Raw genomic sequence first — 56,698 nt, forward strand, 5'->3', positions numbered from 1 at the left:
ACCAGCCGCAGCGGAAGGTCCTCGCACGTGCCGATCAGCGAATGTTCGCTCCAGGTGCTGTTGACCACGACGAGCCGACGGCCATCCACCACGCCGAGTGCCTTGCGGTACTCGTCACGCAGGGACAGGCTCCGCTCCATCCGGTCGAAACACGGGTCGCCGACCAGCAGCGCACGGCTCACCGCCGCAGGGCACGACCTGGCCAGACGCCCGATCTGCTCCTCGTGGGACACCCCGATGATCCGGGGGATCACGCGTCCGAAGCGGGTGAGCTCCCGCCGGGAGAGCCCCACCGCCGAGACGGTGTTCCCGGTCGACTCGGCGATCAGGCGGTTGTATCCGGCGCCATGGGGCAGCACCATCAGCGGCGCGTCCAGGTGCCACATCGACCGGTGGACCGTACACGCCACCGCGAGATCGAAGCGCCGCCGCCGCGCTTCCCGCCAGGGCAGGACCGTGGGACCCAACGACGCCAGATAATCCACCAGACCGGCGTCGAACGCCGAGCCGGGGTCGATCGTCAGATAGATCTCGATGTCGTCCGACCGCAGCAGGGGCAGCACATCCAGCAGGCGGGTGGCCGACGTCAGGGTGCGCGCCACGCCCAGGACCGTCGCCCGCGTCTCCCAGGTGTCCCACCGGGAGGACCGACGACGTCTGCGGGACCGCAACAAGAATTCTCCGGACGGCTGTGCACGGGGCAACACGGGGCAATGGGACGAGGTGATCGTACTCAACAACTCCCCGCTCAGGGAGGTTTCGCACGGCCTGTGTCGGTCGCGCAACTCCACCCTCCACCCGCACACAGACACACCTCCGCCGTTGACAGCAGCGGCGGGGGTCCGGTGCTGTCAACGGCGGAGGTGTGTCTGTGTGCCGGTTATTGGTGCGGATTTCCCGCAGAGCGGGTACGTATTGCGGTGCCGGCAGCCTTGATTAATGCGTCGCGATATTCGCGGTTTACCAGGGTTCCATCCAGATTCCATTGCCCCGGGCAACGCAATTGAAGCCGGTGAGTGCGCCCTGCTGGGCGAGCTTGTTACCCAGGGTCTGGCACTCGAGGTAGGACGCGGTCCAGTGCGGACGCAGATTGGTCTCCGCCGAGGCGGTTCCGGCCGCGGCCAGGGGCAGCACCACCACCGCGGTGGCCACCGCGGCCGCGGCCGCGACCTTCTTGCGCAGATTCTTCATGTGCTGTCTCCAATCTCCGGGCGGCAGTGCGCTACCGCCGAATTCAATGAGAATGACTGACACACGGGAGGCTAGCGCGATTCCGACTTTCGCGGCCTCCGTGACAAGCCGGAGACAAGATGAAGACAAGAAATCCCGCAATTCCGCGACGCATAACGACGGCCGCGCGGAAAGGCCGGTTCTCAGGTGTGTTCCTCCGCCGGAGCGACGTGGCCCCCGCCCCGCACCGACTCCAGCATGCCGTCGCAGTCGCGCCATACGACGAACAGCGCGCAGCCCGGCACCACGGCAAGACCCAGCAGCGGAGCCTGGTTGACGAGCGCCAGGGAGACGCCCAGCAGGCCGAGGTTCAGCAGCGCGAGCGGCCAGCGGCGCACCGAGGCGTAGCAGGCCGACAGGAGGGTGTGCCGGGAGACGGTCGGGATTTCGGCCGGGTCTTCGGCCAGGCCGGCCATGGCGACGACTCCGGAGCTGAGAGCGAGGAGGATCACCACGGTCAGCAGCGGCGCCAGGGCGGGCCCGAGGGCGGATCCCCAGAGGGCGGCCAGGTCGGTGGCCGCCACGGCGATCAGCAGTACGAAGGGGGTCCAGCCGAGGAGCGCCCGGGTGAACAGGCGCCGGTAGCCGCGGAACAGGTCGGCCACCGGCGCCCGTTCGTCGTCGGCGGTGCGCCTGAGGTAGGCGAACATCGCGGCGAGGGAGGGGCCTGCCCCGAGCGAGAGCAGGCCGAAGAAGACCGGGTACCGCCAGGGTTGGTGCTCGGCGGCCAGGGCCAGCAGCAGCGGCAGGTTGGTGACCGCCACGCCGAGGTTGACCACCAGGACCCGGTGGACATGGGACCAGATGAGGTCCCAGGAGTCGTGGCCGACGTTCAGCCGGAGCCTGCGGCCGCTCGCCTGCGTGCTCGGTGTGCCCGGTGTGCTCATGCCCTGCGCCTCACTTCATCCCACTGGTGGAGATGCCCTGGACGAAGTACCGCTGGCCGAGCAGGAAGACCACCAGGATCGGCAGCACGGACAGCACCGAGCCGGTCATGATCATCGCGTACTGGGAGCTGTACATGCCCACGAAGGACCGCAGGCCGAGCTGCACCGTCCACAGGTTGTTGTCCGTCAGATAGATGAACGGCCCCATGTAGTCGTTCCAGGTGTTGACGAAGGTCAGCAGGGCGAGGCTGGCCAGCGCGGGCTTCGACAGCGGCAGCACGATCCGCGCCCAGATGCCGTACTCGGTCAGCCCGTCAAGACGCGCGGCCTCGCTGAGCTCGTCCGGGATGGTCAGGTAGAACTGGCGCATCAGGAAGACGCCGAACGCGCCGAACGCCTGGAGCAGGATCAGCGACAGGTGCGTGTTCACCAGGCCCAGCTTCTGCATGATGATGTACTGCGGCACCATGTACGCCTGCCACGGCACCGCGATGGTGGCGATGTAGGCGAGGAAGACGGCGTCGCGCCCGGGAAAACGCATCTTGGCGAAGCCGTAGGCCGCGAAGCTGCCGGTCAGGACCTGTAGTGCGGTGATGACGACGCTGAGGAACAGCGAGTTGCCCATGTAGGTCCACAGCGGGATCGCGGTCCAGATGTCGGAGAAGTTCTCCCAGTGGAAGGACTTCGGGATCCACTGGATCGGGACCGTGAAGACCTCGTTGTCGGTCTTCAGCGAGGACACCAGCATCCATACGAACGGCACGAGGACCGCCGCCGACAGCACCGTCAGCACCACGTACAGCAGGGCCCGGCCGATGATCCGCCCCGGCCCGCCCGGCGGCACGGTCGTCTTCATCGCTCGTTCCTCCGCTGGAATCGGAACTGGGTCACGGTGATGATCAGGACGATGAGGAACAACACCAGGGAGATGGCCGAGGAGTAGCCGAACCGGCCCTGGGTGATGCCCTCCCTGAAGATGAGCTGGGACAGCACCAGCGTGGAGCGGCCGGGGCCGCCCTCGGTCATGACCTGCACCAGGTCGAAGACCTTGAAGCTGGAGACCGTCAGCATGACCAGGACGAAGAAGGTCGTCGGCCGCAGCGACGGCACCGTGACATGCCAGAACCGCTTCCACGCACCGGCGCCGTCCACCCTGGCCGCCTCGTACAGCTCCGCCGGGATGGCCTGGAGCCCCGCCAGATACAGCACCATGTAGTAGCCCATGTCCCGCCACACACTGGTGATGATCACCGCGGGCAGCGCCCAGTCGGTGTCGGTGGTCCACCCCGGCGGATGGGCCATCCCCACGGCCTTCAGCAGCTGGTTCACCGGACCGGCGTCCGGGCTGAACAGCATGTTCCACACCACGGCCACCGCGACGAGCGAGGTGATGTAGGGGAAGAAGAAGGCCGTACGGAAGAAGGCGACACCGCGCAGCTTCTGGTTGAGCAGCACCGCCAGGCCGAGGGAGGCCGCCATGGTGAGCGGGATGTGCCCGGCCGCGTACCAGGAGGTGTTGGTCAGCGCCGTCCAGAAGTTGTCGTTGTCCCACATCCGGCGGAAGTTGTCGAACCCGATCCACTGGGGGGTGTTGTACGAGTTCCAGTCGGTGAACGACAGCAGCAGCGTGGCGACCACCGGAACCAGGGTCAGGGCGGCGAAGCCCAGCAGGTTCGGCAGGATGAAGCTCCAGCCCACCAGCGCGGTACGCCGGCGGCGCCGCTTGAGGGCCGCGGTGTTGGAGGCCTTGCCGGGGCCGCCGACGCCGGAGGTCTTGTCGAGGGCCGTGGCTCCAGCCGTAGTCGTGGCCGTGGCCGAGGCTGCGGCTGTGGCCGCAGCCGTGGCGCCGGAGATCTCGCTCATTCGACTTCGGACTTCACGCGGGATTCCATCTCCTCGATGCCCTTGTCGATGGACTTCTCACCGGACATCACCAGCTCGTGCTCCTCTTTGAGGATCTGGTCGATGTCGGAGGACTTCGGGCTGACCGGCATCTCCAGCTTGACGGTGTCCGGGCTCATGGCCTTCTTGGACAGGTCGTCGTTCGGCATGTCCTTGACGCCGAAGAAGTTCTTCATGACCGCGTCATCCGTGTAGGACGGCACGACGCCGACCTTGGCGATCGCGGCCGCTCCCTTCGGGCCGGAGGCCCACAGTACGAACTTCTTCGCCGCCGCGGAGTTCCTGGCCTTCTTGTTCACCGCGAACGCGGTCGGGGAGCCGAAGGTGACCGTCTTGCCGTTCGCACTGGTCTGCGGCAGCGGTGCCATGCCCCAGTCGACGTCGTTCTTGCCCTCGGCCTTCAGCTGCAGCAGACGGGCGGCCAGCCAGGTGCCCATGGGCACCATCGCGGTCTTGCGGGTGGAGAACATCGCGTCGTAGGTGGTCTGCTGGGTCTTGGCCGTGGCGAACGGCATCACGGCGCCGGACTTCTGCAGGTCCAGTGCCATCTCGTACTGCTTCTTGAAGAATCCGTAGTCGCCGCTCAGCTGGTCCCCGCCGGTCTGCGCGGCGGCGATCGCCTGCACCACCGAGCGCCACGTCTGGTGGTAGGTGCCGTAGACCTTGGCCGAACCCGAACCGGTGGTGAGCTTCTTGGCCAGCTCGGCGTAGTCGGACCAGGAGAGCTTGGACAGATCCGCGCCGCTCTTCTTGAGGAGGTCCTTGTTGTAGAAGAGCACCCAGAAATCCTGCCGGTACGGCACGGCGTAGTAGTCGCCCTTGAGGTCAAAGGCGTCGAGGCCGGAGTACTTGGCCTTGTCGAGCTTGTTGACGTCGGTGGTGAGCGACTGGAGCTGGCCACGCGTGCCGTAGCGGGCGTAGTCGGTGACGTTCTTCATGGTCAGCACGTCGGTGCTGTCACCGCCGGAGAGCATGGTGGTGACCTTGTTGGAGTAGTCGGCGGAGAGGATGTCGACCGGCTGTACGTCGATGTCCTTGTTCTCGGCCTCGAATCCGTCGATCAGCGCCTTGAACTCGGGGGTCTTCTCGTAGTCCCATACCGCGACCTTGACGATGGTCTTGCCGTCGGCGGTCTTGCCACTGCCCTCGCCGTTGCCGCAGCCGACGGCGAGCAGGGACAGCGCGACGGCCGCGGTCAGGCCTCTGACGGGTCCTTTGAGGGTGCGTATCACGGGAGCGGCTCCTTGTGATGAGGGGTTGTGTTGCGGGAGATGCGCTGCGGGAGGTGCGTTGCGGGGGGTGCGTTGCGAGAGGACGTGTCGCGGGGGGGGTGGTGCGAGGTGTCCTGGTGGGGTGAGCGGGGTGCGGGCGCCCGGTGGGTTGGGCGTTCAGGCGCTCAGGCGTTCAGGCGCTCAGGCCGAGCGCCAGCGCCTCCGCGGTGATCTCGGACTGCAGGGGTTCGCGCGCGGTCCACCGGGCCAGCTCGTCCATGGCGTGGTCGGTGAGGCGCCCGATCTCCGTGCCGAGCGAGCCCGCGATATGCGGGGTGATCATCACGCTGGCCTGGTGTCTCAGTGGCGAGTCGATGGGCAGGGGCTCGGGGTCGGTGACGTCGAGGATGGCGAAGAGGCGTCCGGAGGCGCATTCGGCGGCGAGCGCGTCGGAGTCGATGAGACTGCCGCGCGCCGTGTTGATCACGGTCGCGTGATCGGGAAGCAGGCTGAGCTGGTCGGTGCCGATGAGGTGGCGGGTCTCCCGCAGTTCGGGAGCGTGCAGGGACAGCACATCTACGCGCGGAAGCAGTTCCTCCAGCGGGACCAGGGTGGCGCCCGCCCGCTTCACCTCCTCCGCGTCCGCGTACGGATCGGCGACCAGGCAGGTGGTGTCCCCGAGGATCTTGAGCAGGTCGACCACCCGGCGGCCGATCCGCGAGAAGCCGACGATCCCCACGGTCCGGCCGAAGTTGGACAGATCACCGTATCCCGACACCGTGCCCCAGCCCTGGTAGGCGCGTTCCTCGTCGGCGGCGAGGAACGGGGCCTTCTTGCCGGCGAAGATGATGGCCGCCAGGGTGTACTCGGCGACGGGAATCGCATTGGCGTCCGCGCCGCTGGTCACCTGGATCCCCCGGCGCCACACCTCCTCGCCCACCAGCCCCCGCACACTGCCGGCGCAGTGCAGCACCGCCCGCAGCGCGGGGGCCGCGGCGATCCGCTCCGGCGTCAGCTTGGGCGCGCCCCAGGACGTGAGCAGGACCTCCACCTCCGCCAAGCGCGCCCGCACCGCCGGATGGTCGAGGTCGTCGGTCCAGACCGGGTCGCCCAGGTTCACCAGGTCCGCCAGCCGCGCGAGCCGGGCGGAGTCGAAGTGCGCGTCGAAGCTCGGCCTGCTCATGACGACCAGCGCGTTGGGCTTCGTCTGCATCGGGCGTCGAGTCCTTCCCTAGGCCGGTCTGGACCGGCACCGTTGCCATCTGACGCGAAATCGCGAAATCGCGAAGTTGTTATGTCCCGCTAAATCCCGTGTTGCATAGAACACATGGGAACCCGCCGAACACGTTGGAACAGGGATAGTGGTCAGCAGCACATATCCGCTATAGATCGAACACAATCGAAGTGATTCGTTCAGACTCGAACAGGCCATCAGGCCGTGGACCGAGGGGGCCCGATGAGCGCAGACCGACCTTTCGCCCTTCAGCGCAGGGAACGCCTGATGGACGAGTTGCGTCGGCACGGCACCGTACGGGTCCGTGACCTCGCCCGGCTGCTCGACGTCAGCGAACTGACCGTACGGCGCGATATCACCGCCCTCGCCGCCCGCGGCCTGCTCACCAAAGTGCACGGCGGCGCCACCCTGCCGACCGATCTCGACCAGGCCCCGGCCCGTCGGCCCCGCCCCACGCCTGTGCCCTTCACGATCGGCATGGTCGTGCCCTCCCTGGACTTCTACTGGCCGTCGATCGTCAGCGGCGCCCGCTCGGCGGCGGCCGGGCTCGGCGTCCAGCTCCAACTGCGCGGATCGAGCTACGACCAGGCCGAGGACCGCCGCCAGATCAGCCGGCTGATCGAGGCCAAACAGGTCCAGGGGCTGCTGCTGGCGCCCAATCTGGAGGGCAACGGGGTCGACGAACTGATCGACTGGATCAGCAATCTGCCGGTGCCGACCATCCTGGTGGAGCGGCAGACCTCGCAGTGGACGCCGACCCCGCGCCAGCTGGAGTGGGTGCGCAGCGACCACGCGGTCGGCCTGGAGCTGGCCGTACGCCACCTCCACGAGCACGGCCACCGCCGGATCGGTCTGGTGCTGTCCAAGGGCAGCCCGCACTCGTCCCATCTCGCCCAGGGCTGGTTGAAGGCGTGCACGGAGCTCGACCTGCCCAGCGAGTTCGTGGTCCGCGAAAGCGTCGCCCTCGACCAGCCGGGCCACCGGCAGATCATCGAGGGCATCCTCGACCGGTGCCGAGGGTCCCGGATCACCGCGCTGATCGTGCACAGCGACCCCGACGCGATGTCGGTCGCCCAATACCTCGCCGAGCAGGGGTACTCCATCCCCGACGACATGGCCCTGGTCAGCTACGACGACGAGGTGGCCCACCTCGCGGAGCCGGCGATGACGGCGGTCCGCCCGCCCAAGGCCCGGGTCGGCCGGGTCGCGGTCGAGATGATGGTGTCCAGACTCGTGGAGGGCAAGCGCCGCCCGGCGCAGCGCGTGCTCATCCTGCCGGAGCTGATCCTCCGTGACTCGTCGGTCAAACGGGCCCGGGCGCTGTGACGGCGCGGCGGACCCGCCGGTGACGTACGGCCGTTGACGTACGGGGCGTCATCGTACGGGCCGTCGTCGTACGGGCCGTTGACGTACGGGGCGTCATCGTACGGGCCGTCGTCGTACGGGGCGTCGTCGTACGGGGCGTCGTCGTACGGGCCGTCGACGCACGGGCCGTCGACGCACGGGCCATTGACGTACGGGCCGTCGACGCACGGGCCGTCGACGTACCGGCGGGTCGGAGCGGACCGATCCGGTCAGGGAGCCACCGGGGGCACCGCGGGCAGCTCAACGTCGGTGGTGAGACCGTCCGGCCAGGTCAGCCGGGCCCGGTGGCCACCGTCGGGGCCCGGGTGAACGGAGACGGCAGGATCGGGCCCGCCCTGCTCGCTCTGACCACCACCGTCGAGGGTCACCGCAGCCGCGAGCACATCGCCGTACGGCACACCGTCCGTGGCCAGCCACGGCGTCGCGGTCCGGGCGCCGAGCGGGCTGTCGTCCTTCCCGGTGGCGACTCCGCCGCGGTGCAGCCCCCGAAGGCCGCGCAGCGACGAACGCAGGGACGCGGTGCCCGCCTCCGCGTACGGCCCGGCGCCCGCGCGGCCGGTGCCCGCCCACGTCTCGGGCGGGGTGTCGGCCGCGACCGGCCAACCGCCCATCCGCACAGAGCCCCCGCTCCGGCCCGCCGTCGATGCCGAAGCGTCCACCCTGACGAGTCGCACCTCAACCCCCGAGCGCAGCACCGAGGCGACGGTGACCACGGGCCCCGGCGTCGTCGGCCCGGTCCGGCCGGAGCCGTGGTCGGGCGAGTCGTCGGCGCCGCTGTCGACCCAGCGCACCGGCCCCCGGGAGGCGGCGGCGAGCACACCGCCGGGAAGCTCGCGGGCGAACAGCGTCTCGAACCCGGTGCGGTGGCTGGCCCGGCCGTCCTCGTCCAGCAGTACGACCGCGTTGTCGACCGGGTCGGCCGCCGACGCGGCGGTCAGCGGGGGCACGGTGGCGGTGGAGTAGCCGAGCCGTGCGTACAGCGGCGAGTCCGCGCTGGTGTCGCCGGGGAGCGCGTGGTCGGTGCCGTGGTTGAGCACCACCGCGATGCCGTCGCGGCGCCGCGCGGAGACCAGCCAGCCCGGGGCCTCGACGACCCGTACGACGTCCCCGGTCTCCACCGGCAGCGGGAGTTCCGGTTCCGTCCATACGGGGTGGTCCTCGGGCAGCATCAGGCCGAGCATGCCCTTGGCCGCCCAGTACGGCGATGCGGGCCCGGAGTAGGACTGCCGCATCGCGGGCCAGGCGGCGTGCCAGCCGAGGTTGAGCAGTCCGTCCCCGTCGGGGGCTCCGCGTTCGGCGAAGTGCCGGACGATGCCACTGGCCGCGCGGCGTACGAGTCCTGGCGGTTGCCCGCCCGCTCCGGTGATCGCGCCGACCCAGAAGGGCGCGGCGGCGGCGAAGCGGTAGGTGAGGCTGCGTCCTTGCAGCAGCGGGGAGCCGTCCGCGCCGACCAGGCACACCGCGTCGTCGAGGTAACGCGTAAGGTCCGCGGCCCAGGTCTCCCGGAGGGCCGGCGGGCACAGCGTGCCGGTGACGTCGAACAGGTGGGTCCACAGCAGCGGATACAGGTGCAGCGCCCAGCCCGTGTAGTGGTCGAAGGCCCGCTCCTGCCCGTCGCTGAGCCAGCCGCCCGCCCGGCGCAGCGAGGCGTGGACGGCCAGGTCCTCCTCGATGTCGGCGGCCGACCACGGTCCGCCGGCCTCCCGCAGGAACGACTCGACGACGATCCTGAACCAGACCCAGTTGATGGGCGGATAGGGCTGCCCGACGACGGTCCCCAGCCAGTCGATGACCCGCTCGCGCACCCCGTCGTCGAGCCGGTCCCACAGCCAGGGCTTGGTCAGCTGCAACACCAGGGCGATGGAGGCGGCCTCGACCTTGGCCTGGCCGAGCTGATCGGGGCGGGGCCATGCCTCGGGCGAATGCGGATCGGTGCCCGCCGCCAGACCGCGCGCGTACCGCTCCAGCAGCCCGCCGAGCAGCCCGCCGGGGTCCGCGCCCCGCTCCCCCGCGACGCGGAAGCCGGCGAGCAGGAAGGTGCGGGCGAAGCCCTCCAGGCCGTCGGAGACCGCGCCGTTCGCGCTCGCCGGGCCGGGCAGGTCGATCCGGGCTCCCGCCGGGGAGGCGTACGGCTGGGCGGCGGCGAGCATCCGGTCGGCGAGCGCGGTCCAGTGCGCCCTGGTCCAGCCGGTGTACGGGGCGAGGTCCCGGTCCTCGTCAGGCGACACTGCTTCCTCCGGAAGGCGGTGGTGGGTGATGGGTGGGTGGATGGATGGCGTTGCCACCTCACCCCGTGGCATAGTCCCGAGTCAACGATTTCGAACAGAATCGATCAGGAGAGATAATGGGCCTGGTAGAGCCGGAGCCGGAATCCCCCGCGTACCGCTCCCTACGGAGCCGACTGGCCCCGACCCTGACGACCCTGAGCCCCGATCCGCTGGTCGAACTCCTCCGCGATGCCCCTATGCGGCTCCCCGTCCCCACGGTCACCGCGCGCTCGGTGTGGGAGGCGGTGGACGCCGGCACGCGCGAAGGGCTGCTGGAGGAGGCCGCGGCCGAACTCCGCCGGAACGCACCGGTCTTGACCGCATCCGACTGGGCCCGGACGTTCCGGGACGGGGTGCGGACCGCGTACGAGGACTCCGCCCGGCGGCTGCGCGAGCGGGCCACGCTCTTCGTGCTCGCCGCCACACTCACCGGCGAGGTGGCCCCGGTCGACGCCCCACCCGGTGCTGCCCCGTACCTCGACGCCGCGGCCGACGCCCTGATGGCCCTGGCCGAGACCAGCACCTGGTGCTGGGCGCCGCACGACCGCTACGCCAAGGCCCGCGGCGAAGTGCTGCCGGACCCGGACGAGCCGTTCCTCGACCTGGGGGCCGCCGAGGTGGCATCCCTGCTGGCCTGGGCCGACCACGTACTCGGCCCGCATCTGGACACCCGCGTCCCCGGGCTGCGCAGACGGCTCCGGCGCGAGGTGGACCTACGGGTGCTGACGCCGTTCGAACGCACCCGGGACTGGCACTGGATCGGCCTCGACGGGGACGCCCACAACTGGAACCCCTGGATCCATGGGGCCGTTCTCGCCGCGGCCCTCCTGCTGACCGACGACGAGGAACGGCGGGCGCGGCTCGTACGGCTCGTCGTCGAGGGCCTGGACCACTACCTCGCCGTGCTCCCCGACGACGGCGGGATCGACGAAGGCGTCGCCTACTGGTGGCAGGGCGCCGGCCGGCTCCTGGAAGCCCTCGACCTGCTCGCCGACGCCGGCGGCCCCGCGCTCGACGCCCGCGACCTGCCCGTATTCGGTCCGCTCAGCAAGTTCCCGCACCGTATGCACCTCGCCGGCGACTGGTACGTCAACGCCGGCGACGCCCCCGCCCGGCTGTGGCCCGACCAGCCCTGGCACCTGCTCTTCCAGTGGGGCGAGCGCCTGTCCGACCCCGACGTCCGCGCCCACGCCCTGGCATGCGCACGCGGAGGACCGGCCGTACGCCCCCGGGCGGGCCTCGGCCGAGCACTCGCCGGACTCTGCGCCCCACGCTGGCGCCACGCCCTGACCGCCGCTCCCGCCGAAGGCCCCGCCGCCCCCTGGGCGGCACGGGAGACCTGGCTGCCCCGGGTCCAGGTCCTCGTCGCGCGGGAGACGCCGGGCACGGCCGCGGGCCTGACCCTGGCGGCGAAGGCGGGCCACAACGGCGAGCGGCACAACCACCTCGACGTCGGTTCGTACTGGGTCGCCCTGAACGGCCGCCCCCTGGTCGTCGACATCGGCCAACCGACCTACACGGCAGCCAGCTTCGGCCCCGACCGCTACCAGGCATGGCCCCTCCAGAGCGCCTGGCACAACGTCCCCGAGCCGGGCGCCGAGCAACAGCCGGGCCCCGCCCACCGCGCGGACGACGTACGCGTCGACCTCACCCCAGCCGCAGCCACCCTGCACGCCGACCTCGCCGCCGCGTACCCGACGGGCCTGCTGCGCACCTGGCGCCGCTCCTTGCGACTGGTGCGCGCCACGGCGGACACCCCGGCACACGTCCTGATCGAGGACCACTGGACGCCAGATCTCGCTACCCCAGTACTGCTACGGCACATCCTGTCGGGAGCCGTCGAACTGGCCGAGGGGCAGGCACAGATCACCGCCGACGGGCACTCGTTGCTGATCACCTGGGACCCGGAGCGCGCCACCGCCCGGCTCGAACACCACGACCCCGACGACCCGTTGCTGCGCGAGTCGTGGGGAGAGCGGCTGACCAGACTCACCCTGACCGTCGCGGCCTCCTCGGCGGCGGCATCCTCGGCCGGGGAGCCGTTCACCGTCCGGATGGAGCGCTCGAATAACAATTGACTTGTTACAATGAGAGGCATGGCTACCGACCCCTCCCCCGGCGAAGGCCCCACCCGACCGGTGTCCGTGTCCCTTCATGAGGGCACGATCGCCGCGCTCAAGCAGCGTGTCGGCAAGCGCGGCCTGTCCGCCTATGTCGAAGCTCTCATCCAGCGGCAGCTGGAACGAGACCGGCTGCGCGAGTTGATCGAGGACGCCGAGGCCGAGCACGGCCCGGTCGACCAGGCAGCGGTCGAGGCCAAGCGAGCCATCCTGCGCGGCGATATGGCCGACTCGGCAGACGCCGCGTGAGCGGCACCCTCGTCCTGGACTGCGAAGGACTGTCCAAGCTCGTACGACGCGACCCCGAACTCACCGAGTGGCTGACCGCGGCCGAGGCCGAGGACATCCGCGTGGTCGCCAGCTCCGTCACGCTGGTCGAGGCGCGCGACCCCAAGGTGCATCAGGCCCGGTTCGACTACGCCATCTCGCGTATCAACGTCATCCCGCCGACCGAGGCCATCGCCCGGCACGCCAGCAAGCTCCTCGCCACAGCGGGCCTGCACGGCCACAAGTACGCACTGGACGCCATCGTGGCCGCCACCGCACTCGCGTCCCCTTCCCCCACCACCGTGCTGACCTCCGACCCCGAAGACCTCATCACGCTGTGCGGCGCCGACGTCCGCGTGATCAAGATTTGACCGGATGCTTGTCAGACCCCGTCGCCAGCGTTCGCCCGCCTCGACGTGGCACCACGCTCGTACGCCTTCGCCATGCGGGTATCCGAGGTTCCGCTCATTGCTGTACTGATTCCGCGCTCGAAGGAGGCCCCATGCTGATGGCACACCGCGCGGTCCTGCGCAATCTCGTCCAGCAGTACGAAACCCTGCAAGCGCTGAACGCCAAGCTCACGGCGGGATCGGCTTGGCAATGAACGGCTTGCCCCCGCGTGAAAGCCCACTCGGACCACATGACCTCGAGGAAGCGGCAGCCAAGCTGTCCGATCAGCGGGACCGCCTCCGCGCGGAGATCGCCACCGCACGGGAAACCGAGTCGGCCCTCCGCCGCGACTGCGCCCTGGACGCCGCGGACGTCGGCGCGACCACCCTCGCCATCGAGGAGCTGCACACCCGCATCGACACCGCCACCACCCTCCTGGAACGGACCCTCGCCGCGCTCACCCGCATCCAGGACGGCACCTTCGGCACCTGCGCCACCTGCGGCGCCCCCATCGCCCGGGAACGGGTGATGGCCATGCCGCACGCCGAGCGGTGCGTCGCCTGCACCGAGCGGCAGAGTGGGCCCTGAGCGAAGCGCTAGATCTGGCCGAGGTCGATCTCCACCGGGAACGGAGCCGCGACTCTCACCACGCCGGTGAACACGTCCCCGTCCCGATAGGCCCTGATCGCCGGGTCGAGGACGTATGTGCACACCAGCGGGACGCCGGTGGCTGTCTGCTCGATCCGCCAATAGAAGGCGATCCCGGCCTTGGCGTACTGGTCCACCTTCACGATCCGGTCGGTGGTCTCCGCCCCGGGGGACACGACCTCGGCGACCAGCAGCACATGCTCGGGGCGGGTGGGCGTGATGTCGATCGTCTCCGCGCGGTACACGACCACGTCCGGGCGGCGATTGGTAAGCGGCACGTCCTGCAACCGGACATCGAAGTCCGTATCGGCGTTCCAGTCAGGCCCCGCGGCGGCCTCCAGTGCGTTCGCGAGGATACGAGCCAGGCGGTTGTGCCGCTTGGACGCACGAGGGCTCACCACGACCAACCCGTCCACGATCTCGACGCCCGCGCACTGCTCTTCGGACCAGGAGTCGTACTGCTCGGCTGTGATCTGCTCGCGTAGTGCAGCCACGTCGTCAGGCGCCCGGGCCGGCCACCGCGTCACCCTCGGGCTCCGCCGCACCCGCCGGGGTGTCACTCAGCCCGAGGCGCAAGTGTTCCACGTGGTAGAGCGCCTGGTCGAGGAGTTCGGCGACGTGGTTGTCGTACAGCGCGTACACCACGGAGCGCCCCTTGCGGGTGCCGGTCACCAGCCCGAGGTTGCGGAGCAGGCGGAGTTGGTGCGAGCAGGCTGACTGCTCCATGCCCACCTCGGCGGCCAGTTCGGTGGCCGCGAGGGGGCCCTCGCGCAGCCGGGCGAGGATCAGCAGACGGGAGGGGGTGGCCAGGGCCTGCAAGGTCGTGGCGACCTTGGCGGCACCGGCCGCGTCCAGGCGCGCGCGGGGGACGGTGCTGGCGGGGGTTGCGGCTCCATGACCCATGCGGTCATCGTACGCCGCCACCCCATGAACACATGAATCATTGTTCATTCAATCCTGTTACGGTGGTGGCGTCGGATGCGATTCCTCCCGCCCGTGAAGGACCACTGCCGCGATGACGTCCACTCTCACCCGCTCCGCCCCCGGGGCCACCCGCGACGCGGTGGCGCCCAAGCGCCGTACGCGGATCTTCGCCCTGCCCGAGGCCCGCTGGGCGGCCGCCGCGCTGGTGCTCTTCCTGGTCGCGCTGCCGCTGTATCTGCTGGAGGCGCCGGGGTGGGCATGGGGTCCGCTGTTCGCGCTCGTGTACGTGACGGGCGGCTGGGAGCCCAGCTGGGCGGGCCTTCAAGCGCTCAAGGAGAAGACCCTCGACGTCGACCTGCTCATGGTCGTCGCCGCACTCGGCGCGGCGGCGATCGGGCAGGTGCTGGACGGCGCCCTGCTGATCGTCATCTTCGCCACCTCCGGCGCGCTGGAGGCCATCGCCACCGCCCGCACCGCCGACTCCGTACGCGGCCTGCTCGACCTCGCCCCGGCCACCGCCACGCGCCTCGCCGACGACGGCGGGGAGGAGGCGGTGCCCACCGAGCGGCTGCGCGTGGGCGACACGCTTTTGGTGCGGCCCGGGGAACGCATCGGCGCCGACGGCCGGGTGCTGGACGGGGCGAGCGACGTCGACCAGGCCACCATCACCGGCGAGCCGCTGCCGGTGGCCAAGGAGACGGGCGACGAGGTGTTCGCCGGCACCCTCAACGGCACCGGCGCGCTCCGGGTGAAGGTCGAACGCGATCCCTCGGACTCGGTGATCGCCCGCATCGTGGCCATGGTCGAGGAGGCCGCCGAGACCAAAGCCCCCACCCAGTTGTTCATCGAGAAGGTCGAACAGCGCTACAGCCTCGGCATGGTCGCCGCCACCCTCGCTCTGTTCACGCTCCCTCTTGTCTTCGGCGCCGCTCTGCAGCCGACGTTGCTGCGGGCGATGACCTTCATGATCGTCGCGTCTCCCTGCGCGGTGGTGCTGGCCACCATGCCCCCGCTGCTGTCCGCGATCGCCAACGCCGGACGCCACGGCGTACTGGTCAAGTCCGCGGTGGTGATGGAACGCCTCGGGCAGATCGACGCCGTGGCGCTCGACAAGACCGGCACCCTCACCGAGGGCACGCCGAAGGTGACGGACATCCGCCCGCTGCCTGCCTCCGGCCTGACCGGCCTGGCCGGCCTGACCGAGGACGAGCTGCTACGGCTCGCGGCGGCGGCCGAGCACCCCAGCGAACACCCGCTGGCCCGCGCCATCGTGGACGCCGCGCGCGACCTCCGTCTCCCCCCGGCTGAGGATTTCAACTCCAAGCCCGGTACGGGTGTGACCGCCCGCGTCGACGGCCAAGCCGTCGCGGTCGGCAGCCCGGCCCGGCTCCTGGACGACAGCGCCACCGCAGCTCTCGCTGAGCAGTTGGAGAGCGAGGGCCGCACCGCCGTCCTGGTGTTGGTGGACGGCGCCCCCGTCGGCGTACTGGGCATCGCCGACCGCCTCCGCGACGAGGCCACCGCCACGGTCGCCTCCCTCGCCGCGCTCACGGGCACCGCGCCGGTCCTCGTCACCGGCGACAACCCGCGCGCTGCCGCGCGTCTGGCCGACGAAGTCGGCATCGCGGACGTACGGGCGGGACTGCTGCCGCAGGACAAGGTTGCCGCGGTACGGGAGTTGGCAGCCGCCGGCCGAAAGGTCCTGGTCGTCGGCGACGGCGTCAACGACGCCCCCGCCCTGGCCGCCGCCCACACCGGCATCGCCATGGGCCGCGCCGGCTCCGACCTCGCCCTGGAGACCGCGGACGCCGTCGTCGTACGCGACGAACTGGCCACGATTCCGACTGTTGTCGCGCTCTCCCGCCGCGCCCGTCGCCTGGTGGTGCAGAACCTGGTCATCGCCGGGACCTTCATCACCGGCCTGGTGATCTGGGACCTGGTCGGGACTTTGCCGCTACCGCTGGGTGTCGCGGGCCACGAGGGCTCCACGGTGATCGTCGGCCTCAACGGTCTGCGGCTGCTGGCCGATGGCGCGTGGCGCCGCGCTCGGAGCTCCGGGGACGACGCGTAAGCGGCGAGACCGCCCCCGCGCGCTGTGGCGTGCCAGTATGGAAAGTCTCTACGGCGTGAGGGGGCGTCAGGTGAGCACGTGGAAGCGGTGGCTGCTGGCGGGGGTGGCGTCGCTGGCGGTGTTCGGGTTGTTCGTGTGGCTGGGGGAGTTGGTGTTGCCCTGGGACCGGCCGGAGCGCATCGGGACGGGTGCGGGGGCTGGGGCTGTCGTGGCTGGGGTGCTGGTGGCGTGGGTGTCCTCGCTGAACGGGTCTCCAACTCCGCCGCCGTCGCCTGCAGCGGGTTCGGGTGGGCCTACGGCGTCCGGGGAGCGGTCGGTGGCCGTGGTGGAGAACTCGGGTGTCATCGTGACGGGTGACGGAGGCACGGTTCAGCGGTGAGCGAGGAGATCGTGCCGTCCGTGTTCGGGGGCCGCTCGGCTGCGGCGGGGAGCAATTCCGGGGTGGTCGCGACCGGCGATCACAATCAAATCGAGTACCGGACGGTGGTCCTGCCTGCGGGCAGTGTGGGAGCCGCTGCCGTGCCGGATGACGCGGTGGCGCGGGTGAACAACCTGCCGACGCCTGACAGCGCGGTGTTCCGGGGCCGGGATGAGGCCCTTGCCGCGCTGGAAGCGTTACCGGCGGCCGGGGCGGGGGTGGTGGCGCAGAGTGTGAGGGGGCTGGGCGGGGTAGGCAAGAGCACGCTGGTGCTGCATCACGCCCGTCGGTTCCTGGCGGCGGGCGGCGGGCCGGCGTGGTGGGTGGACGCCGAGTCCGCGTCCAAGGTGATGGCCGGGCTGGCCGCGCTGGCGACAGCGCTGAACCCCGTGCACGCGGCGCTGCCGCTGGACGAGGCGGCACAGTGGGCCGTGGTCTGGCTTCAGGGCCGCACTGGATGGCTGCTGGTGCTGGACAACGCGGAGGACCCCGCCGACCTCGACCCGTACTTGGGGCGCCTGACGACCGGGCAAGTGCTGATCACCACCCGCCGCGACCTGCCCTGGCGCGACCTGGGCGCGCCACTGCGCCTGGATACGCTCACCCCCGAGGCGGCGGTGGACGTCCTGCGGGAAATCACCAGCAGCGCGGATACGGCGGAGCTGGGTTGTCTGGCCGAGGAGCTCGGCTACCTGCCGCTGGCTTTGCAGCAGGCCGGCGCGTATCTGGCCCAGACCCGTACCGCCCCCGGGGACTACCTCGATCAGCTCCGTGACGACCCAGCCGGGGCCCTGGCGGCCGCCGCCCCGGGAGATCCCCAGCAGCGCACCATCGCCCAGCTGTGGAGCGTCACACTGAGCGCCGTGGAGACCGCCGACTCGTTCGCGGTGGGACTGCTGCGCATTCTGGCGTACGGTGCCCCAGACCCACTGCCGCGCGCCGTGCTGGACATCACACCGGAGCTTCGGCGTGCTTTCGACCACGCCCTGGGCGTGCTGGCCGCCTACAGCATGATCACCCTCACCGAGAGCACCGTCACCGTCCATCGCCTCGTCCAGACCGTTGTACGCGCTACCACACCTCCTACTGCCCCAACACTCCCTCGCCGGGGCATACGTCGGCTCCTGCCCGACCGCAGACCGCCCGCGCTGCCACATCCCAGCGCCACCACCCTGGCGCTGCTAAGAACGGCGATCCCGTCCGACAGCCCCGAGGATGTCCAAACCTGGCCCGCATGGCAGATGCTTCTGCCCCACATCCAAGCCGTAGTCAGCCATGATGAGATCGTCGACAGCCATCCTGATCTCGCCTTTGTGCTGGGACAGTCGGCCTTCCACTTGCGGGCCTGGGGCCAGGCCGCACAAGCCCTACCGCTGGCGGAACGGGCGCTGGCCATCACCGAAGCAGCCCTCGGACCCAACCACCCCAATACCGCACTCCGCCTGAACAACCTCGCCGCCACACTCAGCAACCTGGGCCGCCACGCCGACGCACTACCACTGGAGGAACGGGCGCTGGCCATCACCGAAGCAGCCCTCGGACCCAACCACCCCGACACAGCCACATGCCTGAACAACCTCGCCACCACACTCAGCAACCTGGGCCGCCACACCGAAGCCCTACCACTGGAGGAACGGGCGCTGGCCATCACCGAAGCAGCCCTCGGACCCAACCACCCCGACACAGCCCTCCGCCTGGGCAACCTCGCCCGCACGTTCAGCGCCCTGGGCCGCCACACCGAAGCCCTACCACTGGAGGAACGGGCGCTGGCCATCACCGAAGCAGCCCTCGGACCCAACCACCCCAGAACCGCCACACGCCTGGGCAACCTCGCCACCACACTCAGCAGCCTCGGACGCCACACCGAAGCCCTACCACTGGAGGAACGGGCGCTGGCCATCACCGAGGCAACTCTCGGACCCAACCACCCCGACACAGCCCTTAGCCTGGGCAACCTCGCCACCACACTCAGCGACCTCGGACGCCACACCGAAGCCCTACCACTGGCAGAGCGGGCACTTGCCATCACCGAAACAACCCACGGCCCCGACCACCCAGACACTGCCCTCCACCTGAACAACCTCGCCATCCTGAGACGCCGTCTCGCGGACGACAGCGATGACGACACCTCGGGCTGAGCAGCGTGACGGGGCCGCGAAGTGCTGTGCCTCAGACCGTGGCAAATTCTCCGGTCTGCACCGCGGTCGTGAAAGAGCCCCACGCGTCCGCCGAGAAGACCAGGGCTGGACCTGCCGGGTTCTTGCTGTCCCGGACCGGGACAACACCGGCAGTGGTGGCTATGCCGGGAGCAAAATCGACGCACTGACCTTCGTTGCCATTGCTGTAGCTGGACTTGACCCATTCAGCGCGGGACAGGTCGAGAGCGTTCCTCATCGGGTGTACTCCTCCATCACTCTGCGGATCACGGCCAGCGACTCATCCGGGTTCAGGGCACCCGCCCGTAGCCGATCGTACGCAGCAGTCGCGCGTTCCACCTCTTCCGGTGCGTCGGTCACCTGACCCGCCATCGCCGTATCCGCGTACACGATGCCCGGCCCTTCGTCGAACGCCAGAAGAGTGAAGCTCTCCACCGAGGGAGGCGCCCCCACCGCGAACGGTAGTACCTGAAGGGTGATGTGTGGGGACTCCACTTCGGTCAACAGGTGGGCCAACTGCTCGCTCATCACCTCGGCCCCGCCTACGGCGGTGCGCAGGCACGCCTCATGCAGGACGCACCACAGCAACGGAGGTGCCTCCTTCTCCATCACCTCTCGCCTTCGCTGCCGCCGCTCAACCCTGGCATCGATCTTGTCCTTGTTCTCGCGTGGGTGCGCGGCCCGGAAGACGGCACGCGCATAGTCGGCCGTCTGGAACATGCCCATGACGAGAGACGCGGAGTAGTCCAGGATGCCCGTCGCCTGCCGCTCCAACTGCACGTACGGCAGGAACCAGGCCGGATAGCCGTGCAGGCTGGCCCACTCCCGGAGCCGCGCAAACGTACCCGGCGTACCGAAGACTTCATCGCAAACCTTGGCGAACGACCGACTGGCCAGCCTCTCCTCCGCCTCCACCTTCGCCACGTACTGCTGCCCGTAGTTAGCTAGCTCGCCCAGCTGTCGCTGGCTCATCCCCGCCCGCAACCGCCAGATCCGTACCTCTTTGCCGAAAAACGCGGGTCCGCTGAGCTGTTCCTGCTCCTCGCTCGTCGTCTCACTCGTCGTCTCACTCATCGCATGGATCTCCCCTCACCCCAGGCCGACTTGGCGGGTGCCACCCCTGTTGCCTGCCGCCCCTCAGCGCAACGCTTGGAGTACACACAGTAATTAAAGCCCGCAAGGCATATCCAAGTCAGAAAGAACCACCCAAAGTAGCTAACACCGAACAGGTGACCGAATGAACGACCAATGCCCCATCTGCCACCACTTCCGCGCGCTGCGCGAACAGGCCAAACGGGCCGGGGACTACAGCAAGGCGACCGACTACGAGGTGCTGCGCCGACGCCACCCCGCCCACACCGCCCAGGCGCCTCGGCAGTCCGGAGGGCCACGCGCATGAACACCGGAAGGACTGCCCCCGGCCCGGGCCAGGAGGCGTACGACCCGATCAGCGACCGCACAGGCGTGGTCCAGGCGATTCACGCCACCGCGGAACTGCTCTTCGACCACAAGACAACGGGAAGCCGCGTTGCCTTCCTGCGCCCCGCCCGGGGCGGCGTCGAGTGGACGGCCGATGCCGCCACCCTCCGCTTCCCCACAGAGGTCAAACGCCGACCGTGAACCCCCATACCGCGTGACGGCCACGGCTGACACGACTCCCTGCGACCACGACCACCATTCCGGCCGGAAGTGGAGCGCATGGGTGAAGGCAGAAGAGGCCAGAGCGCGCGAAGGGGCGGTGCACGAACCGGTACGGGTGTGCACCGCCCCTTCGCACGCCGTGCTCAGGAGGCCGCGATACCTCGGCCCACGCAAAGCCGAGGCCTTCGGCGATCAGTCGCACCGGCCGCACGGGTATCCACGCCGCAAAGCGGACCCAGACCTGCCCAACCCCGGCTCAGGCGCCCACCGGCCACGGTGTGTCCGGTGCGGCGGCGGACCGTACGGCGACTGCCAGGCCGGCCGATCGGTTCGACCCGAGCCGCCCACGTCGCGGCGGTTCAGGAGCTCGAGCTGTACGGAAATGACGTGGAATTCGCCGTTCGCCCGCAAGCGCCCGGAGGCGCACCTGTGGCAACGGCGGAGAATGATCGGCAGACAGGTGGGCACGACCGCCCAGTTTTTGGACACAGAGTCACACCGCTTCCAGTGAGAAGACCGCAGCGAAAAGGAGCACGGCGCACATGCGCGACGCGCGACGGATCAGCGCTTGAGGGGGCTCACTTGGTGTACAACGGCACGTCCTTGACAGGGTGACTGCGGGCGAAAGCACGGTAACGGCACACGGGAGTGCGGCTCCACCGGTTTTCGGGCAAGGTGGCGGCCTACCGCTGTTCGAGTCACTAGTCGAACCACTAGTTTTTTGCCCATGCCACGAGCCTCACAGCCCCCACAAGCTGCCCCCGGCTCTTCGTCGCCCCGGCAACTGCCACCGCACACCGCCGCCGCGCAGGTGGCCTGGCTGTGTCTGCGCGAGGCGCGCCCCGTGGTTCAGGTGGTCTTCCTGGTGCGCTTCACCGTGGGGGCCCTCGGGGCCTGGCCGGGCGAGCACTTACCGGCCGCGCGGGTCGCCACGGGCGCCCTCGCCTGGTTCTGCGCCACCGCCTCCGCCTATCTGCTCAACGGCGTGATGGACCTGCCGGAGGACCGGGCCAACGGCTCGCGGCGACCACTGGCCTCCGGCGCGCTGTCGGCCCGCGCCGCCCGCTGGGCCATTGGCCTCCTGGCCCCGGCCGCTCTCTTCCTCAGCGTCTTCGACCTGGGGCTTTTTCTTTGTGTGGGCGGAATGCTGTTCCTCGGCTGGGCGTACTCCGCGCCCCCGCTCAGCGCCAAGCGGCGCAGTTGGTCCTCGTCGTTGTCGGTGACCGTCACGGGCCTGTGCGCCTATGGGGCCGGGGCACAGGCCGCAGGAGGTGAACCACGAGCGGGGCTCTGGCTGTTCGCCGCCGTGATGTCGGCGTGGATGGGGCTGGTCGGGGCGTTCGCGAAGGATCTGGGCGACATCCCCGGGGACCGGGAGGGCGGCCGCCGTACGCTCGCGGTGGTGCGCGGCGAGAAGGCGGCCCGTACGGTCACGGCGGTCTGCGCCCCGGCGGTGGGCCTGGCGTTCGCCGTGGGCGCCCTGGCGTACGATCCGCCGCTGCTGGCCGCCGCCCTGGTGCTGTTGTGCGGTGCCTGCTGGATCTCCTGGCTGTGCCGGCATCCCGCCCCCGGGCGGGAACGCGCTCCCTACCGCGCCTTCATGGTCTGCCAGTACGCCACTCATCTGGCGATCGCGGCCGTTCTTCTTCTCGGGCCATAGCAGACGGGCCAGACCCGCCCGACCGCAACGGGCAAAACCCGCAAACCGGTTGAGCCGTGCCTGACGCCTCGTTAGCGTGCGCAGTCGGCAGTGCCCATCGACCGGAGGAGCGTACGGGCTGGTGTACCGGGCATGACAAGAACAGGGTTCTCCCTCGCCTCCCCCCACTCCGCTTCCCTCCCCCCTCGACTCCTTCTCTCTCCCCAAGGCAGGCAGCATGCTGCGCGGCATCGACGTCAGCTCACACCAGACCTCCTTCGACCCGGACGGGCTCGCCTTCGTCTTCGTCAAGGCGACCGAGGGCCGCTCGTACATCAACCCACGCCAGTCCTCACAGGCCGCCCGCGCCCGCGAGGCGGGGTGCGTGGTCGGCTTCTACCACTTCCTGTGGCCCGGCAATATCGCGGCGCAGGCCAGCTATTTCGTCGAGAAGTGCGCCTCCCAGTCGCATGACCTGCTCGCCGTGGACTGGGAGACCACATCTGAAGGCACCCACGCGAGCAATGCCGAGAAGGACCGGTTCATACGAGAGGTCAAAAAGCTCCGCCCCGGGCACCGGGTGCTGCTCTACTGCAACCGCACCTTCTGGCTGAACATCGACACCACGTCGTACGCCGGGGACGGGCTGTGGATCGCCGACTACGTGGAGGCGGGGAAGCCGCGCATCAAGGCGACCTGGCGGATCCACCAGTACGCCGAGCACCCGCTGGACAAGGACGTGGCGCGCTTCGACAGCAAGGCCGACCTGCGCGCCTGGGCCCGGAAGGAATAGCAGGCAGCCGGCGGCGCTGTCGGTGGGTGGGCCTACCCTTCCGGTATGAGCTACGCAGACCTGCGCGAACTCCGCAGCGCGCTCACCACCGCGTCGGACATCGCGTTCTCCCTGGACGCCACACCCTCCGGCCAGGAGACCGAGCTGCTGACCGACGCCCTGCGCCGGGCGCTCGCGGCGGCCGGGGCGCTGGGGGCGGAGCACGGTGCGACGGGCTGTTCGGAGCATCCGCGCGGCGCCGTCGACCCGCTGTACGGGGACAAGGACGACCCGCTGCCGCCGGGATACGGGCGCTGTCTGCTGTGCAACGACCGTCGGCGGCGGGCCGGCGCACAGCGGCGCGGCGGGCGGTGATCCGCCGGCCGCGCCGCATGCGCTCGCTCGTTCTGTCGTGCTTGGGAGTCGTTCAGCCGCCGTTCTGGGCGGCCCAGAACTCCTCGAAGGAAAGCAGTCCGTCGCCGTTCGAGTCATGAGAGTTGATCACGGCCTGGGCGACCGGCTCCGTGACATACGGGTCCCCCAGCTGAGCCATCACGCTCTTGTACTCGGCCGCGCTGATCAGTCCGTCCCCGTTGAGGTCGTACCGCTCGAACGCCTTCCGCGCCGCCTCGATGTCCGCCACGTGACCGCCCCTTCTGTGCATTTCTCTGACCCGCACAGATTAGCGGGGCCCGCGCGGCGCCGCGTCAGGCAGCCTTGACCAGGTCGATATAGCGGTCCCAGTCCCAGTACTTGCCGGGGTCGGTGTGGTCGGCGTTCGGGACCTCGCTGTGGCCGATGATGTGGGCCCGGGTCTTGGGCACGCCGTAGCGGTCACAGACGGCGGCGGTCAGGGCCGCGGAGGAGGCGTACAGCTCGTCCGTGAAGTACTCCGGCTTGTCCACCCAGCCCTCGTGCTCGATGCCGATGCTGCGGTTGTTGTAGTCCCGGTTTCCCGCGTGCCAGGCGACGTCCTTCTCGCGGACGAACTGCCCGATGTAGCCGTCGGCCGAGGCGACCATGTAGTGCGCGGAGACCTGCTTGGCCGGGTCCTGGAAGATCTTCATCGCGTCCTGGAACGTCTCCTGCGTCACATGAATGACGACGAAGTCGATCGGATACGAGGTGGGGCGGTCGGAAACCCGGTAATTCGAGGTGCTGGCCGGGATCCAGTGGGTGGGTGGGTAGGCGACGGCGGCTCGATCGCGTCTGGCGTCGGCCCGTGCGGGGGTCGTGGCGGCGGTAATGAGTCCTGCGGCGGCGGCGCCGAGGTAGGCGCTGGAACGCAGCAGGGTACGGCGGGAGGGGGTGCGGCCGTGCGTTTCCATGGGGGGTCTCCCGGAATCCATAGCCGTGACAGTGGGGGTGTGACGCGCGTAGCGCGGTTCCATGGTGAGGTGTCGACAGGGCCATGCCAAGGATTGAGAGGCAAAGAAAGAATTCGCGTCACGGTATGGACCACTGGAAATTCAGCAGCCGGAAAGACGCCATAAAGGAAACCCGCAGCTAATACCCACCATTAACAAGGCAAGTGTCACACCTCACCTTGGATTGAGTTGGTCGCGGCCTGCGGCCTCTGCGATAGTGAGGCATGCGACCCCCATCGACCCGGGCCAGGTCGTTCACCCCTCTGCCACGGATGACACCCCTTTCACCATCCGCGGCGGATCCGCAAGAGGTCCCGCATCGTCGCGAACCGGCGGTGGGGGCCTCTTCGGTATATGCCGCATGTGACATACAGCAGGCGCCGCCCCGCCGGGGCGCTCAGGGGCCCGCCGGAACGCTCAGGGCTCGGTCACCCGCATCTCGAACCACGTCGTCTTACCGCGCGGCAGCAGATCCGCCCCCCACCGCTGGGCGAGCTGATCCACCAGCCACAGCCCCCGCCCGCTCGTATCGAGCGCGGCCACCGGCATCAGACACGGCAGACCGCGTGACGGGTCCCGCACCTCCACCCGGATCCAGCCACGCCGCCGCAGCATCCGCAGCCCGAAGGTACGGGCGCCGGTGTGCCGGACGGCGTTGCCCACCAACTCCGACACCAGCAGCACGGTGTGTTCGGCCAGCTGAGGGGTCAGGCCCCAGTCACGCAGCACGACACATTCGGCCAGCCGGCGGGCGGTGCCCGCCGACTCCGGGCGGGAGGGCAGCCTCACCTCCTCGACCGCGGGGTTCCCGAACAGGTCGACCGCCTTGGCGACCGACTCGTCATTGATGGCCGGCGCCCGCCGAGCCGCGGCCGTACCGGTGCGCTGCGGCTGCTCCATACCCTCCAAGCCCGCCATGCCCCCCATCATGGCCGCCCGACTGGCCGTCCGGGGCCGAACCATGGGATTCCGAACACCCGGGCCCCAGGCGCCACAAACCGGCTCCAACATATGCCAGAGGCAGCCAGATATCCCAAATACCCCGCCTGACCAGCGATCTCACGGCGCATCTGCGCGATCACCCAGCGTACCGGAGCGGGTTGTTCGAGGACTCGCGAGTGGCCAAACAAATTCGCTCGCACGGGGCATCGCTCACCGAGCGGAGACGCCCGCAGAACCCCCCGCAGAACCCCCCACAGCAACGCCGTCGGAAGCCCGGGCGGCGGCGGCCGCCGCCGCCCGGGCCACCGCTCACCGGAACTTGGCCTTACCCGGCCCCTCCTCGACAAAGCTCCGCATCCCGATCTCGCGGTCCTCGGTGGCGAACAGCCCCGCGAACCAGCTGCGTTCAATGGCGAGACCGGTCTCCAGATCGGTCTCCAGGCCCGCGTCCACCGCTTCCTTGGCCGCGCGCAGCGCGATCGCCGGACCCCGCGCCAGCCGGGCCGCCCACGCGTGCGCCTGCTCGTAGACCTCCTCCGCCGGTACGACGCGGTCCACGAGCCCGAGCGCCAGCGCCTCGTCGGCCTTGACCTGACGGCCCGTGAAGATGAGGTCCTTGGCGCGGGACGGGCCGATCAGCCGGGACAGCCGCTGGGTGCCGCCCGCGCCCGGGATCAGACCGAGCAGGATCTCCGGCTGGCCGAGCTTGGCGTTCTCGCCGGCGATCCGGTAGTCGGCGCACAGCGCCAGCTCGCAGCCGCCGCCGAGGGCGTAACCGGTGACGGCGGCGACGACGGGCTTGGGGATCCGGGCGACGGCGGTGAAGGAGTCCTGGAGGGCGCGGGACCGGGCCACCATTCCGGCGTGGTCCATGTCCCGCATCTCCTTGATGTCCGCGCCGGCCGCGAACACCTTCTCGCCGCCCCAGATCACCACGGCCCGTACGTCGTCGCGCCCGGTCACCTCCTCGGCGAGCTCCCGCAGCCGGTCCTGTGTGGCGATGTCCAGCGCGTTCATGGGCGGACGGTCCAGCCGGATGGTGCCGACGCCCTCGGCGACCTCGAGGTTCACAGTCATGAGCGCAGGTTAGCGTCCGTTAGCACGCCGCCCACAGCCTCCCCGTGCCCCCGTGCCCCCGTGCCTCCTACGCCCCGCCTCTCCCTGTCATCCCTGTCATCCCTTTTGGTCGGCCTTCCACTTCGCCCACGACATGTTCCACCCGTTGAGCCCGTTGTCCGGCTGGACGGTGTCGTCGTGCGAGTTCTTCACCACGACCACGTCACCGATGATCGAGTTACGGAAGAACCAGGCCGCCGGGGTCGACTTGTCGCCGCCGCCCCGCTGGTCGAAGAGGCCGACGCAGCCGTGGCTGACGTTCGCCGAGCCGAAGGTCGGCTTGCCCGCCCAGTAGTTGCCGTGGATGAAGGTGCCCGAGGTGGACAGCCGCATCGCGTGGGGCACGTCCTTGATGTCGTACTGGCCGTCGTAACCAACCGTGGCGCCGTTCATCCGGGTCACCGCCAGCCGCTCGCTGATGACCATCTTGCCGTTGTACGTCTCGTAGCCGGGCGCGCCGGAGGTGATGGGGAGGGTCTTGATGGTCTTGCCGTCCCGCTTGACCACCATCTTCTTGCTCTTGGCGTCGACCACGGAGACCTGGCTGCGGCCGATGGTGAACTTCACGGTCTTCTTCTGCTCGCCGTACACCCCTGGCCGCCCCTCGACGCCGTCGAGGTCCATGCTCAGGGTGACCTTGGTGCCCGGCGCCCAGTACTTCTCCGGCCGGAAGTCCAGCCGGTCGTTGCCGAACCAGTGGCCCTCGATGGGCACCGACGGGGAGGCCGAGACCTTGATACCCCGCTCCACGGCCCCCGGGTCGGTGATGCCCCGGGTGAAGTGGATCGAGACCGGCATGCCGACGCCGACCTTCGAGCCGTCCTCCGGTGTGTAGACCCCGACAAAGGTCTTCTTGGGCCGGAGCGTGGTGAAGGAGGAGTGCCGGGAGGCGGTCAGCCCCTGGGAGTCCTTGGCGACGGCGTCGACCGTGTAGGTGGTCGCGGAACTCAGATGCCGGGAGGGCCGCCAGCTGCCGCCGTCCTCGGTGATCTTCCCGTCGATCTCCTTGCCCTTGGGGTCCTTGACCTTGACGGAGGTGAGCTTGCCCTTGTCCGACGTCACCTTGAGCGCCCCATGGGTGTTGACGCCCTTCGCCCCGTCCCGCGGCGTGATCGCCACGACGGCGCGCGAGGTCTTCCGGCCGCCCCCGCCTTTGTCACCGCTCCCGTTCTTCTTCCCGTCGTCCGACCCGCCGCCCCCACCGCAGGCGGTCGCGAACACCAGCATCCCCCCGGTCAGCAGCGCGAGAAGCCCCTTACGGCCCCGCACCCTCAACGCCCCTGATATCGGCTGTACTTCCACTACGGCTCTCCCCTCCGCCCGCACCGCGCCCCGCGGCACCCCCGCTGTCTCCCGCTGTGTCCCGCGCACGCGCGCGTTCGACAGGAACTCATACCCATCCGGACGGCGGGGAGTTCGGTCGCGCGCACGCGCGTTGCGATCAGGAAATCACACGCCACTGACAGCGGGCTCCCGGTCTATGTCACGGTTCAGTCCCAGGTGGGGGCCCTGGCCTCGGGCACCCCGGGCGAAACGTGAGGGTTGGCCCCATCGCGGGCAGAACAGGAGAGGGCGGCAGCGGCACGGGACGCCGCGCGGTCCAAGCCCCACGGCCGGTCCAAGCCCGACGGCCGGAGCCGCGAACGCCGGAGGCGCTACGTGTCGCAGCATGCAGCCGAGCAGGGCAAAGCGCACAACGGGCTGCCGAGGCCGCGCACGGGCGCGGCGGCCATCGGAGGGGATGCCGAGCGGGCCGCCGGACCAGGCGGCGTACGAGACGACGATCGAGGCGACGACCGGGACGGCTTACACAACGGCCGCCGCGCGGACTCAGGCCCGCCCGCCCCGCCCGCGCTGCTCCCTGCCCCGTACGGCGACCCTTACGGCGAGCCGGCCGGGGGCGCCCCGGTGTGGCCGGGCAGCGCGCAGCCGCTCGGGGCGCGGGTGCGGACCGGGCCCGGTGGGGTGGTCGGTACCAACTTCGCGCTGTGGGCGCAGGGCGCGGAGGGCGTGGAGGTGTGCCTGTTCGACGACGACGGGGCCGAGACCCGCTGTCCGCTCACCGAGCGGACCCATGAGATCTGGCACGGCTTCGTGCCCGGTGTGCTCCCCGGGGCGCGGTACGGCTACCGGGTGCACGGCCGCTGGGACCCGTGGACCGGCGCCCGCTGGAACCCGGCCAAGCTGCTGCTCGACCCGTACGCCCGCGCCGTGGACGGCGACTTCGGGGGTGCGGGGGTGATCCCGCGCGCGTGGCACGGGGCGCTGCCGTCCGAGGTCTACGGCCATGTGCGGGACTGGCCGCAGCAGCACATCGCCGACACCGTGCGCGACGACCGCGACTCGGCTCCGTATGTCCCCAAGGGCGTGGTCGTCGGCGACGATGCCCCCGACAACCCCGACAACCCCGACAGCCCCGACGGCCCGCCCGACGAATCGCTCGACGAATCGCTCGACGACCGGCGCCCGAGGACCCCCTGGGCCGACACCGTCATCTACGAACTCCATGTGCGCGGCTTCACCAAGCGCCACCCCGGGGTCCCGCCCGAACTGCGCGGCACCTACGCGGGGCTCGCGCATCCGGCCGCGATCGAGCATCTGACCCGGCTCGGGGTGACGGCCGTGGAGCTGCTGCCGGTGCACCAGTTCGCGCACGAGGACCATCTGCTCCGGCGCGGTCTGCGCAACTACTGGGGTTACAACTCCATCGGCTACTTCGCGCCGCACGGCGCGTACGCGGCGACCGGCACCCGCGGTGCGCAGGTCGGCGAGTTCCGGCGGATGGTGCGCGCGCTGCACGACGCGGGCATCGAGGTGATCCTCGACGTGGTCTACAACCACACCGCGGAGAGCGGCGAGCTGGGGCCCACGTTCTCGCTGCGCGGCATCGACAACCGCGCCTACTACCGCCTCCAGCAGGACCCGCGCCGCTACGCCGACTACACGGGCTGCGGCAACACCCTGCACGTGCCGCACCCCCATGTGCTGCGGCTGATCACGGACTCGCTGCGCTACTGGGTGACCGAGATGGGCGTGGACGGCTTCCGCTTCGACCTCGCCGCCACCCTCGCCCGCACCGCGAGCGACGTGGACATGCTCTCCCCCTTCCTGACCGTGATCGCCCAGGACCCGGTGCTGCGCCGGGTCAAGCTGATCGCCGAGCCGTGGGACGTGGGCGCCGGCGGCTATCAGGTCGGCGCGTTCCCCCCGCCCTGGTCGGAGTGGAACGACCGCTACCGCGACGCGGTACGCGACTTCTGGCGCGGTGCCCTGTCCGACCTACGCGACCTCGGCACCCGGCTGTCCGGCTCCAGCGACCTGTACGGATGGGGCGGCCGGGGGCCGTACGCCTCGGTCAACTTCATCACCGCCCACGACGGCTTCACCCTCCGCGACCTGGTCAGTTACGACCGCAAGCACAACGAGGCCAACGGCGAGGGCAACCGCGACGGCACGGGCGACAACCGCTCCTGGAACTGCGGCGCCGAGGGCGAGACCGAGGATCCGGCCGTACGGGCGCTGCGCCGCCGCCAGCTGCGCAATCTGCTCAGCACGCTGCTGCTGTCCACCGGCGTGCCGATGCTGGTCGCCGGCGACGAGATGGGCCGCACCCAGGGCGGCAACAACAACGCGTACTGCCAGGACAACGAGGCCGGCTGGCTGGACTGGACGCTGCTGGAGGACCCGGGCTGGCGCGCGCTCACCGACCTCACCGCCCGCCTGATCCACCTGCGCCGCGATCACCCCGTACTGCGCCGGCCCGCCTTCTTCTCCGGCCGCGCGCAGGGCCCCGACGGGCTGCGCGACCTGGCCTGGTTCACCGCGGCGGGCACGGAGATGACCGAGCGGGACTGGTACGCGCCGACGGCCGCCGTGGGCCTGTACTTGTCCGGCCACGACACCGCGCGGCGCGACGCACAAGGCGCCCCGGTCACCGACGACAGCTTCCTGGTGCTGCTGCACTCGGGCCCCGCGCCGGTGGACTTCACCCTCCCCGGTCAGCCGTGGGCGGCCGCGTACGAACTCCTCGTCGACACCTCGCGGGAGGACCAGGACGCGCCCCCGGACGCCCGGCATCGCGCCGGTTCACGGATCGTGCTGCGCGAGCGCTCGGTGCTGCTCCTACGCGCCGTCACGGCCATGGAGGAGGACCGGAAAACCGAGTGAGCGCTGTCAGTGCCGGACCGTAACCTCGGCAGGTGATGGCTGCCACAAATGAACGACTCAGGGAACCGGAGAAGGAACCGAGAAGGACACCGGAGAGCGCCCCGGCGAACGAGGCCGCCGAGCGCGGGCATACGGCAGGGCGCGAGCTTACGGCGGGGCGCGGGCATACGACCGGGGACGGGCATAACGGGGACGGGCATACGACGGGGCGGGGGAAGGGGGCGGGGCGCGGGCGCTCGGCCACGCGCTCGCTGTCGCGCCTGTGGCCCTATGTGCGGCCCGTCAAAACGCGCTTCTTGATGGCGGCCGGCGTCGCGGCCGTCGCCTCCTGTATGGGCCTGGTCATCCCGCTTGTGCTCAAGTGGCTGGTGGACGGCCCGGTGGCCGACCGGGAGCCGGGCGGGGTGTGGCTGGGCGGCGCCCTGCTGCTGGGGCTCGGCGTCGCGGAGGCGGGGCTGTTCGGGGTGCGGCGCTGGCTGGTGGCCCGGCCGCTGGCCTTCGTGGAGGCCTCGATGCGCGCCGCCCTGTACCAACATCTACAGCGGCTGCCGGTCTCCTTCCACGACCGCTGGGCGTCCGGGCAGCTGCTCTCACGCGCGACGACCGACCTGATGCTGCTGCGGATGTTCCTCGCGTTCCCGCTCACCTTCCTGGTGGTCAACGGGGTCACGGTCCTCGTCGGGTTCGCCATCCTGCTCGCGCAGCAGTGGACGCTGGGGCTGGTCCTACTGCTCCCGGCCATTCCGCTGATCATCCTGTGCTCCGTCTTCGAGACGCGCTACGCGGTCGTCGCCCGCACCGTCCAGGACCAGACGGGCGATCTGACCACGGTCGTCGAGGAGGGCGTCCTCGGCATCCGTATCGTCAAGGGCTTCGGGCGCCACCGCAGCCAGGCGCGCGCCTTCCGGGCGCTGACGGAGCGGGTCCGCTCGACGGAGCTGCACAAGGCGGGCCTGCTGGCCACGATCTGGGCACTGATCATGACGCTGCCCGAGCTGGCGATCGGCGCGGCCCTGGTCCTCGGCACGGTGCAGGTCGCCGACGGCGATCTGTCGGCCGGCACGCTCGTCGCCTTCCTCTCCACGGCACTGACGCTGCGCTGGCCGGTGGAGTCGCTGGGCTTCCTGCTGGCGATGAGCCAGGACGCGGCGACGGCGACGGACCGGTTCTTCGAGGTGATGGACGAGCCGACGGCGGAGCAGCAGTCTGCGGCCCCCCGCGCCGACGCCCTGCGCACCACCACACCCCACGACGGGCTGCGCTTCGAGGGCCTGGAGTTCCGGTACGCGGACGCGCCGCCGGACGCCGCGCCCGTACTGGCCGGGGTCGATCTGCACATCCGCTCCGGCGAGACGATGGCCCTGGTCGGAGCGACCGGCTCGGGCAAGACCACCCTCACCGCCCTGGTGCCGCGCCTCCACGAGCCGACGCGCGGCCGGATCACCCTCGACGGCCGGGACATCACCGCCCTCCCCCGGGACGAGCTGCGCGAGCTGGTCGCCGTCGCGTTCGAGGAGCCCACGCTGTTCTCCGCGACGGCGGGGGAGAACGTTCTGATGGGCGCGGCCGGGGCGGCCGAGGCCGATCTCGTACGGGCGCTTCAGGTGGCCCAGGCCGACTTCGTACACGCCCTGCCGCAGGGCGCCGACACCCAGGTCGGCGAGCAGGGGCTGAGCCTGTCGGGCGGTCAGCGCCAGCGGCTCGCCCTGGCGCGGGCCGTCGTCGGACAGCCTCGGTTCCTCGTCCTCGACGATCCACTGTCCGCGCTGGACGTGCACACCGAGGCCCTGGTGGAGGCCGCGCTGCGCCAGGTGCTGGCGACGACGACGGCGCTGGTGGTCGCCCACCGCCCGTCCACCGTGCTGCTCGCCGACCGCGTCGCGCTGCTCTCCGGCGGGCGGATCGCCGCGGTCGGCACCCACCACCAACTGCTGGGCGACAGCGCGGAGTACCGGTCGCTGATGTCCGGTATCGAGCGGGAGGAGGCCCGATGACCCAGACCGCTACCGGCACCGGCACCGGCACCGGCACCGGCACCGGCACCAACGCAGAAGAAGCCGCGGACAGGCCAGGGACCGCGGACAAGCCCGGGGCGGCGCCGGACGGCGACCCCTTCGACCGGGATGTGCTGCCCGCCCCCAAGGGCGCCTCCCTCACGCTGCTGCGCTCGCTGCTCTCCCCGCGCCGCGGCCGGGTCTGGGTGGCGGCCGTACTGCTCCTCCTCCAGCAGGCCGCGGTGCAGGCCGGCCCGCTGCTCGTCGCGTACGCCATCGACACCGCCGTACCCGCCTTCCGCGACGGCGGCCACGGCCCCCTCATCGCGGTCGCCGTCGCCTACCTCGGCTGCGCGCTCGCCTCCGGGGCGCTCCAGTACGCCTTCATCCGCACCTCGGCCCGGATCAGCCAGGACGTGCTGCTCGATCTGCGGGGCAGGATCTTCCGCCATGCGCAGGCGCTCAGCGTCGACTTCCATGAGCGCTACACCTCCGGCCGGCTGATCTCGCGCGCCACCACGGACGTCGAGTCGCTGCGCGAACTGCTCAACGAGGGGCTGGAGGAGCTGCTGGGCGTCGCGCTCTCCGGCGTCTACATCTCCGTGACGCTGCTCTATCTGGACTGGGGCCTGGGCGGCGCGGCCGTGCTCTCCTTCTGGCCGCTGTATCTGCTGGTCCGCCGCTTCCAGCGGCGTTCCATGCTCGTCTACCGCAAGCGGTCCACGGCCATCGCCGCGGTCATCGTCAAGTTCACCGAGACCATGAACGGCATCCGGCCGGTGCAGGCGTTCCGCCGCGAGCGGGTCAACGACGCGGACTTCCACGAGCTCAACCACCGCCATGAGCGGGTGAACGGGGACGCGATCCTGGAGATGGCCCGCTATGTGGTCGGCTCCCGGCTGGTGGCCAACGCGGCGGTGGCCGTGATCGTCCTGTGGGGCGCCTACCGGGTGGCCTCCGGAGACCTGGCGCTGGGCGTGCTGGCCGCGGCCGCGCTCTATCTGCGCAGGCTCTACGACCCCATCGACCGCCTGGGGATGTTCCTGAACTCGTACCAGTCCGCCGCCGCGTCGCTGGAGAAGATCGCCGGTCTGCTCACCCAGCGGCCCTCCGTGGCCGAGCCCGCCGACCCCAAGCCGCTGCCGCCCCGCTCCTCAGAACTGCCCGGCCGCGAAGTGATCTTCGACGGCGTGCGCTTCGCCTACCGTACGGGCGGCGAGGTGCTGCCCCGCTTCGACCTCACGCTGCCGGCCGGGCAGACCGTGGCCGTGGTGGGCGCGACCGGCGCGGGCAAGTCCACCCTCGCCAAACTCCTCGCCCGCTTCTACGACCCCACCGACGGCCGGATCCTGCTCGACGGCGTGGACCTGCGCGAACTGTCCACGCCTGAGCTGCGCCGCGGCGTGGTGATGGTCACCCAGGAGGCGTTCCTCTTCTCTGGCACGGTCGCCGACAACATCGCCATCGGCCGCCCCGACGCCACCCGAGCCGAAATCGAGCACGCCGCCAAGGCCATCGGCGCGCACGACTTCATCGCCGCTCTGCCCGACGGCTACGACACGGATGTGCGCAAACGCGGCGGGCGGATCTCCGCGGGCCAGCGACAGTTGGTGGCCTTCGCCCGGGCGCTGCTCGCGGACCCGTCCGTACTGATCCTCGACGAGGCGACCTCCTCGCTCGACATCCCGGGCGAGCGCGCGGTGCAGCGCGCCATGCACACGGTGCTGCGCGGCCGCACCGCCGTCGTCATCGCGCACCGCCTGTCGACGGTGGAGATCGCCGACCGGGTGCTGGTGATGGCGGACGGCCGGATCGTCGAGGACGGTTCGCCGGAGCGGCTGATCGCGGGCGAGGGCCGGTTCGCGGCGCTGCACCAGGCGTGGCGGGAGAGTCTGGTTTGACCTCCGTGGATCCGGAATCCAGTCAGGTGAGTGCGTCCGGGGCTCAGCCGACGTCGTCCCCAGCGGCGGCGCCGGGAGCGGCAACACCGGGGGCAGCGGGAAGTTGGGCCCGTATGGTGGTTTTGGCGCATCAGCCCGGTCGGCCAGGTTCTGGCGTTCGGTCCATGGGGAGCGCGGATGGGTACCGAGCAAGACGATCAGATGTCGGGGCGGCCACCGCGACCTGTGTCGCAGCCACCACGGCCTGTCCCTCAGCCACCACGACCTGTCTCTCAGCCACCACGACCTGTCTCTCAGCCACCCGATCGCCCGACGCAGACGGCTGGGGAGCGCTTTGTCTCCTGGCTGGAGTCGCCTCCCTTCGGACCTCAGCCTTGTCTCGATGCCTTCGGACCACCGGCACATGGCCGCCCCGCTCCTGGCCCGTTTGCACAGTTAGAGACGCCCGTACGAGGCCATCAGCCCGGCGCCGAGCACCGGGTCCACGACCGGCACCCCGAGCCGGTCCTCCAGCAGCGGGCGGATCCCGATCGTGTTCAGACCGGTGCAGGCCAGCAGCAGGGTGTCCGCGCCCGCCTCGACCAGCCCTGCGGCGGTCTCCAGCACCGCCGCGGGGCCCTCGGGGGCCAGCAGGTCCGTCGTACGGTGCACTCCCCGAGGCCGTGCGGCGCCCGCGAAGCGCTCACCGAGGACCGCGCGCACGGCGGGTGGCGCCTGGTCCCTGATGCCCAGCACGCCGACACGGCTGCCAAGGCCCAGCGCCACGGCGGCGGCCGCCGAACCCGCGCCGATCACCGGCACGTCGACCGCCTCGCGGGTGCGCTCAAGCGCCGGGTCGGCGGCGCAGCTGATGACCAGGGCCGCTGCCCCGTCGGCGGCCAGTTCGCGGGCCAGCGCGACGATCTTCGGTTCGGCGCGGCGCTCCGACTCGTCGTCGTGGATGCCGTGCGGCTGCCCGGGGATGCAGCGGGAGACGGCCGGAATGCCGTACCGCTCCTCGATGACCCTGCCGTGGGCCGCCACGGCCAGGGCGTCATCGCTGGTGAGGACGCGGATCACGCCGATGTGCGAGATCATGAGCCGTTCCCGGGCCGGGCTCCGGGCGCCTGGGCGGAGTGGCCGAAGGCCGCCACCACCTCCCCCGCCATGCGGATCGCGATGGCCCTGGCCAGGAGGACCGGGCGGCCGACGGCGCGGACCGCGGCCTCCCGCATCCGCTCGGTGTAGCCGATGCAGTCCAGGACGATCCAGGAGCTGCCGCCCTGGGCGAGGGTTCGCGCGGCGGCCGCCACCTCGTCCAGGGCCCGCTCCGGTGGTGCGTACGGATTGGCGGAGGCGGCGAGAACACCGCCGGGCAGTACGTCGGACCAGCGGCGGACCGCGTCCTCGGCCTGATCCGGGTGCGGGCAGACGATACCGACCGGGTCGGGGCCGACGGCGGCCGCGACCGCGTGCAGCGCCAGGGGTTCGGCGAACAGCAGCGGCCGGTTCGCCCGTACGGCGGGAAAGTGGCCGGTGCACAGCAGCAGCGTCGCGGCGGCACCGTCCTGCTCCGCTCGGGCCACGGCCCGCTCGATGCGCGGGACCAGCGCCGTATGGCCGAGCACGACCGAGCCGCCGTCGCGCAGCCGGGTCACCAGCGGCGCCTCACCGGGCTCGGGGGCCAGCAGCCGACGGGTCTCCCGCTCGGCAGGGCCGTCGAACCGTTCGCCGTCGAGCGCGCCGTGTTCCACCAGGCGCACGCCCGGCAGCAGCGGTTCGGCGTCCGGCCGCAGATCGGAGCGCGGGGCCTGGCCGATGGTGACGAGGCCGAGGGCCGGGGTGGTCACGGGTGGTGGCTCCTTGATGAGTTCGGGGACGGGACGCGCGCCATCGGGCATAGGGATCGCGGCAGATTCACACATCGCGGCGGACACGCGGTCATCGCGGTCACAGGGCCTTGGTCAGCTGACCCACGTCGTTCAGCGAGCTCCCGGCTACCAGCCCGGCGCCCACGAGCGACAGATCGTTCTCCGACTGCTCATCGGACTCCTTGCGCGCCTCGGGGTCGGTCAGCCCGCGGCGGCGCCACATGGTGTACGCCTGGCGGATGGCCAGGGCACCCAGCACCATCCACCCGGCGTCGGGCGTGGCCACCAACAACCCGGTGGCCAGCAGAACACCCATTTGCCGGGACGGCCCGCCGAGGAACTGGATGAGCGCTCCGGGGATCGCCCACAGCAGCATGGTCGTCATGGTGCCGGGTTCGAGGCCACCCTTGATGGTGGCCACGTACACCTCGGACACCGGCGGCACCCGCCCGTCCGAGAAGAACGACTTCCAGGCGATGGCGACCACGACGAGCGCGACGCCGAAACCGACGAGCTGGGCGAGGTACTGCTGGCGCCGCCCCTCGATCTCGAAGGGCTGCCACGGCACGGCGTTCCGCCGCAGCAGCCAGCCGGCCTTGAAGTCGTAGCCGAGGTCGGCGAAGGCAGGGCCGGTGGAGGCGGTGTAGCCCACCATCAGTGCGAGCGGCACGGTGGGGATGTGCAGGACCAGGCCGATGATCAGGAAGATCAGGGTGACGGCGAAGGCCGGGAACCACCCGGAGTGCATCGCCGCGAGGCCCACGATGAGCTGATGCACGATGGCGGCGATCCCGGCCAGCGCCACCCAGCCGACCAGGGCGGGGACGGACAGCCGGCCGACCACTCCGCCGGCGATGGCGACCACGATCGCGCCGCATACGAAGAGCCCCATGCCTTCCAGCAGGCCGCGGCGCAGCTGCGGGGCCTGGACCGTACGCTCGTCGTCATCCGAAACGTCGTCATGGGACGCCTGGCCGTCGCCACGCTCCTTTCGGGTACGCATCAGCAGCAGCGCCTGGACCAGCGCGACGAGACCGGCGCCGACCATCAGGCCGTGCGGCACCCGCTCGGCGCCGAGGTCGAAGCCGAAGTCCGGGGCGTACTGGCCGACGGCCAGCCCGACGCCGAACATCGCGAGCGCCCAGATGTTGCCCAGAAAGCCGACGCCCGCAGCGCTGGTGGGGAACTTGAACAGCGCGCCCACCAGGCCGACGACCGCGCCCAAGCCGAGGACCGCGGCCTTGCGCCCGCCGGTGTCCCCGGCCTTGATGGTCTCGGCCGCGGCGATGCCCGCGGGCCAGGAGCCGGTGGCGGGCAGCAGCTTGGAGTCGAACACCCGGTACAGCACCCAGCTGTCGACGGCCAGCCCGATGACGGCGCCGCCCAGCATGGGCCACACCAGGTCGGTACGGCCCAGGGCGAAGGGCACTGCGATCGGGGTGAGCAGGGAGTTGGCCGCGGCGAAGGTGGAGCCGGAGATCGCCGACTGCACCAGGTTCTGCCGGTGCTGGGAGCGCATCCGGGCCAGCACACCGACCGGGATGCGCCCGATCAGCATGGCCACCAGGGCGCCGATCACGGCGGTGTTGGGGGACACGCCGAGCGAGGTGATCAGCACGATGCCGATCAGGGCCCCGAGGACCGACATCAGGACGGTGATGACGAGGGTGATCGGTTCGAAGGCTCTGGGGTGCGCTTCGACCGGCGTGGAGGTGGCCTCCGCGGCGGTCTGGGTGTTCGGGTTCATGGGGACTCCTGGGCGCGGGGAATCACTGCACGGGGACGGGCGCCTGCAGATGGGTCATGGGGCCGTACAGCTCGACCAGGCGCGCGAACTCCTCGTCGTCGAGGAAGCGCGCGGCTCCGCGGCCGAACTCCTTGGCGGTCTCGATCGCGAACCGGGCGGCGGCCGCGATGTCGGTCTCGTGGCTGGCGCCGGTGGCGCAGCCGGCCACGGCGGTCGCGGCGGTGATGGCGAGGCCGACGACGGGGGCCTCGGTGGCGACGGCGGGCTGGAGGATGGAGTTGAGGTGGTGCACCCCGTTGCCGTACGGGGTGATGTCCTGCGTGGTGATGGGCAGCACACGCGCGGGCTCCCCGGTGACGGTCTCCAGGATGGACACCAGATCCTCGCTGACCCGCAGGATCCAGCCCTCGCGGACCGTCGGCGACAGGGCGAGGCCGCGGTGGTTGAGCAGCCGGTTTCCCTTGGTGGTGTCGATGGAGACGACGGCGTCCATCGCGGGGGAGATCTCCTCACGGTTGCACACCAGGGTGTCCACCGGGGAGTCCATGAAGGGCACCGGGTCGTGCGGCTGGGTGGGGGCCCACCCGCACACATGGGTGGAGAGCGTCACATCGCCGTCCAGGACGTCGCCGCGGGCGTGCATGTCCAGCAGCTTCGCGGCGGCGGACAGCGCCGCGACCGCCCCGTCGGCGTCGGAGACCAGCCCGATCCGCTCCGGGCGGGCGCCGACGCCGCCGAGCCGACCGAGGATGCCGAGGGTCGGCGCGTCGCCACCGCTGAGCCGGCCGCGGCGGCCGGGGACCGTGACGGTGACGAAGTCCGTGCTGCCCTTGTCGCCCTCAACCGTGCGCACCTCGATCCGCGGCGCGGTGGCCAGGTCGGCACCGGCGGCGGCCTGGACGGCGCGCAGGTGGTCGGCGAGCAGTTTCCCGCTGGTCTGCGGGCGGTCGAGGAGTTCGATGATCTCAAGGACGTGTTTGAGCACGGGTGCCTCTCAGGACGAACGAGGTTGCGGGTGTTGCTGGCGTTGCTTGTGTTGCTGGCGTTGTTGACGATGCCGGTGTTGCCGACGTTGCCGGTATTGCGGCTGTCGCGGGTGACGCGATCAGGCAGCCGGTCCGGGCGAGCGGCGATGGGGAGGCCCGGATTCCGGTCGCCCCAGAGTCAGCCGACCGTCCCGCCGAGCGCAATGTTTTCTCGATATGCGGGAATGTTTATTCTTCCGTCATGCCCGAGCAGTCACCCGTAACCGGCACGCCACCGCTGCAGACCGCGGATCGCGTCCTCAATGTCCTGCTGTCCTTCGACCGGGAGCGCCCGGAGTGGGGCGTCACCGAGATCGCCGCGGAGTTCGGCCTGGACAAGTCGGTAGCGCAGCGGCTGCTGGCCGCGCTGGCGTACCGCGGCTTCCTGGTCTCCGACCAGCGCACCCGCCGCTACCGGCTGGGCCCGGCGGTGTGGCATCTGTCACGGGTGTGGGAGCGCGGCGGCGGCATGGCCAGCCTGGTGCGGCCCACGCTGGAGGCGCTCGCCGAGGCGGTCGGGGTCGGCGCGCTGTTCGCGGTGCCGGACGGCGTCCATATGCGCTGTGTCGCCGCCGCGGACGGGGCGACCGGGCCGCTGCGGTACTACGCCCTGGCGGGCGAGCTCTACCCGGCCCACGCCGGAGCCACCTCCCGCGCCTACTTCGGTATGCTGCCGCCCGGCGATCGGGCCGTCCTACTGTACGGCCGCCCGATGGCACGGTTCAGCGAGAACACGCTGACCGATCCGGTGCGGCTGGAGGAGCGGTTCGCCGAGGTGCGGCGCCTCGGCTACGCGTACTCCGAGGGCGAGTACGATCCGCAGACCGCGGCGCTCGCGGTTCCCGTGCTCGTCGGCCGGCGGCCCGTGGGCACGCTGTCCCTGGCCGCGGCTCTCGAGGAGTTGCGGGGCCGCCGGGAGGAACTGGCCGGCCCGCTGCAGCAGGCCGCGGCGGACCTGGGCAGGCTGCTGACGCCGGCCCATCCGCGCCATGTCCCGCCGCGCCACGACGGGCGCTGAGCGGCTGCGTCACACGTGTGGCGCTGAGCGGCTACATCACATTTTTCTGTCCATGCGAGGAAGGGCCATCCATCATGCGGTTGCTGCTGCTGTCCAACTCCACCGCCCCCAGGCGCGGCTATCTGGACCACGCGCGGGAGGAGATCGACGCGCTGCTCGACGGGGTACGGCGGCTGGTGTTCGTGCCGTACGCCCTGGCCGACCGCGACGGCTACACCGCGCAGGTGGCCAAGGCCCTTGAGCCCCTGGGCCTTGAAGTGACCGGCGCGCACACCGCCGCCGACCCGGCCGGGCTGATCGGCGGTGCGGAGGCGGTGTTCGTGGGCGGCGGCAACAGCTTCCGGCTGCTGAAGGCCCTGCACGAGCACGGCCTGGTGCGGGCCATCCGCGAGCGGGTGGCGGCCGGTGTGCCGTACATCGGGTCGAGCGCGGGCACCAACATGGCCTGCCCCACCCTGCGTACCACCAACGACATGCCGATCGTCCAGCCGCCCAGCTTCGAGGCCCTGGGCCTGCTGCCGTTCCAGATCAACCCGCACTACCTGGACCCGCGGCCGGACCTGGGCCACATGGGCGAGACACGGGCCGCGCGGCTGGAGCAGTTCCTGGAGGAGAACGACGTGCCGGTGGTGGGGCTGCGCGAGGGCACCTGGCTGCGCCGGGACGCGGACCGGCTGACACTCGGCGGGATCGCGGCCGGAGCCGTCCTGTTCCGTCGTGGCGTGGCGCCTGCGGAGCTCAGCCCCGGCGCGGACCTGAGCCCTCTGCTGGACGAGCGCCCGCGGTTCGACAGCCCCGCCTGAGCCCCTGCCTCCCTGAGCCCCTGCCTCGCCCGAACCGCCTGCCGGGCCTGATACACGCGCGCCCCGCGGCTCACTCCCCGACCGCGCCGTCCGTCAACTCGCGTACGACGTCGAGCTGTCCGGCGTGCCGGGCGTACTCCTGGAGCAGGTGGAAGAGGATCCAGCCGAGCGTCGGGGCCTCGGCCTCCGTGGCGAAACGGCCGCCGACGGGCGCCCGGCGGTCGAGCGGTACGTCCGCCACGGCCCGCCGGGACCAGGCGCACTGTTCCTCGAACCGCGCCCGGACCTCCTGCGGCGACATGTCGTCGGGGACGTGCCAGCGGTCGTCGGGGCCCCGGTCGCCCCAGGGCGACTCCACCGGCTCGCCCAGGAAACCCCAGCGCAGCCAGCGCCGTTCGACGTGGGTGAGGTGGTGGAGCAGTTCCAACGGGCTCCAGCCGGAGGGCAGTCGGGAGGTGCGCAGCTCGCTCTCGCTGAGCCCGTCGAGCTTATGGAGCACGACGCTCCGGTAGTAGTCGAGATAGGCGTCGAGCATCTCGCGGGTGTCGGCGAGCGAGTGCGGCGGCTCGTCGATGGGATTCACAGGCGTCGGCATGGAGCGATGCTACGGACGGACCCGCCCCCATCCGAAATGCGAACGCGGGCCGTTTGTCAACGAACGCTTTCCGGCCAAGTTCTTGTCGCGCTCCTGACAGGACTAGTCCACCGATGACACCCTTCCCTCGTTCGGCGCACAGCTCCCCCACAGCTCGCGGCTGAGCTTCGACACCGTCGGCACCCGCATGCACACCTTCGCACCTTCCCCCCACGCGCTCTGCCCCGTCATGCCCGGGCGGCCTCACCCGGCCGTCCGGTCGTAACCGGTCGCGCCACCGCGCGGCCAGCGCAGAAGGAGTCAGTGTGAGATCGACCTCCGAACGCCCCCACAGACCCCACAGACCCCAGGCATCCCGTCGCCGCGCCGTCGCGAGCGGCGCCCTGGTCGCCGCGGCGGCCATGCTCGCCGTCGGGATGCAGACCGGCCCCGCCGCCGCCCGCCCGGACGGCTCCCCGAGCACCTCCGCCCCGGCCGCCGGCACGGTCTTCGCCAAGCCGGACCCCGGCGCCCTGCCGGTGGCTCTCTCCCCCGCCAAGCGCGCCGGGCTGATCCGGGAAGCCGACGCCGCCAAGGCCGCCACCGCCAGGACAATCGGCCTCGGCGCCAAGGAGAAGCTGGTCGTCAAGGACGTCACCAAGGACGCCGACGGCACCGTCCACACCCGCTACGAGCGCACCTACGACGGACTGCCCGTCCTCGGCGGCGACTTGGTCGTCGAGGAGGCCAAGAGCGGCGCCGTGCGGTCGGTCGCCAAGGCGACCAAGGCGCAGGTGAAGGTCGCTTCCACCAGCGCCGCCGTCGCGCCCGCCACGGTCGAGAAGGCGGCGGTGAAGGCGGCGAACGCGCAGGGTTCGCGCAAGACGGAGGCCGAGCGGGCGCCGCGCAAGGTGATCTGGGCGGCCAAGGGCACGCCCACGCTCGCGTACGAGACGGTCGTCGGCGGCCTCCAGGAGGACGGCACGCCGAACGAGCTGCACGTCATCACCGACGCGAACTCCGGCGCCAAGCTCTTCGAGTTCCAGGGCGTCAAGGAGGGCACCGGCAACAGCCAGTACAGCGGGCAGGTCACCCTCGGTACGTCGGGCAGCTCGGGCTCGTACAACCTGACCGACGGCGGGCGCGGCGGCCACAAGACGTACAACCTCAACCGGGGCACCTCGGGGACGGGCACGCTCTTCACCGACGCCGACGACGTCTGGGGCAACGGGACGACCGGCGACGCCGCGACCGCCGGTGTGGACGCGGCCTACGGCGCCGCGCTGACCTGGGACTACTACAAGGACGTCCACGGCCGCACCGGTATCCGGGGCGATGGCGTCGGGGCGTACTCCCGGGTGCACTACAGCAGCAACTACGTCAACGCGTTCTGGCAGGACTCCTGCTTCTGCATGACGTACGGCGACGGCTCCGGCAACGCCAAGCCGCTGACCTCGATCGACGTCGCCGCCCACGAGATGACCCACGGCGTCACCGCCGCGACCGCCAACCTCACCTACAGCGGTGAGTCGGGCGGCCTCAACGAGGGCACCTCGGACATCTTCGCCGCCGCCGTCGAGTTCAACGCCAACAACGCGAACGACCCCGGCGACTACCTGGTCGGCGAGAAGATCGACATCAACGGCGACGGCACCCCGCTGCGCTACATGGACAAGCCCAGCAAGGACGGCGCGTCCAAGGACAGCTGGTACTCCGGCGTCGGCAACGTCGATGTGCACTACTCCTCCGGCGTCGCCAACCACTTCTTCTACCTGCTCTCCGAGGGCAGCGGCGCCAAGGTGATCAACGGCGTCAGCTACGACAGCCCGACCTACGACAACCTGCCGGTCCCCGGCATCGGGCGGGCCAACGCCGAGAAGATCTGGTTCAAGGCGCTGACCCAGCGCATGACCTCCAACACCAACTACGCGGGGGCGCGGGACGCCACGCTGTGGGCGGCGAGCGAGCTCTTCGGCCAGGCCAGCCCCGAGTACAACACGGTGGCCAACACCTGGGCCGCGGTGAACGTCGGGTCCCGGATCGTCGAGGGCGTCTCCATCACCGCGCCCGGCGACCAGACCAGCATCGTCGACCAGGCCGTCAGCCTGCAGATCGCGGCGACCAGCTCCAACCCGGGCGCGCTCACCTACTCCGCCACCGGGCTGCCCGCCGGGCTGTCGATCGACTCCTCGACCGGCCTGATCTCCGGCACCCCGACCACGCTCGGCTCCGGCACCGTGACGGTCACCGTGACCGACTCGACCGGCAAGTCGGCCACCCTCTCCTTCACCTGGACCGTGAACACCACCGGCGGCAACGTCTTCGAGAACACCGCGGACGTCGCCATCCCGGACGCGGGCGACGCGGTCACCTCCTCGATCACGGTGAGCCGGGCCGGCAACGCGCCGTCCAACCTCCAAGTGGGCGTGGACATCGTGCACAGCTGGCGGGGTGACCTGGTGATCGACCTGGTGGCACCGGACGGTACGGCGTACCGGCTGAAGAACTCCAGCTCCTCGGACTCGGCGGACGACGTGAAGACCACCTACACCGTGGACGCCTCGTCCGAGGTGGCCGTCGGCACCTGGAAGCTGAGGGTGCAGGACGTCGCCTCGCTGGACACCGGCTACATCAACAGCTGGAAGCTGACGTTCTGAACGATGCGCACATCCGGATGAGGTGCTGACCCGTCCGGACACTGGGCAGGCGCCGCCAGGGGTGACCCGACTCCCCCTGGCGGCGCCTCTCTTATGGCCCGCAGGGCACAACTCGACTCCGGCACCTGTCGCCACACGGCGGAGCCGCATGGCGAACATTGATCAACATTAAACGAACATTTTGCCGCCTACCTGCCCCAAAGCTCGTGACATGTACGCGCCTTGTGTGACAGTCTGCCCAACGCGATCGCACCGTACCTCTTGTTCAGGTCCGGGCGGCACTTCCCCGCCGCCCGGACCTGACCCCCCACAGCAATGAGGAGTTCGCGTGAGCAAGACCTCGAACATGTCCGTTTCCCCTGCCCACTCCCCTGCCCGCAGGAAGCGCCGCACGGCGGCCGCCACCGGTGCCGCGGTCGCGGCAGCGGCCCTGCTGGCCACCGGCGTCACCACGGGCCAGGCCGGCGCCGCCACCACGAACACCGACACCAAGGCGGACGCGCGCCCCACCGTGCTCTCCGCCTCGGCCCGCGCGGAGCTGCTGCGCGACGCCAACGCCGCCAAGGCCGACACCGCCAAGGCGCTGGGCCTCGGCGCCAAGGAGAAGCTGGTCGTCAAGGACGTCGTACGGGACGCCGACGGCACCGTCCACACCCGCTACGAGCGCACCTACGACGGACTGCCCGTCCTCGGCGGCGACTTGATCGTCCACGAGTCCGCGAACAACAAGATCAAGAGCGTCACCAGGGCCGTCAAGGCCACCCTCGCGGTCCCCTCCACGACCGCCAAGGTGGCCCCGGCCGCCGCCGAGCGGGCCGCAGTGCGGCGCGCCCAGGCGGACGACGCCCGGCGGGCGGCGGCCGACGGCGCCCCGCGCAAAGTGATCTGGGCCGCCTCCGGCAAGCCCGTCCTCGCGTACGAGACCGTCGTCGGCGGCATACAGAAGGACGGCACCCCCAACCAGCTGCACGTCATCACCGACGCCAACACCGGCGCAAAGCTCTTCGAGTACCAGGGCATCGAGACCGGCAGCGGCACCAGCCAGTACAGCGGCTCGGTGGAGCTCGGCACCACCAAGGAAGGCAGCGGCTACACCCTGACCGACGCCGACCGCGGCGGCCACCGCACCACCGACCTCAAGGGCAGCGAGTCCGGCGAGGGCTCGGCGTTCACGGACGACGACGACAAGTGGGGCACCGGAAAGCCCGACGACGCGCAGACCGCGGCCGTCGACGCCCACTACGGCGCGGCCCTCACCTGGGACTACTACAAGAGCGTGCACGGCCGCGACGGCATCGCGGGCGACGGCAAGGGCGCGTACTCCCGGGTGCACTACGGCCACGACTACGTCAACGCCTTCTGGGACGACAGCTGCTTCTGCATGACGTACGGCGACGGCCAGGGCGACAAGGCCCCGCTCACCTCGATCGACGTCGCGGCCCACGAGATGTCCCACGGCGTCACCTCGGCCACCGCCAACCTGAATTACAGCGGTGAGTCGGGCGGCCTCAACGAGGGCACCTCGGACATCTTCGCCGCGGCCGTCGAGTTCAACGCGAAGAACGCCAGCGACCCGGGCGACTACCTGGTCGGCGAGAAGATCGACATCAACGGCGACGGCACCCCGCTGCGCTACATGGACAAGCCCAGCAAGGACGGCGCGTCCAAGGACAGCTGGTACTCCGGCGTCGGCAACGTCGATGTGCACTACTCCTCCGGCGTCGCCAACCACTTCTTCTACCTGCTCTCCGAGGGCAGCGGCGCCAAGGAGGTGAACGGCGTCAAGTACGACAGCCCGACCGCCGACGGCTCCAAGGTCGAGGGCATCGGCCGCGACAAGGCCGAGAAGATCTGGTACAAGGCGCTCACCACGTACATGACCTCGACCACCGACTACCACGCCGCGCGCGAGGCGACGCTGAAGGCCGCGACCGACCTGTACGGGGCGGACAGCGCCGAGTACAAGGGCGTGAATTCGGCGTGGGCCGGAGTGAACGTCAAGCCGTAAAAACGCATCAAATGAAGTGCACCACATAGACGGTGCCCGGGTCCCGTTCCCGGGCACCGTCCTGTTTCCGCACTTTGTTCCGCCGGGTAGCCCCTTCGGCACCCGGCACCCCACAGCAACAGGAGACAACGTGACGCAAGGCTCGACCTCCGGCAGATCCGGCTCGTCCCGCACCTCCGGCATATCCCGCACCTCCCGCACCACCGCGTTCAAGCGCTCCCGTACCGTCGTCGCCGCGGGGGCGGCGACGCTCGCCGGAGCCCTCATCGCGGCCGGCACCGCGGGCGCGGCCACCCCGCCGCCCCCGCCCACCGTGAAGGGCGCCCAGTCCCTCGCCCTCTCCCCGTCCGTCCGCGCCGAGTTGCTGCGCGAGGCCGACGCCGCCACGGCCGGCACCGCCCGGTCCCTCGGGCTCGGCGCCAAGGAGAAGCTGGTCGTACGGGACGTCATCAAGGACGCCGACGGCACCGTCCACACCCGCTACGAGCGCACCTACGACGGACTGCCCGTCCTCGGCGGCGACCTGATCGTCCACAAGTCGGCCGACGGCGAGACCGAGGAGGTCACCAAGGCCACCGACGCCAAGATCAAGGTGGCCGACACCACGGCGGCCGTTGCCCCGGCCGCTGCCGAGCGGACCGCCGTAGGGGTGGCAAAGACCGAGGCCGGCGACAAGGCCGACGCCTCCGCCACCCCCCGGAAGGTCATCTGGGCCGCCAGTGGCAAGCCCGTCCTCGCGTACGAGACCGTGGTCGGCGGCTTCCAGGACGACGGCACGCCCAGCAAGCTGCACGTCATCACGGACGCGGACACCGGCAAGAAGCTGTACCAGTTCCAGGCCGTCCAGAACGGCACCGGCACCGGCCAGCACAACGGCAAGGTCACCCTCGGCACCACCAAGAGCGGCACCCAGTACCTGCTCAAGGACACCGCGCGCGGCGGCCATATGACGTACAACCTCAAGCACAAGGAAGAGGGCAAGGGGTCGAAGTTCCTGGACGCCGACGACGTCTGGGGCAACGGCAAGCCGACCATCGCGCAGACCGCCGCCGTCGACGCCCACTACGGCGCGGCCAAGACCTGGGACTACTACAAGAAGGTCCTGGGCCGCAACGGCATCCAGAACAACGGCAAGGCCGCCTACTCACGCGTCCACTTCGGCAACGAGTACGTCAACGCCTTCTGGGACGACGACTGCTTCTGCATGACGTACGGCGACGGCGAAGGCGACAAGAAGCCGCTCACCCAGCTCGACGTCGCCGGCCACGAGATGAGCCACGGGCTCACCGCCGCCACCGCGAAGCTCGAGTACAGCGGCGAGGCGGGCGGCCTCAACGAGGCCACGTCCGACATCTTCGGCACGGCCGTCGAGTTCTACGCCAAGAACCCGAAGGACCCCGGCGACTACCTCATGGGCGAGAAGATCGACATCAACGGGGACGGCACCCCGCTGCGCTACATGGACAAGCCCAGCAAGGACGGTATGTCCTACGACTACTGGTCCAGCAGCATCGCCCAGGACGACCCGCACTTCACCTCCGGGCCCGCCAACCACTTCTTCTACCTGCTCTCCGAGGGCAGCGGCCGCAAGGTCATCAACGGCGTGACCTACAACAGCCCGACCAAGGACGGCCGCACCGTCACGGGCATCGGCCGCGCCAAGGCCGAGAAGATCTGGTACAAGGCGCTCACCACGTACATGACCTCCACCACCAACTACGCCAAGGCGCGCACCGCGACGCTCAAGGCGGCGAAGGCCCTGTACGGCGGGACCAGCGCGGAGTACAAGGCGGTCAACAACGCCTGGGGCGGCATCAACGTGCGGTGACGCACTGACAGCTGTCCCAGTGGCCGGGCGGGCGTGCTGCCCGCCCGGCCCACTAAACCTTACTTCTTACCGCTGAACGCTTCCTTCCGGATGACGTCGAGGAAGCTCGGAACCCCTTCTGTGGTGCGCACATCGATGAAAGCGCGCACCTGGTGGCCATCGACCGCCTGGCGGAGCAACGCGTTTCCGAGGTCGGCACGCGAGGTGAAACGGCCGGGAAGGCGCGAGGTGGACACCCGGTAGTCGCTCACCGCATGCGCATCAAAGAGACCCGCGGGGCGGATCACCGTCCACTCGTGCCCGCTTTCGCTCACGACCTCCTCCATCCGCCGCATGTCGTCGTACACGGTGCGCCCGACGAAGCGCACGATGAAGGGCTCGAGCACCTTCCGGAAGAAGAAACCCTCGCCGGGCGCCGCCGTCTCGAAGAGCACCGTCGAGCTCACGCAGACCAGACGGCGGACGCCGTGTTCCGTCATCGCCCGGGTGATGTGGGTCATGCCCCCCGAATACACCGTGACAGGGCTCCGGCCGTAGGGAACCCCGAGCGTCGAGATCACCGCGTCCTGCCCGGCCACGGTGCGCTCGACCGCGACGGGGTCCAGCACATCCGCACCGACCACCCGCAGCCGCGGATCGCTCAGCGGGAAGGACTCGGGCCGGCGTGTGACGGCGGTGACCGTGTGGCCCTCGGCGATCGCCTGCTCGGTGGCCTGCCGCCCGGTCGGTCCGTTCGCCCCGAATATGACGAGCTTCACCTGTTTCTCCCTCTCACGGACGATGGTCTTGCCACCCGAGAGGGCACCGGCGGCGGCGAGTGTGACATCCCGGGCTCCGATATGACCTGGGCCACATTGCGCCGGGCGGATGTCACACTCCCGGCAGCGCGGCGCCTCTCAGCAGGGAGCGCGCACAGGAGGCATGACATGTCCGACAGCCCGGCACAGAGCCCGGCGGACACCGCGACGCGGGTGTTCGTCAGCTACCGAGAACTGCTGTTCTCCGTCGTCTACAACATGCTCGGCAGCGTCGCCGACACCGAGGACGTACTCCAGGAGACCTGGCTGTCCTGGGCGGGCAGAAGGCGCCACTCGCCGATGGCGGAGATCGACAATCCGCGCGCCTATCTGGTGCGGATAGCGGTGAACCACGCGCTCGCCCGACGGGCCGGCATCAATCGCCGACGTGAGACCTACATCGGACCGTGGCTGCCCGAGCCCCTGGTCACCGACACCGCCGCCGACACCCCGGCGGACACCGCCGACGCGGCCGACCAAGCACTGCGCGCCGAAACCGTGTCGATGGCGCTGCTGGTGGTCCTGGAGACCCTGACCCCCTTGGAACGGGCGGTGTTCGTCCTCCACGAGGTCTTCGGCTACGCCCACCCCGAGATCGCGGACATCCTGGACCGCAGCCCGTCCGCCGTCCGCCAGCTCGCGCACCGCGCCCGCGGGCACGTCCACGCCCGCCGCCCCCGCTACCAGGCCCACCCACGCGTCCAGCGCCAGGCGACCGAGCGATTCGTCTCCGCGGCGCTCGGCGGCGATGTCGGCGCCCTCATGGAGGTCCTGGCACCGGAGGTGACCTTGTGGACCGACGGCGGAGGCAAGGCACGGTCGGCCCTGCGGCCGATCCACGGCCGGGAGAAGGTCGCCCGCACGCTGACCGGGTATTCCTCCCGCCCCCCGCAGGGTCTGGACATCCAGTACCGGAGTGTCAACGGCGATCCCTCGGCGGTGATTTTCGCGGGCGAGGCCCCGTACGCCGTGATGGTCATGGACCTGACCCCGGAGGGCGACCAGATCTCGAGCGTCTACCTCGTCACCAACCCGGACAAGCTCTCCGCGGTCAGGCGGGACGAGGACACGGCGCCGTCCGGCGATCCGAACGCCACGCGTCGCTCGCCCCACCGCTGAGAGCGGGGCCCTCCGGACAAGTGCGGGACGGTGCGGTGCGGGCGTACTGCCCCGCCCGTGGCTCGGCCCAGCTCACCTCAACTCATCTCAGCTCATCGATGCGGCAGCCCGGGAGTCCGATGTCCGAGCCCGCAGGGCCGCCACGGCCCAGTCGAGCACCGGCGCCAAGCTCTCCGGCGCCGGCCAGCCGTTGATCACCGCGAGCAGCTCCACGTACCGCTCCCTGCGCGGGTCGTGGGCGTTCTCCAGCCGGGTCAGCAGCCGATGCCGCAGCGCGGCGCCGTCCGGTTGGCCGACGATCCGCGCATAGTGCCCCACGAGCTCGTCGACAACCGGGTCGGCCTGCCGCGAGGCCGGTTCGACCCCGGCCGCCACAACCGGCCCGACCCGGTCCCGCACCACCGCGACAATGTCCCTGCGCGGCCCCACGCCATCGCGCTCCGCCGAGTGCTCCCCGGCCACCCGCCGCACCCCGGCCCGGAACTCCGGGTCACGCGACAGCTCCGCCAACTCCACCCACGCCCGTACCTGCTCCGCTTCCGGACTCTCGGGCAGCTCGGGCGTCATCGAGCGCCTGGCCGCCGCGAACTCCGGATTCCCGTCCGGGCCACCGAACACGGCTTCCAGGAAATCGCCGATCAGACGCCGACGCTCACCGTCGGAAAGCCTGGCCAATGTATGCATGATCTCCATCTCCTCCGGGCTCGCCCCACGCTCCGCCACCGCCGTCAGCACCGCCCGCCGCAGCCGCAGCGTACGGATCTGCACCGCCAGCGCCTCCGCTTGCGCCGCCGCGACCTCCGCCAGCGACAGCTCCCGGTCCACGACCTTCCGAACCGTCGCCAGATCCAGCCCCAGCTCACGCAACGTCCGCACCAGCTCCAGGCGGGCGACGGCGTCGATGCCGTACAGCCGGTATCCGGCCGGGCTGCGGTCCGTCGGCGCGACGATCCCGCGATCGGAGTAGAACCGAATGGTCTTCACCGTGAGCCCGGTCCGCCGGGCCAGCTGACCGATCGAGTAAAGCGCGCCGCCGTCCATGCTCCTACCCTGGCGTCTCCCCTTACGGGAGACTCAACCCGGCCGGTCTTCCGTTCATCCTGCGTGGCGGCCGTCAACCTGCTTTCCGCTGGCCCCGTAGACGAAGTCGGTCGTGGTGTCCAGGATGAATTCCATGGGGAAGCCCAGTTCGATCGCGCTGGCCTTGTCCAGCCGGCTGACCGCCTCTTCGGGCAGTTCCAGGTCGATCGCGGCGAGGTTGTCCGTCAACTGATCCACGGTGCGCGCGCCGAGGATGGGGTGGATCCAGGGCCGGTGCGCTCGCGTCCACGCGATGGCGACCTGCGAGGAGGACACGCCGAGCTCGTCGGCCACGGCGTCCACCGTGCGTGCGATGGTCAGGTCGCGTTCGGAGACAGCGGAGCGGTCGACCCGGGAGGGACCATCGGCGCCGGAGCGGGTGAACTTGCCCGACAGCACGCCGGCGGCCAGCGGCGACCACGCGGCCACCGACAGTTCCAGAGCCGAGGCCATCGGCAGCAGCTCCCGCTCGATGTCGCGCTTGACCAGGCTGTAAGGCAGCTGCAGTCCGGCGAAGGGCGCCCACCCCCGGAACTCGGCGATGGTGTTGGCGCGCGAGACCAGCCACGCGGGCGCGTCGGAGATCCCGACATACAGCACCTTGCCCGCCCGCACGAGATCGTCGAGAGCCCGCATCGTCTCCTCGATCGGGGTATTGGGGTCCCAGATGTGCACCCACAGCAGATCGATGTACTCGGTGCCCAGCCGCCGCAAGCTGGCCTCCACCGAACGGATCAGATTCTTGCGGTGGTTGCCGCTGGCGTTGGGGTCGGTGCCGTCCATCGTCAGCGTGTACTTCGTGGACACCACGAAGCGGTCGCGGTCGGAGCCCAGCAGCTCCCCGACGATCCGCTCACTGCTGCCCTCGGTGTACCGGTTGGCGGTGTCGATCACGTTCCCGCCCGCCTCCGCGTAGGCGGTGAACATCTTGCGACACTCCTCGACGGAGGCGCCCCACCCCCACTCTTCGCCGAAGGTCATCGTGCCCAGGAAAGCTTCGGACACCCGCAGCCCGGTGCGGCCAAGCAGTCGGTAACGCATCACAATCACCAATCCCCACGCTCGTGCCAATTTGGCGTCGCGAAGGAAACTAACTGTCGTGCTCGCCCGCCGTATTGCACGTTCTTGCCCCTCCCCGGGTCAGCGCACGGCCCAGCCGGCCCACTCCGTACCCCGATACGTCGACTGGTACCTGGCGGGTGTCACCCCATAGGCCCCGGCGAACACACGGGTCAGATGGGATTGATCGTGGAATCCCGTCTCGTACGCGACCTCGGCGATCCCTGTGCCACGCCGGAGCAGTTCCCTGGCCCGATCGAGCCGGAGACGCAGATGCAGCTTGTGCGGCGGCAGACCGAACCACGCCGTGCACGCGCGTGCGAGCCGGTACTTGCTCAGGTCCGACACCGCACTGAGCTCGTCCAGCGTCACGTTGCGGGCCAGATTCGCCCGCAGGTACTCACGCACGACCTCGGGCACGCGCCGCCCCGTGTCCCTCCCGCCCTCGGCGCCGTACGAGTGCCGCGCCAGAACGGAGATGAACTCCAGCACCCCCGTCTCCCGCCTCAGCGCCGAACCGGGTGGTTCCGAAGGCTGGTGGAGGGCGCCGTGTACGGACCGGAAGCGGTCCGCCAGCCCGCCGTCCCGGATCACCGGATCCCCGTACCGCACGGCCTCGGGCGCGGCGACCTCGGCGATCAGGGACGGTGACACACACATGATGAGCCAGCGCGCCGATCCGGGATCGTCCGGCTCCCCGGAATGCGCGTCGTCCGGGTGGAGAACGACCAATTGGCCAGGCGCGGCCCGGAAGGTCGTGCCGCGCCTGCGTACGGTGAAGCCGGAGCCGGTCACGAGCACGAGCTTGAGCTCTTCATGGACATTGCCGCTGTAGGACTGCGCCCGGCCGTCCACCACGACGACGTCAGGCACGTCGACGGACACCCGTGGAACCCCTGCCTGATCCGCCCCCGTCATGGCAGCAACACTAGCGCCACAGCCCTTGCCGGTGCTGAGCGCGGTTCGCGTAGGTTTGGGCTACTCGGAGAGAAGAAGGAGCAGGCCAGTGGGCGGAAACGACTCGGTGGCGGCGCTTGCGCCGCTCATACCGGTGGCGAACGGCGTGGACGAGCGGATCGACTGGGCCGAGGTCGAGGGGATCTGGGGGAGACGGTTTCCCGCAGACTACGTCCGCTTCATGGAGGTGTACGGGCCGGGGCTGGTCAGCGGGGAGATCGTGATTCTGCTGCCGGCACCACGGCCCGGCACGTATACGGACGGGTCGGGCCTGCGGGAGGAGACCGAGAATGCCCGCCTGACCTGGGAGATGTGCGGGGACGAGGTCGACTTCGAGGTGGACCCCGAGTCCATCGTGGCGTGGGGTGTGACCACGGGCGCGGACATCTACTGCTGGCTGACCACGGACGAGGACCCGGACCGGTGGCCGGTGCTGGTGTGCGGGCGGCACACCAGTCCGTCCTTCCAGGTGCACCCCTTCGGGATGGCCGAGTTCCTTCGGCGGCTCCTCGGCGATGCCGAGTTCCAGGAGGAGACCATCAGCGTGACGCTGCCGAAGGAGGCGTCGTTCGTCAACTGGCGCGAGCAGCAGCGCCGACACGACTCGGAGCTGAACCCTGCCACAGGTCAGCCCTGGTAACTGGCGGGCGGCCACACCCGTCCTTGACCCTGACGCCAGGGTCAAGGCTTAGCGTCGCAAGCATGGACGAGACAAACACCCTTCACGGCCGGGCAGTGCTCATCACCGGAGGAGGCACCGGGATCGGTCGTGCGACGGCCCAGCAGTTCGCCGCCGCGGGCGCCGAGGTTCTCATCGTCGGCCGGACTGCCGAAAGCCTGGCCGAGACGGCCAAAGAACACTCGCGCATCCGGACGTTCGTGGCCGACCTCGCCGAGCCGAACGCCCCCGCCGATATCGTCGCCGCCGCGGTGGAAGCGTTCGGCCGCAGCCGCATCGATGTTCTGGTCAACAATGCCGCGATCACTCGTCCGGCCCCGCTCGGTGCGATCGACCGGAAGGTCGCCGGGGAACAGCTCGCCACGAACCTTCTCGCCCCGGTGCTCCTCACCCAGCATGCTCTGCCGCACCTGGAGGCCGGTGGCGCCGTCGTCAACGTTACGTCCAACCCGCCCCACTACGGCTGGGCCAACAACTCGATCTACGGGGCCACGAAGGTGGCTCTGGACTTCCTGACCCACACATGGGCTGTCGAACTCGCGCCGCGCGGCATTCGCGTTCTTTCCGTGGCCCCCGGGATAACGGCGACACCGGTGCTGAGCCATGCCGGTTTCTCGGACGAGCAGATCGCCTCGGCGGGCAAGGAGCTTCGGGCCCGAATCCCGCTCGGGCGGATCGCTCAGCCCAAGGAGATCGCCTGGTGGATCGTGAACGCGACGCGCCCCGAGGCCGCTTACCTCACCGGTGCGGTCATTCGTGTCGACGGCGGGCTGAGCGCGGCTGGATGATGATGGAACGATGCTGATCGGAGAACTGGCGAACGAGGTCGGCACCACCGTTCGGGCACTGCGCTACTACGAACAGCAGGGTCTGCTCCACCCCCAGCGAGCGCCGAACGGTTACCGGGAGTACGACGAGACGGCTGTCGGGCAGGTGGGCAACATCAAGCTGTTGCTCTCGCTCGGCCTCACCGCCAATGACATCCGTGCCTTCTTGCCCTGTCTCGGTCAAGACATCGTCGACGGTCCCGTCTGTCCCGCGAGCGCGCGGGTCATCGCCCGGAGGCTCGCCGACGTGGAGGAGAAGATCTCCGCGCTGGACGTCGTCCGTAAACGTCTCATCGAAGCACTGGCCCAGGCCGACGGCTAGCGCCCCGGCTCAGCTGTAGAAGTTGCGCTGCCAGCGGTGGTTGGCGAGGGTGGCCAGCTGGTCGGCGGTCAGCGGGCGGCCGTCGCTCAGGGCCGTGTTGCGTTCGACGTTGCGTACGGTGCGCATACCGGGGATGACGGTGGACACCGCCGGGGAGCTGAGGACGAACCGCAGCGCGGTCTCGGCCATCTCGTCGGGGGTGATGCCGAGGTCGGCGACGATCGCGGACACCCGCTGTTCGACCTGGGCCGGGCGGTCGTCGCGGAAGTAGCGGTTGCGGAAGTCGCCCTCGGGGAACGTGGCGCCGGCGGTGATGCGGCCGGTGAGGCCGCCCTCGTCGAGGGCCACTCGCACGATGACGCCGACGCCGTGCTCCGCACAGGCCGGCAGCAGCGCTTCGGCGGGCGACTGGTCGAAGATGTTGTAGATGACCTGCACGCTGTCGACGGCGCCGCTCGTGACGAGCGCGAGGGCGTTGTCGGGCTCGTGGTCGTTGATGGAGACGCCGAACAGGCGGATCTTGCCCTCCCGCTTCAGCTCGGCGATCGTCTCCAGCCAGTCGCCGCGGCCGACCCACTCATCGCTCCAGACATGGAACTGGAAGACGTCGAAGTGGTCCAGGCCGCTGGTGCGCAGGCTGGTCTCCACGCTTTCGCGGATATGCGCGCCGGGGAACGTCTCGGCCGGGTCCAGACCGGCGGGGGCCGGCCAGACGCGGTTCTTCGGGGGAACCTTGGTCGCGACGAACACCTCGTCGCCGGCCCCCGCCCGCTCGCGGACGACCCGGCCGACGATCCGCTCGCTCTCGCCGTAGCCCCGCGCGGTGTCGATGAAGTTCACGCCGAGGTCGATGGCGCGGTGCAGGGCGCGTACGGATTCGTCCTCGGTGGCGCCCACCCAGTTGGACTCTCCGATGCCCCAGGCGCCATAGCCGATCTCGGACACGGACAGTCCACTTCGGCCCAGTTCGCGGTAGTGCACTTTCTCATCAGCCTTCCGTCGGGGTCCTAGTCTTTGCGGCCGGTCGCGGCGACCGTGACGCCTAGACCGATCATCGCGAGCCCACCGACCCCGCCGACCATGGCCAGCCGCTGCGGTGAGCGGGCGAACCAGCCGCGTGCGGTGGCGGCGACGAGGCCCCAGATGCTGTCGGAGGTTATGGCGATGACGTTGAAGACGAGGCCGAGCAGCAGCATCTGGAGCGCGACATGCCCCTGCTCGCGGTCGACGAACTGGGGCAGTACGGCGGCGAAGAACACGATGGTCTTGGGGTTGGCCACACCGACCGCGAACCCCTCCCAGAACGTGCGCAGGGCGTCCTGCTCCGCCGGGCCGTCCCCGCTGAACGCGGCCCGCAGCGAGCCCCGCTGCCGCACCGCCTTGACCCCCAGGTAGACCAGATACGCGGCGCCCACCAGCTTCAGCGCCGTGAAGACGAGGACCGAGCGCTCCACGATGGTGCCGACCCCCAGCGCCACGGCCACCACGAGCACATACGCGCCGACCGTGTTCCCCACGACGGTGGTCAGCGCGGCCCGGCGCCCCTGGGCCAGGGCCCGGCCGATCACGAACAGCACACTGGGGCCGGGGATCACGATCAGCAGGAACGACATGGCCGCGAAGGCGAGGAGACGGTCGGTGGACACCATGGAGCACATACAAACACGGACACCGGCCACTCTCGTAGCACTTTTCCGCGTGCGGGCCAGGGGGCTCCCG

The 56,698-nt window shown here is 70.4% G+C and carries 54 protein-coding genes (1 of these 54 only partly in view); 25 read left to right on the plus strand and 29 right to left on the minus strand.

Features of this window, described 5'->3' with window-relative positions:
* The 7 genes from ACH4U7_RS31565 to ACH4U7_RS31595 all read right to left on the minus strand — a co-directional run.
* A protein-coding gene (locus tag ACH4U7_RS31565; RefSeq protein WP_398531181.1) for a hypothetical protein crosses the window boundary here: on the minus strand, positions 1 to 602 show its 5' portion. The gene continues 568 nt to the left of window position 1, outside the view; only the first 602 of its 1,170 coding nucleotides appear in the window; it begins with the start codon at positions 600 to 602; the stop codon falls past the left edge of the window.
* A 358-nt stretch (positions 603 to 960) separates the two neighbouring features.
* A complete protein-coding gene (locus ACH4U7_RS31570; protein WP_398531182.1) occupies positions 961 to 1,191 on the minus strand; it encodes a hypothetical protein in 231 nt (76 codons plus the stop codon).
* A gap of 182 nt (positions 1,192 to 1,373) precedes the next feature.
* Positions 1,374 to 2,117, minus strand: coding sequence for a DUF624 domain-containing protein (locus tag ACH4U7_RS31575; protein WP_398531183.1), 744 nt, complete (start codon positions 2,115 to 2,117; stop codon positions 1,374 to 1,376).
* A 10-nt stretch (positions 2,118 to 2,127) separates the two neighbouring features.
* Positions 2,128 to 2,973 (minus strand): carbohydrate ABC transporter permease, encoded by an 846-nt coding sequence (locus tag ACH4U7_RS31580; RefSeq protein ID WP_398531184.1) that lies wholly within the window; start codon positions 2,971 to 2,973, stop codon positions 2,128 to 2,130.
* Positions 2,970 to 3,980, minus strand: a complete 1,011-nt coding sequence (locus ACH4U7_RS31585; protein ID WP_398531185.1) for a carbohydrate ABC transporter permease — start codon at positions 3,978 to 3,980, stop codon at positions 2,970 to 2,972. Before ACH4U7_RS31585 ends, ACH4U7_RS31580 begins: the two co-directional genes overlap by 4 nt.
* Positions 3,977 to 5,251: an extracellular solute-binding protein gene (locus tag ACH4U7_RS31590; RefSeq protein WP_398531186.1), complete on the minus strand. Its 1,275-nt coding sequence runs from the start codon at positions 5,249 to 5,251 to the stop codon at positions 3,977 to 3,979. Before ACH4U7_RS31590 ends, ACH4U7_RS31585 begins: the two co-directional genes overlap by 4 nt.
* A gap of 172 nt (positions 5,252 to 5,423) precedes the next feature.
* Positions 5,424 to 6,443: a hydroxyacid dehydrogenase gene (locus ACH4U7_RS31595; protein ID WP_398531187.1), complete on the minus strand. Its 1,020-nt coding sequence runs from the start codon at positions 6,441 to 6,443 to the stop codon at positions 5,424 to 5,426.
* Positions 6,444 to 6,686: 243 nt separating this feature from the next.
* On the opposite strand from ACH4U7_RS31595, the gene ACH4U7_RS31600 reads away from it, so the two are divergent.
* On the plus strand, positions 6,687 to 7,790 hold the full coding sequence (locus ACH4U7_RS31600) for a substrate-binding domain-containing protein (protein WP_398531188.1): 1,104 nt from the start codon (positions 6,687 to 6,689) through the stop codon (positions 7,788 to 7,790).
* 248 nt (positions 7,791 to 8,038) lie between these two features.
* On the opposite strand, the gene ACH4U7_RS31605 is transcribed toward ACH4U7_RS31600, so the two are convergent.
* Complete coding sequence (locus ACH4U7_RS31605; protein ID WP_398531189.1) at positions 8,039 to 10,057, minus strand: DUF2264 domain-containing protein; 2,019 nt, start codon at positions 10,055 to 10,057, stop codon at positions 8,039 to 8,041.
* 116 nt (positions 10,058 to 10,173) lie between these two features.
* On the opposite strand from ACH4U7_RS31605, the gene ACH4U7_RS31610 reads away from it, so the two are divergent.
* The 5 genes from ACH4U7_RS31610 (at position 10,174) to ACH4U7_RS31630 (ending at position 13,461) form a co-directional block, all read left to right on the plus strand.
* Complete coding sequence (locus tag ACH4U7_RS31610; RefSeq protein ID WP_398531190.1) at positions 10,174 to 12,174, plus strand: heparinase II/III family protein; 2,001 nt, start codon at positions 10,174 to 10,176, stop codon at positions 12,172 to 12,174.
* Positions 12,175 to 12,192: 18 nt separating this feature from the next.
* A complete protein-coding gene (locus ACH4U7_RS31615) occupies positions 12,193 to 12,465 on the plus strand; it encodes a hypothetical protein (protein ID WP_398531191.1) in 273 nt (90 codons plus the stop codon).
* Complete coding sequence (locus ACH4U7_RS31620; RefSeq protein ID WP_398531192.1) at positions 12,462 to 12,854, plus strand: type II toxin-antitoxin system VapC family toxin; 393 nt, start codon at positions 12,462 to 12,464, stop codon at positions 12,852 to 12,854. The genes ACH4U7_RS31615 and ACH4U7_RS31620 overlap by 4 nt, the downstream gene beginning before the upstream one ends.
* Positions 12,855 to 12,985: 131 nt before the next feature.
* The gene (locus ACH4U7_RS31625; protein WP_398531193.1) at positions 12,986 to 13,087 is read left to right on the plus strand and encodes a DUF5133 domain-containing protein; all 102 of its coding nucleotides are present in this window, start codon (positions 12,986 to 12,988) and stop codon (positions 13,085 to 13,087) included.
* The gene (locus tag ACH4U7_RS31630; protein ID WP_398531194.1) at positions 13,084 to 13,461 is read left to right on the plus strand and encodes a TraR/DksA family transcriptional regulator; all 378 of its coding nucleotides are present in this window, start codon (positions 13,084 to 13,086) and stop codon (positions 13,459 to 13,461) included. The genes ACH4U7_RS31625 and ACH4U7_RS31630 overlap by 4 nt, the downstream gene beginning before the upstream one ends.
* An 8-nt stretch (positions 13,462 to 13,469) precedes the next feature.
* On the opposite strand, the gene ACH4U7_RS31635 is transcribed toward ACH4U7_RS31630, so the two are convergent.
* Positions 13,470 to 14,015 (minus strand): Uma2 family endonuclease, encoded by a 546-nt coding sequence (locus ACH4U7_RS31635; protein WP_398531195.1) that lies wholly within the window; start codon positions 14,013 to 14,015, stop codon positions 13,470 to 13,472.
* Between the two features lie 4 nt (positions 14,016 to 14,019).
* Entirely contained in the window at positions 14,020 to 14,424 is a 405-nt protein-coding gene (locus ACH4U7_RS31640) for an ArsR/SmtB family transcription factor (RefSeq protein WP_398531196.1), read from the minus strand.
* Between the two features lie 112 nt (positions 14,425 to 14,536).
* On the opposite strand from ACH4U7_RS31640, the gene ACH4U7_RS31645 reads away from it, so the two are divergent.
* The gene (locus tag ACH4U7_RS31645; RefSeq protein WP_398531197.1) at positions 14,537 to 16,516 is read left to right on the plus strand and encodes a heavy metal translocating P-type ATPase; all 1,980 of its coding nucleotides are present in this window, start codon (positions 14,537 to 14,539) and stop codon (positions 16,514 to 16,516) included.
* A 66-nt stretch (positions 16,517 to 16,582) separates the two neighbouring features.
* On the opposite strand, the gene ACH4U7_RS31650 is transcribed toward ACH4U7_RS31645, so the two are convergent.
* Positions 16,583 to 16,882, minus strand: a complete 300-nt coding sequence (locus ACH4U7_RS31650) for a hypothetical protein (RefSeq protein ID WP_398531198.1) — start codon at positions 16,880 to 16,882, stop codon at positions 16,583 to 16,585.
* 9 nt (positions 16,883 to 16,891) lie between these two features.
* Between ACH4U7_RS31650 and ACH4U7_RS31655 the strand changes: the two genes are divergently transcribed.
* Complete coding sequence (locus ACH4U7_RS31655) at positions 16,892 to 19,072, plus strand: tetratricopeptide repeat protein (protein ID WP_398531199.1); 2,181 nt, start codon at positions 16,892 to 16,894, stop codon at positions 19,070 to 19,072.
* Between the two features lie 31 nt (positions 19,073 to 19,103).
* On the opposite strand, the gene ACH4U7_RS31660 is transcribed toward ACH4U7_RS31655, so the two are convergent.
* Both ACH4U7_RS31660 and ACH4U7_RS31665 read right to left on the minus strand, forming a co-directional pair.
* A complete protein-coding gene (locus tag ACH4U7_RS31660; protein WP_398531200.1) occupies positions 19,104 to 19,328 on the minus strand; it encodes a DUF397 domain-containing protein in 225 nt (74 codons plus the stop codon).
* The gene (locus ACH4U7_RS31665) at positions 19,325 to 20,164 is read right to left on the minus strand and encodes a Scr1 family TA system antitoxin-like transcriptional regulator (protein ID WP_398531201.1); all 840 of its coding nucleotides are present in this window, start codon (positions 20,162 to 20,164) and stop codon (positions 19,325 to 19,327) included. Before ACH4U7_RS31665 ends, ACH4U7_RS31660 begins: the two co-directional genes overlap by 4 nt.
* Positions 20,165 to 20,327: 163 nt before the next feature.
* Here ACH4U7_RS31665 and ACH4U7_RS31670 point away from each other — a divergent pair, with 163 nt between their 5' ends.
* The 5 genes from ACH4U7_RS31670 (at position 20,328) to ACH4U7_RS31690 (ending at position 23,517) form a co-directional block, all read left to right on the plus strand.
* Positions 20,328 to 20,489 carry a hypothetical protein gene (locus ACH4U7_RS31670; RefSeq protein WP_398531202.1) on the plus strand — a complete coding sequence of 54 codons (162 nt, stop codon included), beginning with the start codon at positions 20,328 to 20,330 and terminating at the stop codon, positions 20,487 to 20,489.
* Positions 20,486 to 20,710, plus strand: a complete 225-nt coding sequence (locus tag ACH4U7_RS31675) for a hypothetical protein (RefSeq protein ID WP_398531203.1) — start codon at positions 20,486 to 20,488, stop codon at positions 20,708 to 20,710. Before ACH4U7_RS31670 ends, ACH4U7_RS31675 begins: the two co-directional genes overlap by 4 nt.
* 748 nt (positions 20,711 to 21,458) lie before the next feature.
* A complete protein-coding gene (locus ACH4U7_RS31680; RefSeq protein WP_398531204.1) occupies positions 21,459 to 22,391 on the plus strand; it encodes a UbiA family prenyltransferase in 933 nt (310 codons plus the stop codon).
* A gap of 217 nt (positions 22,392 to 22,608) precedes the next feature.
* The gene (locus tag ACH4U7_RS31685; RefSeq protein ID WP_398531205.1) at positions 22,609 to 23,163 is read left to right on the plus strand and encodes a glycoside hydrolase family 25 protein; all 555 of its coding nucleotides are present in this window, start codon (positions 22,609 to 22,611) and stop codon (positions 23,161 to 23,163) included.
* Positions 23,164 to 23,208: 45 nt separating this feature from the next.
* Entirely contained in the window at positions 23,209 to 23,517 is a 309-nt protein-coding gene (locus ACH4U7_RS31690) for a hypothetical protein (protein WP_398531206.1), read from the plus strand.
* 52 nt (positions 23,518 to 23,569) lie between these two features.
* Here the strand turns inward: ACH4U7_RS31690 and ACH4U7_RS31695 are convergent, their stop codons facing one another.
* The 5 genes from ACH4U7_RS31695 to ACH4U7_RS31715 form a co-directional block, all read right to left on the minus strand.
* A complete protein-coding gene (locus ACH4U7_RS31695) occupies positions 23,570 to 23,785 on the minus strand; it encodes an EF-hand domain-containing protein (protein ID WP_089511039.1) in 216 nt (71 codons plus the stop codon).
* Positions 23,786 to 23,849: 64 nt separating this feature from the next.
* Complete coding sequence (locus tag ACH4U7_RS31700) at positions 23,850 to 24,470, minus strand: N-acetylmuramoyl-L-alanine amidase (RefSeq protein ID WP_398531207.1); 621 nt, start codon at positions 24,468 to 24,470, stop codon at positions 23,850 to 23,852.
* A 456-nt stretch (positions 24,471 to 24,926) separates the two neighbouring features.
* Complete coding sequence (locus tag ACH4U7_RS31705; protein ID WP_398531208.1) at positions 24,927 to 25,427, minus strand: ATP-binding protein; 501 nt, start codon at positions 25,425 to 25,427, stop codon at positions 24,927 to 24,929.
* Positions 25,428 to 25,760: 333 nt separating this feature from the next.
* The gene (locus tag ACH4U7_RS31710; protein ID WP_385615789.1) at positions 25,761 to 26,528 is read right to left on the minus strand and encodes an enoyl-CoA hydratase/isomerase family protein; all 768 of its coding nucleotides are present in this window, start codon (positions 26,526 to 26,528) and stop codon (positions 25,761 to 25,763) included.
* 96 nt (positions 26,529 to 26,624) lie between these two features.
* Positions 26,625 to 27,869 (minus strand): Ig-like domain-containing protein, encoded by a 1,245-nt coding sequence (locus ACH4U7_RS31715; protein ID WP_398531209.1) that lies wholly within the window; start codon positions 27,867 to 27,869, stop codon positions 26,625 to 26,627.
* 552 nt (positions 27,870 to 28,421) lie between these two features.
* On the opposite strand from ACH4U7_RS31715, the gene glgX reads away from it, so the two are divergent.
* The 3 genes from glgX (at position 28,422) to ACH4U7_RS31730 (ending at position 34,629) form a co-directional block, all read left to right on the plus strand.
* Positions 28,422 to 30,734, plus strand: a complete 2,313-nt coding sequence (gene glgX, locus ACH4U7_RS31720) for a glycogen debranching protein GlgX (protein WP_398531337.1) — start codon at positions 28,422 to 28,424, stop codon at positions 30,732 to 30,734.
* A gap of 296 nt (positions 30,735 to 31,030) precedes the next feature.
* Positions 31,031 to 32,728, plus strand: coding sequence for an ABC transporter ATP-binding protein (locus tag ACH4U7_RS31725; RefSeq protein ID WP_398531210.1), 1,698 nt, complete (start codon positions 31,031 to 31,033; stop codon positions 32,726 to 32,728).
* Positions 32,725 to 34,629: an ABC transporter ATP-binding protein gene (locus tag ACH4U7_RS31730; protein ID WP_398531211.1), complete on the plus strand. Its 1,905-nt coding sequence runs from the start codon at positions 32,725 to 32,727 to the stop codon at positions 34,627 to 34,629. The genes ACH4U7_RS31725 and ACH4U7_RS31730 overlap by 4 nt, the downstream gene beginning before the upstream one ends.
* A 435-nt stretch (positions 34,630 to 35,064) precedes the next feature.
* Here ACH4U7_RS31730 and ACH4U7_RS31735 read toward each other — a convergent pair whose 3' ends face one another.
* The 4 genes from ACH4U7_RS31735 to ACH4U7_RS31750 form a co-directional block, all read right to left on the minus strand.
* Entirely contained in the window at positions 35,065 to 35,706 is a 642-nt protein-coding gene (locus tag ACH4U7_RS31735) for an aspartate/glutamate racemase family protein (protein ID WP_398531212.1), read from the minus strand.
* Positions 35,703 to 36,458: an AroM family protein gene (locus tag ACH4U7_RS31740; RefSeq protein WP_398531213.1), complete on the minus strand. Its 756-nt coding sequence runs from the start codon at positions 36,456 to 36,458 to the stop codon at positions 35,703 to 35,705. The genes ACH4U7_RS31735 and ACH4U7_RS31740 overlap by 4 nt, the downstream gene beginning before the upstream one ends.
* Before the next feature lie 100 nt (positions 36,459 to 36,558).
* Positions 36,559 to 38,226: an OPT family oligopeptide transporter gene (locus ACH4U7_RS31745; protein WP_398531214.1), complete on the minus strand. Its 1,668-nt coding sequence runs from the start codon at positions 38,224 to 38,226 to the stop codon at positions 36,559 to 36,561.
* Between the two features lie 22 nt (positions 38,227 to 38,248).
* The gene (locus ACH4U7_RS31750; RefSeq protein WP_398531215.1) at positions 38,249 to 39,211 is read right to left on the minus strand and encodes a DUF1177 domain-containing protein; all 963 of its coding nucleotides are present in this window, start codon (positions 39,209 to 39,211) and stop codon (positions 38,249 to 38,251) included.
* A gap of 242 nt (positions 39,212 to 39,453) precedes the next feature.
* Here ACH4U7_RS31750 and ACH4U7_RS31755 point away from each other — a divergent pair, with 242 nt between their 5' ends.
* Both ACH4U7_RS31755 and pepE read left to right on the plus strand, forming a co-directional pair.
* Entirely contained in the window at positions 39,454 to 40,269 is an 816-nt protein-coding gene (locus tag ACH4U7_RS31755; protein ID WP_398531216.1) for an IclR family transcriptional regulator, read from the plus strand.
* A 74-nt stretch (positions 40,270 to 40,343) separates the two neighbouring features.
* Positions 40,344 to 41,072 (plus strand): dipeptidase PepE, encoded by a 729-nt coding sequence (pepE, locus tag ACH4U7_RS31760; protein WP_398531217.1) that lies wholly within the window; start codon positions 40,344 to 40,346, stop codon positions 41,070 to 41,072.
* A 70-nt stretch (positions 41,073 to 41,142) separates the two neighbouring features.
* Here the strand turns inward: pepE and ACH4U7_RS31765 are convergent, their stop codons facing one another.
* The gene (locus ACH4U7_RS31765) at positions 41,143 to 41,667 is read right to left on the minus strand and encodes a DinB family protein (protein ID WP_398531218.1); all 525 of its coding nucleotides are present in this window, start codon (positions 41,665 to 41,667) and stop codon (positions 41,143 to 41,145) included.
* A gap of 401 nt (positions 41,668 to 42,068) precedes the next feature.
* Between ACH4U7_RS31765 and ACH4U7_RS31770 the strand changes: the two genes are divergently transcribed.
* From ACH4U7_RS31770 to ACH4U7_RS31780, 3 genes are all read left to right on the plus strand, one after another.
* On the plus strand, positions 42,069 to 44,303 hold the full coding sequence (locus ACH4U7_RS31770; protein ID WP_398531338.1) for a M4 family metallopeptidase: 2,235 nt from the start codon (positions 42,069 to 42,071) through the stop codon (positions 44,301 to 44,303).
* Positions 44,304 to 44,631: 328 nt separating this feature from the next.
* Positions 44,632 to 46,311: a M4 family metallopeptidase gene (locus tag ACH4U7_RS31775; protein ID WP_398531219.1), complete on the plus strand. Its 1,680-nt coding sequence runs from the start codon at positions 44,632 to 44,634 to the stop codon at positions 46,309 to 46,311.
* A gap of 130 nt (positions 46,312 to 46,441) precedes the next feature.
* A complete protein-coding gene (locus ACH4U7_RS31780; protein WP_398531220.1) occupies positions 46,442 to 48,139 on the plus strand; it encodes a M4 family metallopeptidase in 1,698 nt (565 codons plus the stop codon).
* Between the two features lie 59 nt (positions 48,140 to 48,198).
* Here ACH4U7_RS31780 and ACH4U7_RS31785 read toward each other — a convergent pair whose 3' ends face one another.
* Positions 48,199 to 48,897 carry an NAD(P)-dependent oxidoreductase gene (locus ACH4U7_RS31785; RefSeq protein WP_398531221.1) on the minus strand — a complete coding sequence of 233 codons (699 nt, stop codon included), beginning with the start codon at positions 48,895 to 48,897 and terminating at the stop codon, positions 48,199 to 48,201.
* Between the two features lie 168 nt (positions 48,898 to 49,065).
* On the opposite strand from ACH4U7_RS31785, the gene sigJ reads away from it, so the two are divergent.
* Positions 49,066 to 50,055, plus strand: coding sequence for an RNA polymerase sigma factor SigJ (sigJ, locus tag ACH4U7_RS31790; RefSeq protein WP_398531222.1), 990 nt, complete (start codon positions 49,066 to 49,068; stop codon positions 50,053 to 50,055).
* An 87-nt stretch (positions 50,056 to 50,142) separates the two neighbouring features.
* On the opposite strand, the gene ACH4U7_RS31795 is transcribed toward sigJ, so the two are convergent.
* The 3 genes from ACH4U7_RS31795 to ACH4U7_RS31805 form a co-directional block, all read right to left on the minus strand.
* Entirely contained in the window at positions 50,143 to 51,096 is a 954-nt protein-coding gene (locus tag ACH4U7_RS31795; protein ID WP_398531223.1) for a MerR family transcriptional regulator, read from the minus strand.
* A gap of 54 nt (positions 51,097 to 51,150) precedes the next feature.
* Complete coding sequence (locus tag ACH4U7_RS31800; RefSeq protein ID WP_398531224.1) at positions 51,151 to 52,176, minus strand: aldo/keto reductase; 1,026 nt, start codon at positions 52,174 to 52,176, stop codon at positions 51,151 to 51,153.
* Positions 52,177 to 52,275: 99 nt separating this feature from the next.
* Positions 52,276 to 53,079: a helix-turn-helix domain-containing protein gene (locus ACH4U7_RS31805; protein WP_398531225.1), complete on the minus strand. Its 804-nt coding sequence runs from the start codon at positions 53,077 to 53,079 to the stop codon at positions 52,276 to 52,278.
* 121 nt (positions 53,080 to 53,200) lie between these two features.
* Between ACH4U7_RS31805 and ACH4U7_RS31810 the strand changes: the two genes are divergently transcribed.
* From ACH4U7_RS31810 to ACH4U7_RS31820, 3 genes are all read left to right on the plus strand, one after another.
* Complete coding sequence (locus ACH4U7_RS31810) at positions 53,201 to 53,791, plus strand: SMI1/KNR4 family protein (RefSeq protein ID WP_398531226.1); 591 nt, start codon at positions 53,201 to 53,203, stop codon at positions 53,789 to 53,791.
* Between the two features lie 95 nt (positions 53,792 to 53,886).
* Positions 53,887 to 54,618, plus strand: a complete 732-nt coding sequence (locus tag ACH4U7_RS31815) for an SDR family NAD(P)-dependent oxidoreductase (protein ID WP_398531227.1) — start codon at positions 53,887 to 53,889, stop codon at positions 54,616 to 54,618.
* Between the two features lie 10 nt (positions 54,619 to 54,628).
* Positions 54,629 to 54,979, plus strand: coding sequence for a MerR family transcriptional regulator (locus tag ACH4U7_RS31820; RefSeq protein ID WP_398531228.1), 351 nt, complete (start codon positions 54,629 to 54,631; stop codon positions 54,977 to 54,979).
* A gap of 9 nt (positions 54,980 to 54,988) precedes the next feature.
* Here ACH4U7_RS31820 and ACH4U7_RS31825 read toward each other — a convergent pair whose 3' ends face one another.
* Both ACH4U7_RS31825 and ACH4U7_RS31830 read right to left on the minus strand, forming a co-directional pair.
* Positions 54,989 to 55,960 carry an aldo/keto reductase gene (locus ACH4U7_RS31825; RefSeq protein ID WP_398531229.1) on the minus strand — a complete coding sequence of 324 codons (972 nt, stop codon included), beginning with the start codon at positions 55,958 to 55,960 and terminating at the stop codon, positions 54,989 to 54,991.
* A gap of 26 nt (positions 55,961 to 55,986) precedes the next feature.
* Complete coding sequence (locus ACH4U7_RS31830; RefSeq protein ID WP_398531230.1) at positions 55,987 to 56,628, minus strand: LysE family translocator; 642 nt, start codon at positions 56,626 to 56,628, stop codon at positions 55,987 to 55,989.
* Positions 56,629 to 56,698 lie beyond the last annotated feature (70 nt).

The organism is Streptomyces sp. NPDC020845 (genome assembly GCF_044334165.1).
GTDB lineage: Bacteria > Actinomycetota > Actinomycetes > Streptomycetales > Streptomycetaceae > Streptomyces.

Coding starts and splice junctions, on each gene's coding strand:
- ACH4U7_RS31735 (WP_398531212.1), bottom strand. CDS start 35,706: ATGATCTCGCACATCGGCGTGATCCGCGTCCTCACCAGCGATGACGCC.
- ACH4U7_RS31820 (WP_398531228.1), top strand. CDS start 54,629: ATGCTGATCGGAGAACTGGCGAACGAGGTCGGCACCACCGTTCGGGCA.
- ACH4U7_RS31660 (WP_398531200.1), bottom strand. CDS start 19,328: ATGAGGAACGCTCTCGACCTGTCCCGCGCTGAATGGGTCAAGTCCAGC.
- ACH4U7_RS31690 (WP_398531206.1), top strand. CDS start 23,209: ATGAGCTACGCAGACCTGCGCGAACTCCGCAGCGCGCTCACCACCGCG.
- ACH4U7_RS31580 (WP_398531184.1), bottom strand. CDS start 2,973: ATGAAGACGACCGTGCCGCCGGGCGGGCCGGGGCGGATCATCGGCCGG.
- ACH4U7_RS31730 (WP_398531211.1), top strand. CDS start 32,725: ATGACCCAGACCGCTACCGGCACCGGCACCGGCACCGGCACCGGCACC.
- ACH4U7_RS31755 (WP_398531216.1), top strand. CDS start 39,454: ATGCCCGAGCAGTCACCCGTAACCGGCACGCCACCGCTGCAGACCGCG.
- ACH4U7_RS31645 (WP_398531197.1), top strand. CDS start 14,537: ATGACGTCCACTCTCACCCGCTCCGCCCCCGGGGCCACCCGCGACGCG.
- ACH4U7_RS31665 (WP_398531201.1), bottom strand. CDS start 20,164: ATGAGTGAGACGACGAGTGAGACGACGAGCGAGGAGCAGGAACAGCTC.
- pepE (WP_398531217.1), top strand. CDS start 40,344: ATGCGGTTGCTGCTGCTGTCCAACTCCACCGCCCCCAGGCGCGGCTAT.
- ACH4U7_RS31830 (WP_398531230.1), bottom strand. CDS start 56,628: ATGGTGTCCACCGACCGTCTCCTCGCCTTCGCGGCCATGTCGTTCCTG.
- ACH4U7_RS31705 (WP_398531208.1), bottom strand. CDS start 25,427: ATGGCGGGCTTGGAGGGTATGGAGCAGCCGCAGCGCACCGGTACGGCC.
- ACH4U7_RS31630 (WP_398531194.1), top strand. CDS start 13,084: ATGAACGGCTTGCCCCCGCGTGAAAGCCCACTCGGACCACATGACCTC.
- ACH4U7_RS31600 (WP_398531188.1), top strand. CDS start 6,687: ATGAGCGCAGACCGACCTTTCGCCCTTCAGCGCAGGGAACGCCTGATG.
- ACH4U7_RS31675 (WP_398531203.1), top strand. CDS start 20,486: ATGAACACCGGAAGGACTGCCCCCGGCCCGGGCCAGGAGGCGTACGAC.
- ACH4U7_RS31765 (WP_398531218.1), bottom strand. CDS start 41,667: ATGCCGACGCCTGTGAATCCCATCGACGAGCCGCCGCACTCGCTCGCC.
- ACH4U7_RS31745 (WP_398531214.1), bottom strand. CDS start 38,226: ATGAACCCGAACACCCAGACCGCCGCGGAGGCCACCTCCACGCCGGTC.
- ACH4U7_RS31800 (WP_398531224.1), bottom strand. CDS start 52,176: ATGCGTTACCGACTGCTTGGCCGCACCGGGCTGCGGGTGTCCGAAGCT.
- ACH4U7_RS31625 (WP_398531193.1), top strand. CDS start 12,986: ATGCTGATGGCACACCGCGCGGTCCTGCGCAATCTCGTCCAGCAGTAC.
- ACH4U7_RS31585 (WP_398531185.1), bottom strand. CDS start 3,980: ATGAGCGAGATCTCCGGCGCCACGGCTGCGGCCACAGCCGCAGCCTCG.
- ACH4U7_RS31570 (WP_398531182.1), bottom strand. CDS start 1,191: ATGAAGAATCTGCGCAAGAAGGTCGCGGCCGCGGCCGCGGTGGCCACC.
- ACH4U7_RS31770 (WP_398531338.1), top strand. CDS start 42,069: ATGCTCGCCGTCGGGATGCAGACCGGCCCCGCCGCCGCCCGCCCGGAC.
- ACH4U7_RS31595 (WP_398531187.1), bottom strand. CDS start 6,443: ATGCAGACGAAGCCCAACGCGCTGGTCGTCATGAGCAGGCCGAGCTTC.
- sigJ (WP_398531222.1), top strand. CDS start 49,066: ATGTCCGACAGCCCGGCACAGAGCCCGGCGGACACCGCGACGCGGGTG.
- ACH4U7_RS31615 (WP_398531191.1), top strand. CDS start 12,193: ATGGCTACCGACCCCTCCCCCGGCGAAGGCCCCACCCGACCGGTGTCC.
- ACH4U7_RS31640 (WP_398531196.1), bottom strand. CDS start 14,424: ATGGGTCATGGAGCCGCAACCCCCGCCAGCACCGTCCCCCGCGCGCGC.
- ACH4U7_RS31670 (WP_398531202.1), top strand. CDS start 20,328: ATGAACGACCAATGCCCCATCTGCCACCACTTCCGCGCGCTGCGCGAA.
- ACH4U7_RS31575 (WP_398531183.1), bottom strand. CDS start 2,117: ATGAGCACACCGGGCACACCGAGCACGCAGGCGAGCGGCCGCAGGCTC.
- ACH4U7_RS31685 (WP_398531205.1), top strand. CDS start 22,609: ATGCTGCGCGGCATCGACGTCAGCTCACACCAGACCTCCTTCGACCCG.
- ACH4U7_RS31700 (WP_398531207.1), bottom strand. CDS start 24,470: ATGGAAACGCACGGCCGCACCCCCTCCCGCCGTACCCTGCTGCGTTCC.
- ACH4U7_RS31710 (WP_385615789.1), bottom strand. CDS start 26,528: ATGACTGTGAACCTCGAGGTCGCCGAGGGCGTCGGCACCATCCGGCTG.
- ACH4U7_RS31610 (WP_398531190.1), top strand. CDS start 10,174: ATGGGCCTGGTAGAGCCGGAGCCGGAATCCCCCGCGTACCGCTCCCTA.
- ACH4U7_RS31680 (WP_398531204.1), top strand. CDS start 21,459: ATGCCACGAGCCTCACAGCCCCCACAAGCTGCCCCCGGCTCTTCGTCG.
- ACH4U7_RS31795 (WP_398531223.1), bottom strand. CDS start 51,096: ATGGACGGCGGCGCGCTTTACTCGATCGGTCAGCTGGCCCGGCGGACC.